Here is a 57,006-nt window from a genome sequence, read left to right on the forward strand (position 1 = left end):
CGCCAATACGAATGCCCGAACGAGCAGAACCACGCAGACGTAAAAAAGCCCGATGAATCCATCGGGCTTTTTGCTATTTAAAGCTGCTGAAAATCAGGCCGCCAGGCGCTGCTCGATCGCAGCCTTGGTTGCCGGCAATTCCTTCGGCAGATGGTGTTCCAGCTGCTTGAACAGTTCTTCATGCAGCTTCAACTCAGCTTCCCACGCTGCCTTGTCGATGCTGGTCACCGTGGCAAATTGCTCGGCGCTGAAATTCAGGCCGGTCCAGTTCAGATCTTCATAGCGCGGGCTCACGCCGGTAAGGTGCTCGACGCCTTCCGTCTGGTTGCCATCGACGCGGTCGATCATCCATTTCAGCACACGCATGTTCTCGCCGTAGCCCGGCCAGACGAACTTGCCGTCGGCGCCCTTGCGGAACCAGTTGGTCGTGTAGATCTTGGGAAGCTTGGCGCCCGAGGTCGCGAGCTTCTTGCCCAGGTCGAGCCAATGCTGGAAATAGTCGCTCATGTTGTAGCCCATGAAGGGCAGCATGGCGAACGGATCCCGGCGAACAATGCCTTGCTGCCCCGCCGCTGCAGCGGTGGTTTCCGAGCCCATGGTCGCGGCCATGTAAACACCTTCCACCCAATTGCGGGCTTCGGTTACCAGCGGTACGGTGGTCGAGCGACGGCCACCGAAGATGAAGGCGTCGATGGTCACACCCTTCGGATCGTCCCACGCGTCATCGAGCGCCGGGTTGTTGGTCGCGGCGACGGTAAAGCGTGCGTTCGGGTGCGCAGCCTTGGCGCCCGTTTCCTTGGCGATCTGCGGCGTCCAGTCCTTTCCCTGCCAGTCGATCAAGTGAGCCGGCAGCGCCTTGCCTGGCGCATCCTGCTCCATGCCTTCCCACCACACGTCGCCGTCGTCCGTCAACGCGACGTTGGTGAAGATCACGCCGTCGTCCAGGCTGCGCATGCAATTCGGGTTGGTCAGCATGTTGGTGCCGGGGGCCACGCCGAAATAGCCGGCCTCGGGGTTGATGGCGCGCAGCGATCCGTCGGCCTGCGGCTTGATCCAGGCGATGTCGTCGCCGATCGTCGTGACCTTCCAGCCTTCGAAGCCGGCGGGTGGCACCAGCATCGAGAAATTCGTCTTCCCGCACGCGCTGGGGAAAGCCGCGGCCACGTGGTACTTTTTGCCTTCAGGATTCGTCACGCCCAGGATGAGCATGTGCTCGGCCAGCCAGCCCTCGTCGCGGCCCATGTTCGATGCGATGCGCAGCGCGAAGCATTTCTTGCCCAGCAGCGCATTGCCGCCGTAACCCGAGCCGTAGCTCCAGATCTCGCGGGTCTCGGGGTAGTGAACGATGTACTTGGTCTTGTTGCAGGGCCAGGACACATCCTTCTGACCGACTTCGAGCGGCGCGCCCACGGTGTGCACGCAGGGCACGAAGTCGCCGTCGGCGCCCAGCACCTCGTACACCGCCTTGCCCATGCGGGTCATGATGCGCATGTTGACGGCAACATAGGGCGAGTCCGAGAGTTCGATGCCAATGTGCGCAATGGGCGAACCCAGCGGACCCATGCTGAACGGCACGACGTACATCGTGCGGCCCTTCATGCAGCCATCGAACAGCGGCTGCAAGGTTGCGCGCATTTCGGCGGGTGCCATCCAGTTGTTCGTCGGGCCGGCGTTTTCCTTCTTCGCAGAGCAGATGTAGGTGCGGTCTTCGACGCGCGCCACGTCGCTCGGGTCGGACACCGCGAGGAACGAGTTCGGGCGCTTGGCCGGATTGAGCTTCTTGAAGGTCCCCGCGTCCACCAGCTGTTGGCAAAGGCGGTCGTATTCTTCCTTGCTGCCGTCGCACCAGTGAATGGCTTCGGGTTTGCACAGCGCGGCCATCTCGGCCACCCAGGCGATCAGTTTTGCGTTCTTGACGTATGAGGGCGCCTGAATGGTCAGGCCCTGCATCGTGGGTGCGTTCATCGGAAAATCTCCTAAGTTGAAAAATCGTCTTTCCGAACGGGGCGCCGAGCCTGCTCAGGCACGGAGGTCCGTTTGAGAAAACGTTTCGCTTTGGGAGACTGCGTCAACGCGGGCCGCACAGCCCGCGGACAAAATCGCGAATGCCTGTCAGCGTCAGGCCAGAAAGACGGCGATCGATGCCAGCAGCAGCATCAGCACGCCGCCGGCCAGCGGGAGCACCAACGGCATCAGGTGAACGACCGATTCGACGGCGTCTTTTTCGACAGCAGCGCCGTGGCTCGGCTCGATGGGAGTAGGGTTGGACATCGGGAAGTACCTCGAATACACAAATTGACAGACTCAGGCCATTTTACCGGCGGGTAGCCTCCCGCAGGTCTAGGGGGTTGCGAGCCCCTCGATCAGGTTAACCAGAGGTGATCTCGCGGCTCAATGCTGCTCTTCGGCCTCGAAGCCCGCGTCCTTGAGCGCGACCAGCACGCTGGCCAGATGCGCCCGCCCGCGGGTCTGCAGCACCAGCTCGATGTCGACGTTCTGGGCCGCCAGCATGGTGAAGGCCCGCTGGTGGTGAACCTCGTCGACGTTAGCGCCCGCTTCGGCCACGGTGGCCGTGATCTGTGCCAATGAGCCAGGCACATCGCGCGCGCTCACGCGCACGCGGGCGAGTCGCCCGGCCCGAACCATGCCGCGCTCGATGATGGCCGCAAGCAGCAGCGGATCGATGTTGCCCCCGGAAAGAACCAACCCCACGCGCTTGCCCTTGAAGCGCTCCGGGTGCCGAATCAATGCCGCCAGGCCGGCGGCGCCGGCGCCCTCGACCAGGGTCTTTTCGATTTCGAGCAGCATCAGCACGCCCTGCTCGATGTCGCCCTCGTCCACCAGCAGCAGGTCGTCGACCATGCGAGCGATGATTTCGTGTGTGAGCACACCCGGCGTGCCGACCGCGATGCCTTCGGCGATCGTGCTCCTGCCCTGCACATGGTGCGTGCCCTTGACGGCGTTGACCATCGCCGGAAAGCGCGTGGTCTGCACGCCGACGATCTCGATGTCCGGCCGGCGCGCCCGTGCCGCCACCGCCATGCCCGCGATGAGCCCCCCGCCGCCGACAGCGACCACCAGCGTGTCGAGGTCGGGCACGGCGTCGAGCATCTCGAGCGCCACCGTGCCCTGGCCCGCGATGATGGCCTCGTCGTCGTAGGGATGCACAAAGGTCAGCCCCTCGCGCTGCGCAAGCTCCAGTGCATGGGCACGTGCCGCGTCGAGCGAGTCGCCATGCAGCACCACCTCGGCGCCGAAGCCCCGCGTGCGTTCGATCTTCACGCCGGGCGTGAAGCGCGGCATCACGATCAGCGCGCGCAATCCGAGCCGCTGCGCGTGATAAGCCACACCCTGCGCATGGTTGCCGGCAGACATGGCGATCACTCCGCGTGTACCGTTCTGCGCAAGATCGACCAGCTTGTTGCATGCACCCCGTTCCTTGAACGAGGATGTGAACTGCAGGTTCTCGAATTTCAGGAACACCTGGGCACCGACGATCTCCGACAGCGTGCGCGATTCCACGCAGGGTGTGTTGAGCACCTGACCCTGCAGGCGCGCTGCGGCGCGCTGTATTTCTTCGATTCCGACCATGGCGCGCATTGTGGCTGGAATCGAACCATCAGGGTTTTTACCGTTTGCGAGTCTTCCCGAAGCCAAAAGTCTGCGTTATGGTCTCTCCGAGATTTTCCTCGTTGGAGGTTGCCTGATGGCCAAGCGTGCGGGTGTCGATGTGGTGGCTGCTGCGGTACGCGGGCAGGCATTGCCGTCGCCCGGCCTCAAGGAAGCACCGGTGCTGGAGCTCATGTGCTCGCACTTCGTGCTCACGCTCGCGGCCAAGCAGGGGCCGCGCTTCAATGTGCGGCGCGACATCAACGGCCTGTTGTCGCTCACGGGGCGCCATCTCGTATGGCCCGCGCCGGTGTTGCAGCGGTTGCGCGAATTCCTCGGGCGGCGCTGCGCGGGCAACGAGGCGTGGAAGGACGTCGAGAACCTCGACGGCCGCACGCTGCTGGAGCGCCACGGCGTGTGGCGCGGCCCCTACGAAGAAGGCACGCTGTTCTTCTACCTCGACGAATACGCGAAGGACCAGCCTAAAGACCTGCTCTCCGTGCTCACCGCCACGCGCGACTGGCTCACGCACGCGCTGCGCAAGCAGTCGACACTGGTCGAGAAGAACATCGACGCGCTCGCGGGCCTGTTGCAGCTCAACAAGGCCGAGCGCGCGCTGCTGCTGTACGGCACGCTGGCGCGCTACCAACGCGACCTGCGTTCGCTCTTGGTCGAGTTCAAGGTCAACAACGCGCCCGAGGCCTACGCGGCCATCGCGGACATCGCGGGCGTGAACGCCAGCGAAGTGGGCGAGGCCTTGCGCGCGGGCTCTCGGCTGGAGCGCATCGGGCTCGTCGAAAACCTGATTTCCGAGCACAACATCACCGACCTGGCCGACCTCATGAAGGTCAGCGAAAAGCTGCCGCCGGTGCTCATGCGCGAGTACCGTGACCAGAACGAACTGATGGCCGTGTTCACGCGGCCCTCGGCCAAGAGCGCGCTCACGCCGCACGACTTCTCCTTCGTGCAGGAAGACGCGCAGATGCTCGTCACGCTGTTGCAAGCGGCGGTCGCGCGCAAGGAGCCCGGCGTCAACGTGCTGCTCTACGGGCCGCCCGGCACCGGCAAGACAGAGCTTGCGAAGGTCGTGGCACAGGCAGCCGGCCTCGAGCTTTTCGAGGTCGAGTACGCCGACCGCGACGGCAACTCGCTGAGCGGGCGCGACCGGTACCGCTCGCTGCAGATCGCACAGGTGTTCCTCAAGGGCAGCGCGCACGCCGCACTGCTGTTCGACGAGGTCGAGGACGTCTTTCCGCCCATCAGCACCGAGGCTGCGCAGTTCATGGCGCGCGCCGAGCAGATTCCCGCGCCCACCAGCGGCAGCGTCAGCGGCAAGGCCTGGGTCAACCAGATCCTCGAAGCCAACCCCGTGCCCACGCTGTGGGTCACCAACCGCATCGAGCAGATCGACCCGGCCTTCCGGCGCCGCTTTGCGTACCACCTCGAGCTGAAGTCGCCGCCGCCCGGCGCGCGCGAGCAACTCGTGAAGAAGACGCTCGAAGGGGTGGTCGTGTCCGAAGCCTTCACCGCCAAGCTGGCCGAGCGCAAGGGCCTCACGCCGGCGCAGATCCGCACGGCGGTGCGCTTCGCCGGACTTGCGCGAACCGACGACGCCTCGGTGGAGGCGCTCATCGAGCGCCAGCTGCGCAACGCCGACCTGGCCCTGGGCACGCTCGATACCGGGCGCGGCGAGCGCCGCAACGTCACCACCTACGACCTCGACATGCTCAATGTCGAAACCCGCTTCGAGATCCCGCGCGTCGTCGAGGCGCTGAAGGCGCGCGGCCACGGCACGCTGTGCTTCTACGGCGCGCCCGGCACCGGCAAGACCGCGCTGGCCGAGCACATCGCCAAGGCCATCGGCCGCCCGCTCATCATCAAGCAGGCCAGCGATCTCATGAGCAAGTACGTCGGCGAGACCGAGCAGAACATGGCCGCCATGTTCCGCGAGGCCGAGAACGAGAAGGCCGTGCTGCTGCTCGACGAGGCCGACAGCTTCCTGCAGGACCGCCGCAGCGCGCAGCGCACCTACGAAGTCACCGAGGTCAACGAGATGCTGCAGGGCATGGAGCGCTTCAACGGCATCTTCGTGTGCACCACCAACCTGCTCGACCGGCTCGACCAGGCGGCGCTGCGCCGCTTCACCTTCAAGATCAAGTTCATGCCGCTCACCGCGGTCCAGCGCGAGCGCATGTTCGTCACCGAGGCGCTCACGGGCGACGCCGGGCGCCTGACTGGCGCGCTGGGCGCCCGGCTCGCGCGACTGACCCAGCTGTGCCCGGGCGATTTCGCCGCCGTGAAACGGCAGACCGATATCCTGGCCACCGAGTTTTCGGCCGACGAGTTTCTCGACCAGCTCGAGGCCGAGCACCGCATCAAGCCCGAAGTGCGCGAGTCGCGCGGCATGGGCTTCGTGCAGTAAAGAAGAAACAGCGAAGAACAACAGACCGGGTGGGGTGCCCGGCAAGCGCAGCACGGCCGAAGCGGTCGCCGGCTGCGAAAAATCCGTCCGCCACCGCGGGCACGAGGAGGAGCACATGGGCTTTCGAGCGATCGACCTGCGGCGGCTGCCGCGTCCTGGCGCCTGGGTTGCGCGTGCGGCGCTTGCCGCGGGCTGCCTGCTGGCGGGGTGCGGGGGCGGCGGCGGTGGCGGAGGGGGCGGCGGCGCGGGCTTGCCGATCGGCCTGCTGCCCGGCGCCACGGCGCCGCCCGCCAGTGGGGGCGGCGACGGCGACGGCGGCATCGTGGCCTCGGCCACGGTTGCCGGTCAATGCGCCGTACCGCGCAGCGGCACCAACCCCGCCACCGGTTCGGCCTATCCCGACAAAGCCGGCTCGCTCGACACCGAAAAGAGCTGGGTTCGCGGCTGGATCGACGAAACCTACCTCTGGTACGCCGAAGTGCCGACTACCCTCAAGGCCAGCGACTACGCCACGCCGGTCGCCTGGTTCAACGTGCTCAAGACGCCGGCCACCACCGCCTCCGGCCGCGCCAAGGACCGCTTCCACTTCACCTACGACACCGAGGTGTACCGCCAGCTCTCGCAAGGCGGCGTGTCGGCCGGCTACGGCATGGAGACCGCGTCGGTGCGCAGCTCGCCGCCGCGCGACATCCGCATTGCCTTCGTCGAGCCGAACTCGCCGGCTGACCTGCGGGGCTTGCGACGCGGCGCGAAGATCCTGGAGATCGACGGCGTCAACGTCGTCAGCAGCACCGGCACCGCCAACGTCAACGCGATCAACCGCGCCCTTGCGCCGCAGGCCGTGGGCGAATCGCACAGCTTCACCTTCGAGGTGGGCGGCACACCGCAGGCCGCGGTGACGCTCACGGCGCAGAGCGTCACCCGCACGCCGGTGCAGAACGTGCAGGTCATCGACACCGGCAGCGGTCGCGTGGGCTACCTGCTGTTCAACGACCACATCACCACCTCGGAGGCGCAGCTCATCGATGCGGTGACCACCTTCAAGCAGGGCGCCGGCATCAGCGACCTGGTGCTCGACATGCGCTACAACGGTGGCGGGCAGCTCCTCATTGCCAGTCGGCTGGCCTACATGATCTCTTCGCCGGCGGTGACCGCGGGCAAGACCTTCGAGCAGCTGGTCTACAACGACAAGAACCCGTTCCGGCAGACCCTCGCGCAGACCCTGACGCCCTTCGTGGGCACCAGCCGCAGCGGCCAGGCGCTGCCCACGCTCGGCCTGTCGCGCGTCACGGTGCTCACCGGTCCCGACACCTGCTCGGCCAGCGAGTCGGTCATCAACAGCCTGCGCGGCGTGGGCGTCACGGTCAAGCTGGTGGGCGGCACCACCTGCGGCAAGCCCTACGGCTTCATTCCCCAGGACAACTGCGGCACCAGCTACTTCGCCATCCAGTTCAAGGGCGCGAACCAGAAGGGCGAGAGCGACTACAGCGACGGCTTCGCACCCGACTGCACCGTGGCCGACGACTTCACTCATCCGCTCGGCGACAGCGCCGAGGCCCGCCTGGCCGCGGCGCTGGCCCTGCGCAGCAACGGCGCATGCCCGGCAGCCGGCTCGACCAAGGCTGCAGCCAGCGCGGGCCTCGACAAGCTGCAGGCCGCGCCGGCGCCGGAGCAGCCCTACCTGCGCGACCGCTCGCCTCTGCGCGAGAACCGCCTGGTCGAACCTGTGCCCGACCCGGGCTGAGCCGGTCTTCGTTCCCGCGGAAAACCCCTAGGCAACAGCGCTTGCCACGCGCGTGGCGAGCGCCGTAGAGTTTGGCAAACGTTTGCGCAATGCTTTGCGCAAACGTTTGTATTTTGGTTTTCCCAAGCGTGGGACAACTTAAAACCAAACCCTTAGCTCGAGGAGAAGCAGATGCGCAAATGGCTCGGGACGATGTTCATCGTCGTCATCACGGTGCTGGCGGGATGTGGCGGTGGCGGGAGCGCAGGGCCGGGCGTCGGCCTCGGGTCGTTCGGCGCTTCGGCAACCACGGCGCAGAAGATCATCATCGACAGCGACTACAACACCATGAGCGACGACGGCCAGCTCGGCGTCATGGCCGCGCAGTTGCAGGCGCAGGGCAAGGTGCAGGTCATGGGCATCAGCGTGGTGTCGGGCAACCAGTGGCTCAGGCAGGGCGTGGCCGACGCGCTCATGTCGGTGGAGCGGCTGGGCGTGGGCGAGCGCATCGGCGTGTACGTGGGAGCGAACTACGCACTCAACCACACGCTGGCCGACGTCGAGGCCGAAATGGCCGCCGGCGCGGGCGGCGACGGCTACCTGGGCGCCTGGAGCGGCCCGGAACCCAAGACCGATGCCGACCTGAAGCCCTCGCCCGACGGCTTCGCGCAACACACCGTGGTGCAGCGCAAGAGCGCGGTCGATTTCATCGTGGACACCGTGAAGGCCAACCCCGGCGAAGTCACCATCCTGGCCATCGGCCCGCTGACCAACATCGCGCTGGCGGTGAAACAGAACCCCGAGATCGTCCCGCTCATCAAGCAGATCATCTACATGGGCGGTGCCATCGACGTGCCGGGCAACACCACCAAGGCCGCGGAGTTCAACTGGTGGTTCGACCCCGCCGCCGCCCAGTTCGTGGTGCGCCTGCCCATCCCGCAGGTGGTGGTGCCGCTGGACGTGACCGACACCGTGTTCCTCACCAAGCCCATCTACGACCGCATCGCGCACCCGGCCAAGCCCACGGCCGTGACCGATGTGTTCCAGAAGCTCAACGGCTACGGCTTCGACGGCAAGAACGGCTTCGAGACCAACGCCAGCTACACGCAGAACATCTGGGACACGCTGACGCTCGCCTACCTGATCGACCCGGGCTACGCCACGCAGACCGCCCAGCGCTACGTCGACGTGATCGCCAAGCCCGGCGCGCCCGACAACGGCCGCTCCATCGGCTACACCGCGCAGCCGGCCGGGCCCACGTTGCAGAAGATGACGGTGGTGCAGAAGTTCGACAACGCGCGCTTCTTCGAGCTGTACGTCGACCTGCTCACGCGGCCGGTGCCGGTGGTGCTGCCGCGCTAGAAGGCTTCGCAGACCCGCAATACCTCGGTGCCGTAGGCCTCGAGCTTCTTGGTGCCGATGCCGCTGATGCCCTGCAGGTCCTCGAGCGTCGCGGGCGCGCGCTCGGCAATGGCGGCCAGCGTGGCGTCGTGAAAGATCACGTAGGCCGGCAGGTTGTGTTCCTTGGCGACCTCGGCGCGCCAGGCCTTGAGCGCCTCGAAGCGCTTCTTGCCGGTGTCGTCCAGCGAGGCCGCGGCCGGCGAAGGCGCGCCCTTGGCCACCTTCTCGCGCCGGGGCTTGCGCTCCGCCGGCGACGACACCGACTCGCGCAGCGACACCGTCGCCTCGCCCTTGAGCACCGCGCGCGAGCCTTCGGTGAGCTTCAGCGTGTTGAATGCCTCCGCGTCCACCGCCAGCGCGCCGGTGGCGATCAGCTGGCGCAGCACGCCGCGAAGCGCCACCTCGCTGAACTCCGCGCCGATGCCGAAGGTGCTGACGCGCTCGTGCCCGAACTGCTTGACCTTCTCGGTCGACTTGCCGCGCAGGATGTCCATGATGTGCCCCGCGCCGAAGCTGATGCCGCTCAGCTGCTGCACGCGGTAGATGGTGCTGAGCAGCTTGCGCGCGGCATCGGTGCCGTCCCACACCTGCGGCGGGTTCAGGCAGTTGTCGCAGTTGCCGCAGGGCGTGCTCTGCTCGCCGAAGTAGCCCAGCAGGCGCACGCGGCGGCAGTCGCTGGCTTCGGCCAGGGACAGCAGGGCGTCGAGCTTGCCGCGCATCACCTGCTTGAACTCTTCGCCGGCCGGGCTCTCGTCGATCATGCGGCGCTGGTTCACCACGTCGTTCAGGCCGTAGGTCATCCAGGCGTCGGCGGGCGCGCCGTCGCGGCCCGCGCGGCCGGTTTCCTGGTAGTAGCCCTCGATGTTCTTGGGCATGTCGAGGTGGCCGACAAAGCGCACGTCGGGCTTGTCGATGCCCATGCCGAAGGCGATGGTCGCGACCATCACCACGCCTTCCTCGCGCAGGAAGCGGTCCTGGTGCTTCTGGCGCACCGCCGCGTCGAGCCCCGCGTGGTACGGCAGGGCGTTGATGCCGGCGTCGCGCAGCGTCGTCGCAAGGTCTTCCACCCGCTTGCGCGACTGGCAATAGACCACGCCCGCATCGCCTTCGTGCTCGCGCTCGATGAAGCGCAGCAGCTGCGTGGTGGCGTCCTTCTTCTCGACGATGGTGTAGCGGATGTTCGGCCGGTCGAAGCTGGAGACGAACTGGCGTGCTTCTTCCAGCTGCAGCCGCTCGACGATGTCGGCACGCGTCAGGTCGTCGGCCGTGGCCGTGAGCGCGATGCGCGGCACGCCGGCATAGCGCTCGTGCAGCACGGTGAGCGCGCGGTACTCGGGGCGGAAGTCGTGGCCCCACTGGCTCACGCAATGCGCCTCGTCGATGGCGAACAGCGACAGCTTGCCGCGCTCCTTCAGCGAATCGAGCTGCGACAGGAAGCGCGGCGTGTTCACCCGCTCGGGCGCCGCGTACAGCAGCGTGATCTCGCCGCGCAGCATGCGGCGCTCCACGTCCTGCGTCTGCTCCCAGTCGAGCGTGGAGTTGAGAAAGGCCGCGTTCACCCCGGCCTCGTGCAGCGCGCCCACCTGGTCGTGCATCAGCGCGATGAGCGGCGACACCACGATCGACACCCCGTGCCCCGCGCGCTGGCGCGCGATGGCCGGGATCTGGTAGCACAGCGACTTGCCGCCGCCCGTGGGCATCAGCACCAGCGCGTCGCCGCCGCCCACCACGTGATCGACGATCTCCTGCTGGGCCCCGCGGAACTGCGAATAGCCGAAGACCTCGTGGAGGATGTCGGCGGGTGCGCTGCTGCCGGAGGCGTCGATGGGGCGGGGAGCGAGAGAGGACACAGGCAACGTGGGGAGGGCGAAAAGCGGTGAAGAAGGAGGGGCCGCCGATTGTCCCCCAGCAGCACAGTTATGACTGTGGCACGAGGTTTGCAATGGTCACCCCCGTCCCGCAGCCTCTCTTGTCTAGACAGCAAACCGGTGCATTTCCTTGAGAAGTGCACCATAAAAGACCTTTCGGGTTATCCTGTATATACAAGTTGGGGCGCTTGGCAACAATGCGAGGCGCGCGCAACCCCGTCACCGGGATGCACCGCCGAGCCTTTCCAAAGAACAGAACCAGGAGTACCCATGGTCAAGACGACGGTAGTTGTGAAATTCGCTTCGCTGCTGGCAGCAGCTGCATGTGCAGCGGGCATGGCCCAGACGGCCGCCGCTCAGGAAACGAAGATTGCGCTCGGCATGTCCGGCTGGACCGGCTTCGCGCCGCTCTCGCTGGCCGACAAGGCCGGCATCTTCAAGAAGAACGGGCTCGACGTCGACCTGAAGATGATTCCGCAGAAGGACCGCCACCTGGCGCTGGCCTCCGGCGCCATCCAGTGCGCGGCCACCACGGTGGAAACGCACGTGGCCTGGAACGCCAACGGCGTGCCCATCGTGCAGATCTTCCAGATGGACAAGTCCTACGGCGCCGACGGCCTCGCGGTGCGCGGCGACGTTGCCAAGTTCTCCGACCTCAAGGGCAAGACGATCGGCGTGGACGCGCCCGGCACCGCGCCGTACTTCGGCCTGGCCTGGATGCTCAACAAGAACGGCATGACGCTGAAGGACGTGAAGACCACCACGCTGTCGCCGCAGGCCTCGGCCCAGGCCTTCGTGGCCGGCCAGAACGACGCCGCCATGACCTACGAGCCCTACCTGTCGACCGTGCGCGCCAACCCCGCCGCCGGCAAGATTCTGGCCACCACGCTCGACTACCCGATGGTGATGGACACCGTGGGCTGCGCGCCCACCTGGCTCAAGGCCAACGCCAAGGCCGCCGCCGCGCTCACCAAGTCGTACTTCGAGGCGCTCGACATGATCAAGGCCGAGCCCGAGAAGTCGAACGAGCTCATGGGTTCTGCCGTGAAGCAGAGCGGCGAGCAGTTCGCCAAGTCGTCCGCCTTCCTGCGCTGGCAGGACAAGGCGGCCAACCAGAAGTTCTTTGCCGGCGAGCTCACCAGCTTCATGAAGGAAGCCACCCCCATCCTCCTGGAAGCCGGCGTGATCCGCAAGGCGCCCGAAGACCTGGCCGCGACCTTCGATGCAAGCTTCGTCAAGTAAGGCGATGCAGCAGGTGCCTGCCGCCGTTTCGGCGGCGGTGCCTGCGCAGGCCGTTTCCTTCAAGCCCGCGCGCAGGCGCGGCCTGGCGCCGCTGGAGCCCATCGGCGCGCGTGCGCGCGTGCTGCTGGGCCTCGCGTTCTTCGTCGTCTTCGTGCTGGTGTGGGCCCTGGCCACGCTCGGCGGCTTCGTGCCGCCGACCTTTCTCGCGAGCCCGCCGACGATGGTCAAGGAAGGCTGGCTGCTCTTCACCGAGTACGGCTTTCTGGGCGACATCGGCATGACCGTGTGGCGCGTGTTCGGCGGCTTCCTGATGGCGGCCGTGTTCGCGGTGCCGCTGGGCATTGCCATGGGCACGTGGAAAACGGTGGAGGCTTTCTTCGAGCCCTTCGTCTCGTTCTGCCGCTACCTGCCGGCCTCGGCCTTCATTCCGCTGCTCATTCTGTGGGCGGGCCTGGGCGAGATGCAGAAGCTGCTGGTGATCTTCATCGGCTCCTTCTTCCAGATCGTGCTGATGGTGGCCGTCACCGTGGGCGGTGCGCGGCGCGACCTGGTCGAGGCCGCCTACACGCTGGGCGCCAACAGCCGCGGCATCGTGGCGCGCGTGCTCATTCCGGGCGCGGCGCCGGGCATCGCCGAAACGCTGCGACTGGTGCTGGGCTGGGCCTGGACGTATGTGATCGTGGCGGAGCTGATCGGCTCGTCCTCGGGCATCGGCCACATGATCACCGACAGCCAGGCGCTGCTGAACACGGGGCAGATCATCTTCGGGATCATCGTGATCGGCGTCATCGGCCTGTTGTCCGACTTCGCTTTCAAGGCGCTCAACCGCCGTCTGTTCGCATGGGCCGCACTGTGATGACGACAAAGAACCAACTCTCCATCCAGGGCGTGTCGCGCGTCTTCACCGGCACCAAGGGCCAGCGCACGCAGGCGCTGCAGCCCATCGACTTCGAGGTGCGCGAGAACGACTTCGTCACCATCCTCGGCCCCTCGGGCTGCGGCAAGTCGACGTTGCTGCGCATCGTGGCGGGGCTCGACTTTCCGACCACCGGCCAGGTGCTGCTCGACGGCCAGCGCATCGACGGCCCGGGCGCCGACCGCGGCGTGGTGTTCCAGAGCTACACCCTGTTCCCGTGGCTCACCGTGGCACAGAACATCCGCTTCGGCCTGCGCGAGCGCGGCATGAGCGAGGCCGACCAGAAGGAACGCAGCGAGTTCTTCATCGCCAAGGTGGGCCTGCGCGGCTTCGAGCATCACTTTCCCAAGCAGCTCTCGGGCGGCATGCAGCAGCGCACGGCCATTGCGCGCTCGCTCGCCAACGACCCCAAGATGCTGCTGCTCGACGAGCCCTTCGGCGCGCTGGACAACCAGACGCGCGTGCTGATGCAGGAGCTGCTGCTGGGCATCTGGGAGTCGGCACAGAAGACGGTGCTGTTCGTCACGCACGACATCGACGAGGCGATCTTCATGGCCAACCGCGTGGCGGTGTTCAGCGCGCGGCCGGGGCGCATCAAGACCGAGATCGCGGTCGACTTTCCGCATCCGCGCAGCTACACCATCAAGACCTCGCCGGAGTTCATGGACATCAAGGCGCGCCTCACGGAAGAGATCCGCGCCGAGTCGATGGCCGCGGCGGAGCACTGAAAGCACGATGAAACGCGACCTGCCGACCCTGGCGCTCTACGCGCAAGTCAAGGACCACATCTCCCGCAAGATCCAGGACGGCACCTGGCCCCCTGGCCATCGCCTGCCGTCCGAGCACGAACTGGTCGCCCAGTTCGGCATGGCGCGCATGACGGTGAACCGCGCGCTGCGCGAGCTGGTGGAACAGGGCCGCATCACGCGCGTGGCCGGTGTCGGCAGTTTCGTGGCCGAGAACAAGCCGCAGTCCACGCTGCTGCAGATCGCCAACATCGCCAGCGAAATCCGCCAGCGCGGGCACGACTACCGCTGCGACATGATCGAGGTCGAACGCCTCGCCGCCTCGCCCGACGTCGCCGCCTGGCTCGACCTGCGCGCGGGTGCGTCGGTGTTCCACAGCGTGTGCCTGCACCTGGAGAACGGCACCCCGGTGCAGCTCGAGGAGCGCTACGTCAATCCGCAGGTCGTGCCCGACTACCTCGAGCAGGACTTCGCCGCGATGCCGCCGAGCGAGTACCTGGTGCGCAACGTGCCCTTCGACCAGATCGAACACGTGGTCGATGCCGTGCTGCCCACCGCCGAACAGGCCGAGCGGCTCGCCATGGAACCCACCGCCCCCTGCCTGCTGCTCACGCGCCGCACCTGGAGCCGCAACACGCCCGTGACCTGGGTGCGCTGCCTGCATCCCGCCTCGCGCTACAGCCTGGGCAGCCGCTTCAAGGCCGACGGCAACGCCACCTTCGGCTGATTTTTTTGTCCACGAAGACCCTTCGCTTTTCTCTCGCCCCTACTTGTATAGACAGGTTCACATGCCAAGCACACCCACCACCTCCTCCGAAGCCTCCCTGACCTCCCTCACGCTGAAGCCCGGCCAGGTCGACCTGGCGATGCTGCGACGCATCCAGGCCGGTGGCGTGCAGCTTTCGCTCGACCCGTCGGTGCGCGACGGCATGCTGCGCGCCGAAGCCGCGGTGCGCCACATCGTCGAGAACGACCAGGTCGTCTACGGCATCAACACCGGCTTCGGCAAGCTGGCGAGCACGCGCATCGGCAACGACCACCTGGCCGAGCTGCAGCGCAACCTGGTGCTGTCGCACAGCGTGGGCACGGGCGAGCCGCTGGCCGCGCCGGTGGTGCGCATGATCCTCGCGACCAAGGCCGTGAGCCTGGCGCGCGGCCATTCGGGCGTGCGGCCCGCGCTGGTCGATGCGCTGCTGGCGCTGTTCAACGCGGGCGTCACGCCGAGCATTCCCTGCAAGGGCTCGGTGGGTGCCTCGGGCGACCTCGCACCGCTCGCGCACATGGCTTGCGTGCTGATCGGCGAAGGCCAGGCGACGCTGGCCGACGGCAAGGTGGTCGGCGGCGCCGAAGCCATGCGCAGCATCGGCCTCGCGCCCTTCGTGCTCGGCCCCAAGGAAGGCCTGGCGCTGCTCAACGGCACGCAGGTGTCGACCGCGCTCGCGCTCCACGGCCTGTTCGGCGCCGAAGACGTGTTCGCGTCGTCGCTGATGTCGGGGGCGCTGTCGCTCGAAGCCATCCAGGGCTCGATCAAGCCCTTCGACGCGCGCATCCACGCGGCGCGCGGCCAGCTGGGCCAGATGGCAGTGGCGGGTGCGGTGCGCACATTGCTCGAAGGCAGCGAGATCGTGCCTTCGCACGCCGACTGCGGCCGCGTGCAAGACCCGTATTCGGTGCGCTGCATCCCGCAGGTGATGGGCGCCTGCCTCGACAACCTGGCGCATGCCGCGCGCGTGCTGGTCATCGAGGCCAACGCCGCTTCGGACAACCCGCTGGTGTTCTGCGACACCGGCGAGGTCATCTCCGGCGGCAACTTCCACGCCGAGCCCGTCGCCTTCGCGGCCGACATCATCGCGCTGGCCATCAGCGAGGTCGGCGCCATTGCCGAGCGCCGCATCGCGCTGCTGCTGGACACCGGCCTGTCGGGCCTGCCGCCGTTCCTGGTGCGCGACGGCGGCCTGAACTCGGGTTTCATGATCGCGCAGGTCACGGCGGCCGCACTGGCGTCGGAGAACAAGTCGCTCGCCCACCCCGCCAGCGTCGACAGCCTGCCCACTTCGGCCAACCAGGAAGACCATGTGTCGATGGCCACCTTCGCGGGCCGGCGCCTGGGCGACATGGTCAACAACACGGCCGTGGTGGTGGGCATCGAAGCGATGGCCGCCGCGCAAGGCATCGAACTCAAGCGCGGGCTCAAGAGTTCGCCGCTGGTGGAGGCCGAGTTCAGCAACATCCGCCAGAAGGTTGCCTTCCTCGAGCGCGACCGCTACCTCGCTCCGGACATCGAAGCCATGCGCCAGTGGGCGCTGAAGGCCGAGTTGCCCGCCGCGCTGCTGAACATCCTGCCCAGTCACTCGTAAGCACCGTCATTACCGATAGGAGAACCACGCCATGAACGCTCCCGAAAAATTTGCCCTGAACACCTCCGGCGCCGCCGACCCGCGCCACGACGCGACCCGCGTGATCCGTGCACCGCGCGGCAGCGAGCTCAACTGCAAGAGCTGGCTCACCGAAGCCCCGTTCCGCATGCTGCAGAACAACCTCGACGCCGAGGTGGCCGAGCGCCCGCAGGACCTGGTGGTGTACGGCGGCATCGGCCGTGCCGCGCGCGACTGGGCCTGCTACGACCAGATCCTCGCGTCGCTGAAGGAACTGAACGACGACGAGACCCTGCTCATCCAGTCGGGCAAGCCGGTGGGGGTTTTCAAGACGCACGAGAACGCGCCGCGCGTGCTGCTGGCCAATTCGAACCTCGTGCCCAAGTGGGCCAACTGGGAGCACTTCAACGAGCTCGACCGCCTGGGCCTCTTCATGTACGGCCAGATGACGGCGGGCAGCTGGATCTACATCGGCAGCCAGGGCATCGTGCAGGGCACCTTCGAGACCTTCGTCGAAGCCGGCCGCCAGCACTACGGCAACAGCTGGGCGGGCAAGTGGATCCTTACCGCCGGCCTGGGCGGCATGGGCGGCGCGCAGCCGCTGGCCGCCACGCTGGCGGGCGCGGTGTCGCTCAACATCGAGTGCCAGCAGTCGAGCATCGACTTCCGCCTGCGCACCCGCTACGTCGACAAGCAGGCGCGCGACATCGACCATGCGTTCGAGCTCATCAAGCAGCACACCGACGCGAAGGAAGCGGTGTCGATCGCGCTGCTGGGCAATGCGGCGGACATCCTTCCGGAACTCGTGAAGCGCGCGAAGGCCGGCGGCATCAAGCCCGACCTGGTCACCGACCAGACCTCCGCGCACGACCTGATCAACGGCTACCTGCCTTCGGGCTGGAGCGTTGCGCAATGGCAGGCCGCGATGAAAGACCCGTCGCAGCACGAAGCGCTCACGAAGGCGGCCGCCAGGTCGTGCGCCGTGCACGTGCAGGCCATGCTCGACTTCCAGGCCATGGGCATCCCCACGGTCGACTACGGCAACAACATCCGCCAGGTCGCGTTCGACGAGGGCGTGAAGAACGCCTTCGACTTTCCCGGTTTCGTGCCCGCCTACATCCGTCCGCTGTTCTGCGAAGGCAAGGGGCCGTTCCGCTGGGTGGCGCTCTCGGGCGACCCGGAAGACATCTACAAGACCGACGCCAAGATCAAGGAGCTGTTCCCCGAGAACACCCACACCCACCGCTGGCTCGACATGGCGCGCGAGCGCATCGCCTTCCAGGGGCTGCCGGCGCGCATCTGCTGGCTGGGCCTGGGCGAGCGCCACATCGCCGGACTGGCCTTCAACGAGATGGTGAAGAACGGCGAGCTGAAGGCGCCCATCGTCATCGGCCGCGACCACCTGGACACCGGCTCGGTGGCCAGCCCCAACCGCGAGACCGAAGCCATGAAGGACGGCACCGATGCGGTGAGCGACTGGCCGCTGCTCAACGCGCTGCTCAACACCGCGGGCGGCGCCACCTGGGTCAGCCTGCACCACGGCGGCGGCGTGGGCATGGGCTACTCGCAGCACTCGGGCGTGGTGATCGTGTGCGACGGCACCGACGCGGCTGCCAAGCGCATCGAGCGCGTGCTGTGGAACGACCCGGCCACGGGCGTGATGCGCCACGCTGACGCGGGCTACGACATCGCGGTGGCCACGGCCAAGGCGAAGGGGCTGAAGCTGCCCATGGTCAAGTGAGCGAGTGGACCCACAAGGCGCAACGTCGTTAAGACGAAGGTAGAAAGAAAAATCGCGGCCATTCCCACTCGCTGGGAATAGGGGCTTGGAAGTGAGAACGGCGAGCAAGATACTGCAAGCCGGTTTCACTTTCGTTCGCGACCGCCTGCCATGACCCTCACCAGCGACACTCCCGCCAACGACCGCGCGCTCTTCGTGCTGTCGGTGCTGGCGCAGAGCAAGTCGGCGATGACGGCGGCCGAACTGGTGCAGGCCACCGGCCTGTCGCAGAGCACGCTGTACCGGCAGGTCGCCACGCTGCGCCGCTGGGGCTTCGTGATGGAGTCCGACGGGCGCTACTCGCCGGGCCCGGTGAGCGTGCAGCTGGCCAGCGGCTTCGACGGCAACTCCGACCTCGTGCTGGCCGCACGCGCCGACATGCGCACGCTGGCCCAGCAGACGCACGAGAGCGTGGCGCTGGTCACGGTGGTGAACGACCGCGTCGTGTGCCTGGAGATGATCGACAGCGAGCAGTCGCTGCGCTGCTCCTTCGACCGCGGCCGCAGCGTGCCGGCGCGCGACGGCGCCAGTGCCAAGTGCCTGCTGGCGCACCTGCCGCTCGACCAGCGCGATGCGCTGCTCGAAGGCCTGAATGAGGCGCCCGAACGCCGCGCCGCGCGCGCCGCCGAACTCGACGCCATCCGCGAAGCCGGCCATGCCGTGACCCACGGCGAGGTCGACGCCGGCGTGTGGGGCGCGAGCGCCCCGGTGCTCGCCACCGGGCGCCGCCTGCGCGGCGCGATCACGCTCATGGCGCCGCTCACGCGCGTCGAGGGCATGGAAGCTGCATTGCTCCACATGACCGTCGTCACGGCGGCCCGCATTTCCCGCGCCCTGCAGTAGTTGCGCGCTGCTTTTTTCTTTCTCATTCCCACGGAAGCCTTCCCACCATGAACACCCGCCGCACCCTCGTCGCCGCCGCCCTGTCCAGTCTTGCCTTCGCCGGCCTTTTCGGCCTTGCCGCCGGCGCCCACGCGCAGGGCGAGCCGCTGCGCGTGGCCACCGACGCCACCTTCCCGCCCATGGAGTTCGTGGAGAACGGCAAGCGCACCGGCTTCGACGTGGAACTGGTGGAAGCCATCGGCAAGACGCTGGGCCGCAAGGTCGAGTGGATCGACATCGACTTCAAGGGCCTGGTGCCGGGGCTGATCTCCAAGCGCTTCGACATGGCCGTGTCGGGCATCTACATCACCGACGAGCGCAAGAAGGTCGTCGACTTCACTGTGCCCTACTACGCGGGCGGCCTGGTCGTGATGGTGAAGGACGGCAACACCGCCATCAAGACGCCGGCCGACATCAACGGCAAGAAGGTCAGCGTGCAGGTGGGCACCAAGTCGGTGTCGTACACGAAGGAAAAATTCCCGCAGGTGCAACTGCTGGAAGTCGAGAAGAACCAGGAGATGTTCAACCTGGTGGACATCGGCCGTGCCGACGCGGCCGTCACCGGCAAGCCTGCCGCCTACCAGTACGTGCGCACGCGCGGCGGCCTGAAGGTGCTGCCGGAGCAGATCACCACCGAGGAATACGGCATGGCCATCCGCAAGGACACGCCCGAGCTGACCAAGGCGGTGAACGGCGCCATCGAGAAGCTGAAGGCCGATGGCACGTACGACCAGATCGTGAAGAAGTGGTTCAAGTAATGTTGGCCCCCCGGCTTTTCACGCGCTGCGCGCGTGTAACTCCACCCCCCGAGGGGGCGGCGCGGCCGGCTTGGGGCGGCCCGGCGCTCGGCCGCCGGAAGGGTTGACCATGGATCTCGATTTTTCGCCTGTCTGGCAAGGCTGGCCCGACCTGCTGCGCGGCGCGCTGGTCACGGTGGAAATCACCGCCTGCGCGCTGGCGCTGGGCTGCCTGCTGGGCTTGGTGGTCGGCATCGGCCGGCTGAACCCGAAGCGGCGCTGGATCTACGGTGTGTGCACGGCCTACGTGGCCGCCATTCGCGGCACACCGCTGCTGGTGCAGCTGTTCATCCTGTTCTTCGGCTTGCCGCACTTCGGCATCCTGCTGCCGGCCTTCCTGTGCGGCGTGCTGGGGCTCGGCGTGTACTCGGGCGCGTACGTGTCGGAGATCGTGCGCGGCGCGATCCAGTCGATCGACAAGGGCCAGACCATGGCCGCGCAATCGCTGGGCATGACGCCCGGCACGGCCATGCGCCAGATCGTGCTGCCGCAGGCGGTGGTGCGCATGATTCCGCCGCTGGGCAACGAGTTCATCGCGCTCATCAAGAACTCGGCGCTGGTGTCGCTCTTGACCATCCATGACGTGATGCACGAGGGGCAGAAGATCATCAGCGTGTCGTACCGGTCACTGGAGGTGTACCTGGCGATTGCCGTCGTGTACTTCGTGCTCACGGGAACCATGACGCTGGTGCTGCGGCACTTCGAGCAGAAGCTGCGCCAGGGCGGGTTGATGCGATGAGCGGTGCGACTGCATTTGTTGTCTTTCTCCCTCCCCCGCTGGGGGAGGGCAGGGGTGGGGGCACGACGGCCTCGAACCCATCACAGCGCTCGTTGGGCGCTGCCCCCATCCCAGCCTTCCCCCGGAAGGGGAAGGGGCAAGAGGAGACGCAATGAACGGCGTGCAGCGCTTCTCACGCGCGACCCTGCCGGTCACGCCGTGGAAAAACGGCGGCGGCACCACGCAGGAAATCGCCAGCTGGCCGCAGGGCGCGCCGCTCGACAGCTTCGGCTGGCGGGTGAGCATCGCCACCATCGCCGCCGCCGGGCCGTTCTCCGTGTTCGCGGGCATCGACCGCGTCATCACGCTCCTCGAAGGCGACGGCGTGCGCCTCTTCACGCACGACGCGCGCATCGACCACCGGCTCGACGTGCCGCACCAACCCTTCGCCTTCAGCGGCGACGAGGCCATCGACTGCACCTTGCTCGGCGGTGCGTCGAACGATTTCAACGTGATGACGCGGCGCGGCCAGTGGTGTGCCGACGTGCAAGTGCTCCACAGCGCCTCGGCCATCGAGGCTGCGCCGCATGGCGTGCTGCTGGCGCTGCGCGGCGCATGGCGCCTCGATGACGCGCAATGCCTTGAAGGCGAGGGCCTGCGCTGGGCCGATGCCGCACAGACACGGCAGGCGCTGCCGGACGGCCCCGACGCGCGATTGATGGCCGTGCGCATCCTCCCGGCCTGACCCCGGACAACGACGACCCAAGAGACGATGAACCCCGCCCACAACTTCCCCTCGGCCGACGGCCTCTGGACCGGCCTGCGGCTCGCGTCCGAACCGAACGAAGACGCCGCCATCGCGGTGGTGCAGGGCGCGATCCGCTGGGTCGGCGCGCGCGGCGCGCTGCCCGCCGAGTTCGCGGGCCTCGCACCGCACGACGGCGGCGGCGCGCTCGCCACGCCGGGCCTGGTCGACTGCCATACGCACCTCGTCTACGGCGGCCAGCGCGCCAACGAATTCGCGATGCGGCTCGCTGGCGCGACTTACGAGGAAGTGGCACAGGCCGGCGGCGGCATCGTGTCGTCGGTGCGCGCCACGCGCGAGGCCGACGAGGACACGCTGTTCGCGCAGGCCGCGGCGCGGCTCGAACAGCTGCTGGCCGGCGGCGTGTGCGCCATCGAGATCAAGTCGGGCTACGGGCTTTCGCTCGAACACGAACGCAAGCAGCTGCGCGTGGCGCGGCGCCTGGGCGAGGCCTACGGCGTGACGGTGCGCACCACCTTCCTCGGCGCGCATGCGTTGCCGCCGGAATACGCCGGACGAAGCCACGACTACATCGACCTCGTGTGCCGCGAGATGCTGCCCGCGCTCGCCGCCGAAGGCCTGGTCGACGCGGTCGATGTGTTCTGCGAACGCATCGCCTTCTCGCTCGAAGAAACCGAGCAGGTCTTCCAGGCCGCGCAGGCGCTGGGCCTGCCGGTGAAGCTGCATGCGGAGCAACTGTCGGACATGGGCGGCGCCGCGCTGGCCGCGCGCTACGGTGCGCTGTCGTGCGACCACATCGAGCACCTGTCGGCCGACGGCATCGAGGCGATGCGCCGCTCGGGCACCGTGGCCGTGCTGCTGCCCGGCGCGTACTACACGCTGCGCGACACCCACCTGCCGCCCATCGCCGCGCTGCGCGCCGCGGGCGTGCCGATGGCGGTGTCCACCGACCACAACCCCGGCACCTCGCCGGCACTGAGTCTTCTGCTGATGGTGAACATGGCCTGCACACTCTTCCGCCTCACCGTGCCCGAGGCACTGGCCGGCGTCACCGTGCATGCCGCGCGCGCGCTGGGCCTGCAGGACACGCATGGCGCCATCGCCGCGGGCATGCCGGCCAACTTCGTGCTGTGGAACGTGCGCGAAGCGGCCGAGCTCGCCTACTGGTTCGGCCAGCAACCCGTGCGCACCGTGGTGCGCCAGGGCCGCATCGCGATCGGAGCGCAGGCATGACGCACACGCTTTTCGCAGCCGATGCGCTGCTGCCCGAGGGCTGGGCGAAGAACGTCCTGCTGGCGTGGAACGATGCCGGCCAGCTCACGCAGGTGCAGGCCGGCGCACAGCGCCCCATCGACACCCATACCGCCAGGGGTCCGGTGATCCCCGGCATGCCCAACCTGCACTCGCATGCCTTCCAGCGCGCCTTCGCCGGCCTCACCGAGCACCGCGCCGGGGAGCACGACAGCTTCTGGAGCTGGCGCACGCTGATGTACCGCTTTGCCGCGCGCCTCGGCCCGCAGCACATGGAGGCCATCGCCACCTGGCTCTACGCCGAGATGCTCGAGGCGGGCTACACCAGCGTGTGCGAGTTCCAGTACGTGCACCACGACGTGGACGGCGCCCCGTATGCCGACGACGCAACGCTGAGCCTCGCCTTGCTGCGCGCCGCGCGGAAGACCGGCATCGGCTTCACGCTGCTGCCGGTGCTCTACCAGACCGGCGGTTTCGGCGACATGCCGCCCACCGACGGGCAGCGCCGCTTCATCCGCTCGACCGACTCGATGCTGCGGCTGCTCGAAGCGCTCAAGCCTGTGTGCGACGCGCAGGGCGCCCGTCTGGGCCTGGCGCCGCACTCGCTGCGCGCCGTGCCGCCCGAAGGGCTGCGCGACGCCATTGCGGGGCTGGACGCCATCGACCGCACCGCGCCCATCCACATCCACATCGCCGAGCAGACCAAGGAAGTGGACGACTGCGTGGCCTGGAGCGGCCTGCGCCCGGTCGAGTGGCTGCTCGACCACGCGAGCGTCGATGCGCGCTGGTGCCTGGTGCATGCCACGCACATGAACGACGCCGAGTACGAGTACGCGGCGCAGAGCGGCGCGGTCGCGGGCCTGTGCCCGACGACCGAGGCCAACCTGGGCGACGGCATCTTCGACTTCGCCAAGTGGCGCGGCCACGGCGGCGCCTGGGGCGTGGGCTCGGACAGCCACGCCAGCGTGAACGCGGCGGAAGAACTGCTGATGCTCGAGTACAGCCAGCGCCTGGCCAGTCGCCAGCGCAACGTGGGCGCGACGGCCGCACAGCCGCATGTGGCGACCGCGTTCACGCTCGACGCGGTGCGAGGCGGCGCGCAGGCGTCGGGCCGCGCTGCACCGGGTTCAGCCGGGCTGGCTGTGGGCCAGCAGGCCGACTTCGTGGTGCTCGACGCATCGCACCTCGCGCTGCAAGGCCTGAGCGCGCCCGATATGCTCTCGGCCCACGTCTTCGCGAGCCACCGCACCTCGGCCATCGACACCGTCTGGGTGGCGGGCCGCACGCGCGTGTCGGCCGGCCGCCATGCGCTGCACGGCGAGGCCGCGGCCGCCTTCGTGGCCGCGCGCACCCAACTACTCAAGGATTGATCGACCCCACCATGCCCACCATGGCCTTCACCACCACCGAACCGCCGTTCCGCTTTCGCCAGGGCACGCGGCCGCTGCTCATCTCGATGCCGCACGTCGGCACCCACGTGCCGCCCGCGCTGGCCGCGCGCTTCACCGAAGAGGCGCGCCACGTGCCCGACACCGACTGGCACCTCGAGCAGCTCTACGACTTCGCCGACGCGCTGGGCGCCTCGGTGCTCGTGGCCACGCACTCGCGCTACGTGGTCGACCTGAACCGTCCGCCCGACGGCGCCAGCCTGTACCCGGGCCAGAGCGTCACCGGCCTGTGCCCGGTCGACACCTTCGACGACACCCCGGTCTATGCAAAAGCCGCCGACGTGCCGGGCGAGGAAGAAATTGCCCAGCGCCGCGATGCCATCTGGCAGCCCTATCACCGGCAGCTGCAGGCCGAGCTGGACCGCCTGAAGGCGGCGCACGGCACGATCGCGCTGTGGGACGCGCATTCCATCCGCTCGGTGCTGCCGCGCTTCTTCGAAGGCAAGCTGCCGGACCTGAACCTGGGCACCGGCAAGGGCACCAGCTGCGACCCGGCGCTCGCGCAGACGCTGCTGGGCATCGCCGAGCGCGCCACCGGCTACACCGGCGTGCTCAACGGCCGCTTCACCGGCGGCTACATCACCCGCCAGTACGGCAACCCGGCGCAGAACGTTCATGCGGTGCAGCTGGAGATGACCCAGTCGAGCTACATGCAGGAAGCGCTGCCGTTCGACTACCTGCCCGAGGTGGCTGCGGGCGTGAAGCCGCATGTGCGGCGAATGATCGAAGCGGTGCTCGAGTTTGTCGAGCATCCGCGTCACGGGAACTAGGCCGCTGCAGCGGGGGAGGGCGGGGCGCTTTCCTCCACACGCTGGAAAGCGCGTGGCTGCGCCTGCAGTTTCTCCAGCACGAAATCCACGAAGGCTCGGACCTTGGGCGAGAGCTGCCGGTTGGACGGCCAGACCAGCCAGAGCGAACCGAACGGAACCATGAAGGTCGTCAACACCGGCTGGAGTTCGCCGGTGGCGATCCGGGGTGCGGCCACGTAGACAGGCAGGTGGGCCAGCCCGAGCCCGTGCACGGCCGCTGCCAATCCGGCGTCGGTATTGTTGAAGACCAGGCTTGCGGGCAGGAGCATCTCGCTGTGCGGCGGTGCGAAGGCCCAGGACGCGAGCCGGCCGCTCGAGGGGTACTTGAAGCGGATGCAGGCATGTCTTTCCAGGTCGTTGGGCGCAGCGGGCCGGCCGCGGTGCGCGAAGTAGGCCGGGCTGCCGCAAACCACGAAATGCTGCTCGCCGATCGGGCGCGCGATCAGCCGAGTGTCGGGCAGGTGTCCGCTGCGCACCGCCACGTCAAGGCCGCCGCCGACGATGTCGACCACCTGATCTTCGAAGTCGATGTCCAGTTCGATTTCGGGAAAGCGGGCGGTGAATTCCGGCAGTTGCGCCATCAGCAGGTGATGGCCGACCACGTGCGGCAGGTTCACCCGCAGCCGACCGCGCGGCCGCTCCCGGCTGTGCATCAGCGTGGCTTCGGCATCCCACAGTTCGTCGAGCACGCGTTTGCAGCGCTCATAGAGCAGCGTACCTTCCTCAGTCAGACCGATGCTGCGCGTCGTGCGGTGCAGAAGACGCACACCCAGCCGCTCTTCCAGGCGGGCCACACTCTTGGACACGGCGGAGGCTGAAATGCCCAGGATCCGGCCCGCGACGACATAGCTGCGCTGCTCGGCGGCGTGAACGAAAGCGGCAAATCCTGTCAGTCCTTCCATGGACGGCTCCTTGTCGATTCAGGATTTTCTGTCCTTTCTGTGTGTACGCCGAGCCCTCTCCTCAGTCATTGAGGACGAATTTACGCTTTGGGTTTGCGCCTTTGAAGGAAGCCCGATGACCGTCCCGTCTTCGAATACCCCGCCATCCGCCTTTCACATCCGTGACCGGCAGGCCATGCTGGCGGTTGCCGCCACGGTCCTCCTCGGCCTGCTTGCCATGGGTCTCGCGCTGCCGGTATTGCCGGGTCGGGTCCATGACGGGTTGGGCTTCGACATGGTCACCGTGGGCTGGGTGATGGGGGCTCAGTCCGCCGCCTCCCTGTTGTCCCGGCCCTGGGCGGGTGCCATGACCGATCGGCACGGTGGCCGGCACACGGTGCTGATCGGCCTGTCGGCCATGGCGGGCTGCGGCATCGTCTACGGCTTGTCGGCGTTGCTGCCGCTGGGGGCTTCGGGCGGCCTGGGCATGCTGGTTGCCGGGCGTTTGCTGACGGGCGTGGGGGAGGGCCTGGTCATCACCGGCGGTGCGGCCTGGGCCATCGGCCGTGCAGGCATGGCGAACGCCGGTCGCGCGATGTCCTGGATCGGGCTCGCCATGTTTGCGGGCCTTGCGGCCGGTGCCGCGGTGGGAGCGGCCATTGATCGCGCCTTCGGCTTTGCCGCGGTGGCGACAGCCGCCGCTGTCGTGCCCCTGGTGGGGATGATCGTGGCTGCCGTCGTTGCCCCAGCCGAAGCCGCCCACGCTGCCGCGGGAGCTGCGATGACTGCCGCACGGATGTTGCGCCGGATCTGGCGGCCGGGATTGGCATTGGGGCTTTCGGCGGTCGGTCTGGCCGCCGTGTCCTCCTTTGTCGTGCTGGCCTACGGGGCGCACGGCTGGCCGGGGGGCGCTTTTGCGCTCACGGCCTTCGGCACGGCCCACGTCGCGGCACGCCTGCTCTTCGGCGCCTCGGTCGACCGGGCCCAAGGTCCGTCCGCCGTTCTGGCGGCCTTGGGCGCCGAAGCGCTCGGGCTCGGCCTGCTCGGGATCGCGCCGGTGCCGGCGGTGGCGTTGGCGGGCGCGGCCTTGTGCGGCTTCGGCTTCTCGATGGTCTATCCGCTGCTGGCCTTGCCGGCGCTTCGCCGCGTGCCTGCCGCCAGCCGGGGCATGGCCATTGGCCTCTACGACGGCTTCTTCGATGCAGCCATGGGTGTCTCGGCGTTGGCCGGTGGCCTGGTCGCCGCCTGGCTGGGACTGCCGGCCGTTTTTCTGTGCGCGGGCCTGGCGTCGCTGTTTGCCGGGCTGGCCGCCTGGGGCGCCCACCGGCCCGACCCGGAGTGAGGCCATGGGCCGCTTCCTACAATCGGGGGTATGAAGAAGCCCATCGTCTACACCCGCGGCCAGGCACTTGCCGGCATCCTCGAAAAGCGCATCGCCATCCTCGACGGCGCCATGGGAACGATGATCCAGCGCTTCAAGCTCACCGAGGCGCAGTACCGCGGCGAGCGCTTCAAGGACTTCGAGCGCGACGTGAAGGGCAACAACGAGCTGCTCTCGCTCACGCGCCCCGACGTGATCCGCGACATCCACGAGGCCTACCTGGCCGCCGGCGCCGACCTGATCGAGACCAACACCTTCGGCGCGACCACCATCGCGCAGGAGGACTACAAGATGGCGCACCTGGCGCGCGAGATGAACCTCGAGTCCGCCAAGCTCGCGCGCGCGGCCTGCGACAAGTTCAGCACGCCCGACAAGCCGCGCTTCGTCGCCGGCGCCCTCGGGCCCACGCCCAAGACGGCGAGCATCAGCCCCGACGTGAACGATCCCGGCGCGCGCAATGTCGACTTCGAATCGCTGCGGGCGGCCTACTACGAGCAGACCGAAGCGCTGGTCGAAGGCGGCGCCGACGTGATCCTGGTCGAGACCATCTTCGACACGCTCAACGCCAAGGCCGCGCTGTTCGCGGTGGACGAGTATTTCGACAACAGCGGGCAGCGCCTGCCGCTGATCATCAGCGGCACCGTGACCGACGCCTCGGGCCGCATCCTGAGCGGGCAGACCGTCACCGCCTTCTGGCACAGCGTGCGCCATTCGCAGCCGCTGGCCATCGGCCTGAACTGTGCGCTGGGGGCCGCGCTGATGCGCCCGTACATCCAGGAACTGGCGCGCGTGGCGGGCGACACCTTCATCAGCTGTTACCCGAACGCGGGCCTGCCCAACCCCATGAGCGACACCGGCTTCGACGAGACGCCCGACGTCACCTCGCGCCTGCTGCACGAGTTCGCGGCCGCGGGGCTGGTGAACATCGTGGGCGGCTGCTGCGGCACCACGCCGGACCACATCGCGGCGATCGGCAAGGCCGTGGCGCCGGTGTCGGGCCGCGCGCTGGGCAGCAACAGCGCCGGCTTCTACCGCGAAGCCGCCTGAAACTGGCTCGCCCCCAGGCTTCGCGCACTTCGTGTCGCTGCTCCTTCCCCCTGCCGGGGGCAACACCTGAGGCCCGGCGAAGCCGGTTCCTCGGTGTTTCGCGAATAAGAGTTTTGGGCTGATTGACGGGTTTTGGCGGTGCGCCTAGGCTGGGCGCAAGGAGCTTTTCATGAACCGGAACACCTATCGCTGGATCGGCATCGGCGCGGTTGCCGTGGTCCTTCCCCTCGCGGCGCAGGCGCAGCAGGCCTTCACGCGTGGCGCCGTCAACCTGCGCGCCGGCCCGTCGGGCGACTATCCGCTGGTGGCGCGGCTGGCGCCGGGCCAGCCGCTCGAGGTGGTCGGCTGCACCAATGGCTACGGCTGGTGCGACGTGGTGCTGCCCGACGGCGGGCGCGGCTGGGTCTGGTCGCGCAGCCTCGACTACGCCTACCAGGACCAACGCGTGCCGCTTGCCACCTACGGCGCGGTGATCGGCGTGCCGATCGTCGGCTTTGCGATCGGCAGCTACTGGGCCAACCACTACCGCGACCGGCCCTGGTACGGCGACCGGCGCTGGTGGGGGAACCGGCCACCGCCGCCGGTGGCGGGCTGGCGTCCGCCGCCGCCGGTCAGGCCGGGCTGGCAGCCGCATCCGTGGCAGCCCGGGCCGGGCTTCCGGCCACCGGGCCCGGGCTTCCGCCCGCCGCCAGCGCCGGGCTTTCGTCCCCCGCCGGCGCCGGGGTTTCGCCCGCCGAACGACCCCGGGTTCAGGCCGCCCCGGCCGCAGCCGGGCTTTCGCCCCGGACCGCCGCCGGGCAGGCCCCACCCGGGTGGCGGCGGCGGGCGCCCGCACGGTGGCGGGCCGGGAGGCGGAGGCCATGGTGGCGGCGGGCACGGCGGGCACGGCGGGCACGGCGGGGGCCATGGCGGCGGCCACGGCCGGTGACGCACCCGGGCGCTAGAGCCCGCCGGTCTTCACGCCGCACTCCCCCGCCACCTGGCGGTTGCGTGCAATCAGCGCCACGAAGCGCTGCGCGCCCAGCCCGAGCGGCCGCTCGCGCGACCACACCACGTCGACCCACAGGTCCAGCCCATTGCTGAGGTTCTCGAACGGAATCTCGATCAGCGCGCCGGCCGCCACGTGCGGCTTGGCGAAGTTGCGCTGCAGCCAGCCCCAGCCCAGCCCGGCGGTAATCAGGCTCAGCGCGGCCAGCGCGTTGTCGGTGCGCCAGACGTGGCGCGCGAACACGAAGCGCGGGTCGCTGGTAGTCAGGTCGCGCCCGGCCACGACGATCTGCCGGGTGTTCGTCAGGTGGTCCTCGCGCAGCCGGCCGCCGTTGGTGGCGAGCACGGGGTGGTCGGGCGCGATGACCGCCACCATCAGGTCGCTGCCCACCTCCTGAAAGCCTTCGCGGCCGTCCAGGCTGGGGCGCTCGAACACCAGGGCCAGCTGCGCGCGGCCGCTGTGCAGCAGCGCCAGCGCATCGGCCTGCGGCGCGGCCAGCACCTCGACCTGCAGCAGCGGATGCTCGCGTGCCAGCTCGGCCAACGGGCCGCTCCAGGGGGCGGCCAGCAGCTCGGGCGCGATGGCCAGCGTGAGCCGGTCTTCCAGCCCCTGCGTGAGCGCCAGCGCCTGCACCTGCAACTGCCGCAACTGGGAGGCCAGCAGTCGCGCCTGGGGCTCCAGGGAGCGTGCGGCGGGGGTGGGCTGGGGCTCGCGGCCGCTGCGGTCGAACAGCGGCAGGTCGAGCTCGGCCTCCAGGTTGGCGATGGCCATGCTCACGGCCGACGGCACCTTGCGCAGCGCCCGCGCCGCGGCCGAGAAGGAGCCGTGGTCGATCACGGCCAGGAAGACCTCGACGTTGTCGCTGGAGAAAGCCATGGCGCTAGATCTATCAATAAAACTGAAACAAGTTAACTTTTTATATCAGCGAATGACACATAAAGTCCAGTCATCGCAGTCACGAACCAAGAGAAGAAGTCATGCAGGGCATTCAACGTCGCATCGTCTACATCAGCCTTTATGAGGGCATCGCCATCGTCGCGGCCAGCGCGGGGCTGGCCTTGATGACGGACGCCGGGCTCGGCCATTCGGGCATGCTGGCGGTGGGCGCCTCGGTCATCGCGGTGATCTGGAACCTGGTCTTCAATGCGCTGTTCGAGCGCTGGGAATCGCGCCAGGCCGTGCGCGGGCGCAGCGTGCGCCGCCGCATCGCCCACGCCATCGGCTTCGAGGGCGGGCTGATCGCCTTCCTGGTGCCGATGTTCGCCTGGGGCCTGGGCGTGTCGCTCTGGCAGGCGCTGGTGATGGACCTGGGCCTGGTGGTGTTCTTCCTGGTCTACACCTTCGTCTTCAACTGGGCCTTCGACCGGGTGTTCGGCCTTCCGGCGTCGGCAATGGGCGAGCCACAACCAGCGTAAGCCTGCGCTTACTTAGCCGCCATCGGGGGCCGGCTTTCGCGGCCGGCAGCGCGCATGGCCAAGGCAGCGCTCAGCCGCAGGCGCCCGGTGTCTTTGAACAGGGTGGACGCGGGCGAAGTCGGGAACTGGGGTTTTCCCCGGCCCCATTCGAATCGCCCTAAAATGCGGCCCTTCCCAAGGAGCGTTGCAGCGGTGGGCCTCACAGGCCGGCCGTCAGGCTTGGGGCGACAACGACGCTCGCCTGTTCGACTCTTCCGCAGGTGAGGCCATGTCCCAGATTTCCGCTCCAGCTACCCCCGATTCCGCGCCCCTGGCGCCCCCGCCCATGAAGCTGTCCGGTCTCGAACCGGTCGCCATCGGCGAGGGCACGCTGTTCGTCAACATCGGCGAGCGTACCAACGTCACCGGCTCCAAGGCGTTCGCGCGGATGATCCTGAACGGCCAGTTCGAAGAGGCCCTGGCCGTCGCGCGCCAGCAGGTCGAGAACGGCGCCCAGGTGATCGACATCAACATGGACGAGGCCATGCTCGACAGCAAGGCCGCCATGGTCCGCTTCCTGAACCTGATTGCCAGCGAGCCCGACATCGCGCGCGTGCCGGTGATGGTCGACAGCTCGAAGTGGGACGTGATCGAGGCCGGCCTGCGCTGCATCCAGGGCAAGGGCATCGTCAACTCCATCTCCATGAAGGAGGGGGTCGACAAGTTCAAGCACGAGGCCAAGCTGGTGCGCCGCTACGGCGCCGCCGCGGTGGTCATGGCCTTCGACGAGAAGGGCCAGGCCGACACCTTCGCGCGCAAGATCGAGATCTGCGAGCGGGCCTACCGCATCCTGGTGGACGAGGTGGGCTTCCCGCCGGAAGACATCATCTTCGACCCCAACATCTTCGCCATTGCCACCGGGATCGAGGAGCACGACAACTATGCGGTCGACTTCATCAACGCGGTACGCTGGATCAAGCAGAACCTGCCGGGTGCCAAGGTGTCGGGCGGCGTGAGCAACGTGAGCTTCAGCTTTCGCGGCAACGACCCGATGCGCGAGGCCATCCACACCGTGTTCCTGTACCACGCCATCCAGGCGGGCATGGACATGGGCATCGTCAACGCGGGCATGGTGGGCGTGTACGACGACCTGGAGCCCACGCTGCGCGAGCGCGTGGAAGACGTGGTGCTCAACCGCCGCCCGGACGCCGGCGAACGCCTCGTCGAAGTGGCCGAAACCGCCAAGAGCGGCGCCAAGGACGAAAGCAAGCGCCTCGAATGGCGCGGCACGCCCGAGAGCCCGGTGCACGTCAACCAGCGGCTGTCGCACGCCATGGTGCACGGCATCACCGACTTCATCGTGGAAGACACCGAGGAGGCCTACCAGCAGATCCTGGCGACGGGCGGTCGTCCGCTGCACGTGATCGAAGGGCCGCTCATGGACGGCATGAACATCGTGGGCGACCTGTTCGGCGCCGGCAAGATGTTCCTGCCGCAGGTGGTCAAGTCGGCGCGCGTCATGAAGTCGGCCGTGGCCCACCTGCTGCCCTACATCGAGGAAGAAAAGCTGCGCGACGAGGCGGCGGGCCGCGACGTGCGCACCAAGGGCAAGATCATCATCGCCACCGTCAAGGGCGACGTGCACGACATCGGCAAGAACATCGTCACCGTCGTGCTCCAGTGCAACAACTTCGAAGTGGTGAACATGGGCGTGATGGTCCCGTGCCACGAGATCCTGGCGCGCGCCAAGGTCGAGGGCGCCGACATCGTGGGCCTGTCGGGCCTGATCACGCCCAGCCTCGAAGAGATGCAGTACGTGGCCGGCGAGATGCAGCGCGACGACCATTTCCGCATCAAGAAGATCCCGCTCATGATCGGCGGCGCCACCACCAGCCGCGTGCACACGGCCGTGAAGATTGCGCCGCACTACGAAGGCCCCGTGGTCTACGTGCCCGACGCCTCGCGCAGCGTGAGCGTGGCGCAGTCGCTCTTGAGTGACCAGGCCACGGCGTACATCGACGAGATCAACGCCGACTACGACAAGGTGCGCACCCAGCACGCCAACAAGAAGCAGGTGCCGATGTGGCCGCTGGCCAAGGCGCGCGCCAACAAGACGCCCATCGACTGGTCGAACTACACGCCGCCTTGCCCCAAGTTCATCGGCCGGCGCGTGTTCAAGAACTACGACCTGACCGAGCTCGCGAAGTACATCGACTGGGGCCCGTTCTTCCAGACCTGGGACCTGGCCGGCCCGTTCCCCGCCATCCTGAAGGACCAGGTCGTCGGCACCGAGGCCGTGCGCGTGTACGCCGACGGCCAGCGCATGCTCAAGCGCCTGATCGAAGGCCGCTGGCTCAGCGCGGCCGGCATCGTCGGCTTCTGGCCCGCCAACACGGTGAACGACGACGACATCGAGCTCTACACGGACGAGACGCGCAGCGAGGTGGCGCTCACCTGGTACGGCATGCGCCAGCAGACCGAGAAGCAGGCCATCGACGGCGTGATGCGCCCGAGCCGCTGCCTGGCCGACTTCGTTGCGCCCAAGGCGAGCGGCCTGAAGGACTACGTGGGCATGTTCGCCGTCACCGCCGGCCTGGGCGTCGAGAAGAAGGAGAAGTACTTCGCCGACGACCTGGACGACTACTCGGCCATCATGCTCAAGGCCCTGGCCGACCGGCTGGCCGAGGCCTTCGCCGAGTCGCTGCACCACCGCGCGCGCACCGACCTGTGGGGCTACGCGGCCGACGAGGGCCTGAGCAACGACGAGATGATTGCGGAGAAGTACCGCGGCATCCGCCCCGCGCCCGGCTACCCGGCCTGCCCCGACCACAGCGTGAAGGGCCCGATGTTCGACCTTCTGGCCTGCGCGGACATTGGCATGACCCTGACGGAAAGCCTCGCTATGATGCCCGCCGCCAGCGTGAGTGGTTTCTACCTGAGTCATCCCGATGCGACGTACTTCAACGTCGGCAAGATCGGGCACGACCAGTTGCAGGACCAGGCCGCGCGGCGCAAGCAAAGCGAAGCCGAGCTCGAGCGCCTGCTGGCGCCCAATCTTTGAAGATCCTTTGAACCTGCCGGCCGGCGTGGCCGCCCGGCACCGGGAGTTGTTATTCAGAAGCTGATGTTTGCAGCCGCGCACTACGCGGCATTGGCGGTTTTCGTCTTCAGCTGCTGGGGTTATGGCCGCGCACTGCTGGCCCGCCTGGCGCCGCCGCCGCGCCGCGACGTGGGGCTCGAAGCGGCCGTGGCCGTGGCGCTGGGCGTGGGCCTTTTCATCTGCGCCTTCCAGGCGCTGGCCATCTTCGCCGCCTTCAAGACCGGTGCCACCGTGGCCCTGGTCGTGGCGGGCTTCGTGGCAGCGGCGGTCCAGCTGCCACCCTGGCTTCGCCAGCGGCGTGCCCTGCGCGCCAGCGAGCCTGCCGCGGCGCCGTGGACCTACGTCGAGCGCGTCGCGATGATCGCGCTGGCCCTGGTCGCGATGCCCGCGCTGGTCGCGCCGCTGGCCCCGCCGATCGCCTTCGACGAGCTGATGTACCACCTGCCCTATGCACGCCAGGTGGCGCAGCAGGGCGCGCTGGGCATCCACGACTGGTTGCGCTACCCCTGGTTCCCGTACAACTACAACCTGCTCTATGCCGCCGCGCTGCAGGTGAGCGACGACGTGCTGCCGCACTTTCTCAATGCCCTGGCCGGTGCGCTGTCGGTGACGATGATCTACCGGCTGGGCATGCTGCACGCCAACCGGCTCACCGCCTGCATCGGCGCGGCCATCTGGCTGGGGCTGGGCGACTATTCCAATGCGCTGATCGACATGGGCGTGGCGCTGTTCGTGCTGTCGGCCTGCGTGGCGCTGTGGTGGTGGCGCGAGTCGGAGCCGGGCCTGCCCGCGCGCATCGGGCGCGGGGCCCACGGCGGCCTGCGCTGGCTCGGCGTGGCCGCGTTCTTTCTCGGCGTGGCGGCCGGCTCGAAGTACCAGGCGCTGATCTTCCTGCCGCTGGTGACGCTGTTCGTCATTCGCCACGAGCGCCGTCCCAAGGCCTGGGCGCTGGTGTTCGGCTGCTTCCTGCTCCCGTGCGTGTACTGGTACGCGCGCAACGCCGTCATGACCGGCGACCCGTTCAACCCCATCGGCGCGCGGGTGTTCGGCTTCACCGAGTGGACGCCGGCCGACTACGTGCAGCAGGTGGCGGACGTGCGCGATCACGCGGCGCTGCCCAACGCGCTGCTCTGGGCGGTGTTCTTCGCGCCGTTCAGCGCGTGGTGGAAGCGCTCGGCCGCGGTGCGCGCCGCCGGCTGGTTCTGCCTGTACTCGGTGGTGGTGTGGGTCGTGACCTCGCGCTACCCGCGCTACCTGACGGCCTCGTTCCCGCTGCTGGCCGCCATCGCGGCCATCGGCTGGCAGGTGCTGTTCGGCTGGGCCGCGCGGGGTGTGCGGCGCCTGTTCGGTGCGCGGGAGAAGTCCGGCGCCGACGCAGTGGAAAAGGGGGCCACAGGCGCCATGAGCCGCGACACCGCGCGGTCCGGCGCCCGCATGGCCGACTGGGTGCCCGTGCTCCTGCTGGCCGTGCTGGCCGCCGTGTCGGTGCGCCAGACCGCGGTGAAGGTCGCGATGATCTCCGTCACGCCCGAGGCGCGCGAGGCCGTGCTGCGCCAGCACGTGCCCGGCTACGCCGTCATGGACTACCTGCGCCGCAACGCCACCGGCCGGGTCTACCAGATCGCGCTGAACGAGGCCATCTACTACGGCCCCAACCCCATCTGGGGCGACACCCTCGGGCCGTGGCGCTACACCGATTTCGGGGCCCTGTCGGGCGGCGACCTGGCACGCAAGCTCGGCGGCCTGGGCTTTACCGCGGTCGTGCTGCCGAACTATGTGGTGCCGGTGTTCAGCGCGCGCGTCGACTTCGACAGGTACTTTGCGGTGCAGTACGAGAAAGACGGCAGCCGGGTCTACCGTATCCTTCCTGTCGCACCATGACCGACATCGAAGCCTTCGCCTCCCACGGCAGCAACGCCCTGCGCATTGCCGTGGTCATCCCCTGCTACAACGAGGCGCTGGCCATCGCCCAGGTGGTGACGGGCTTTCGCGCCGCGCTGCCCGAGGCCCGGATCCACGTCTTCGACAACAACTCGAGCGACGACACGGCATCCGTCGCGCGCGCGGCCGGCGCCGTCGTCACGCACGTGGTCTTGCGCGGCAAGGGCAACGTGGTGCGGCGCATGTTCGCCGACGTCGAGGCCGACGTGTACGTCATGGTCGACGGCGACGCCACCTACGACGCGGGCGCGGCCCGCCGGCTCATCGAGCGCCTGGTGGCGGACAACCTCGACATGGTGGTCGGCAACCGCGTGGACGACGGCCACGACGCGCACACCTACCGCGCCGGCCACCGCCTGGGCAACCGCATGCTCACCGGCGCGGTGGCACAGCTGTTCGGCGGTGCGCTCACCGACATGCTCTCGGGCTACCGCGTGTTCTCGCGGCGCTATGCCAAGTCGTTCCCGGCGCTGTCGCGCGGCTTCGAGACCGAGACCGAACTCACAGTGCACGCGCTCGAACTGCGCATGCCCTACGCCGAGGAAAGCACGGCCTACAGCACGCGTCCCGAAGGCTCGGTGAGCAAGCTGTCGACCTACCGCGACGGCTGGCGCATCCTCAAGACCATCTGCAAGCTGTTCGTGAGCGAGCGGCCGCTGCAGTTCTTCTCGATCATCGCGGCGCTGCTGGTGCTGCTGTCGATTGCGCTGGTCGTGCCGCTGCTCATGACCTACCTGCACACCGGCCTGGTGCCGCGGCTCCCCACGGCGGTGCTGGCCACCGGTGCGATGCTGGGCGCGATGCTGTCCTTCGTGTGCGGCATCGTGATGCACACCGTCACGCTCGGGCGCCAGGAGGCCAAGCGGCTGCGCTACCTGGCGATTCCCGGGGTGCGGGAAAGCGCTTCGCAATGAAGATCGGGCGCGAGTTCCTCTCCTTCGCCGTGGGCGGCGTGATCGGCCTCGTCGTCGACGTGGTGGTGCTCTACCTGCTGGCGCCGCTGCTGGGCTGGTATGGGGCGCGCGTGGTGTCGTTCCTTGCGGCGGCCACCACCACCTGGGTGTTCAACCGGCGCTACACCTTTGCGGCCAGCGCATCGGCGGGCGGTGTATCGCTCTGGCGCGAGTACCTGGCCTACCTGGCCACCATGGCCGGCGGCGCGGTGCTGAACTACGGCGCCTATGTGCTCGTGCTGCACTGGGTGGAGGGCCGCTGGGCGGCCGCCCTCGGCGTGGCGGTGGGCAGCCTGGCCGGCATGAGCGTCAACTTCCTGTCGGCGCGCTACCTGGTCTTTCGCTCGCACCGCGGCGGCTGAGGCCGCCGGGCGCAAGAGCCTTCAGGGCGCTCAGTGCGCGCCTGAAACAACCACCGGAATCTCTGTCGCGGGCGGCGTGTTGCGGCTGCGGCCCGAGCGCACGATGCCGTCGATCATCACCATGCCCACGCCCGGAATGTCGCCCAGCTGCACGCTTTCGAGCAGGCCCGGCGCGGGCGAATGCTGCGCGCGGTCCATGAAGACGAAGTCGGCGTCGCGGCCCACCTCGATCAGTCCGCAGTTCAGCTTGCGGATGCGCGCCGTGTTGCCCGTGGCAAAGCAGAACACCAGCTCGGCCGGAATGTTCGCGATGGACGACAGCATCGCCACCATGCGCAGGATGCCCAGCGGCTGCACGCCCGAGCCCGCGGGCCCGTCGGTGCCCAGGATCACGCGGTGCGGGCACTTCAGTTCCAGCGCCGCCTTGGCCGCGGCAATGGCCACCTTCTCGTTGCCGTTGTGCACGATCTCGATGGCGCGCGAACTCTTCTCGCACAGCTCGCACACATGCGCCTCGGGCAGCGAGGTGTGGCCGCCGTTGATGTGGCCGATGATGTCGGCGTCGGCCTCGAGCACCACGTCCTTGTCGATCAGGCCCGAGCCCGGAATCGACGGGCCGCCCGTGTGGATCGTGCTCTGGATGCCGTGCTTGCGCGCCCAGGCCACCATCTCTTTCGCCTCGTAGCCGGCCTTGACCGAGCCCAGGCCCACTTCGCCCAGCAGCGTCACGCCGGCTTCGGCCAGTTCCTTGAAGTCGCTCTCGACCATGCCCTTCTCGATGATCGGCGCGCCCGCCAGCACCTTCACGCCGCCGGGGCGGAAGTTGTCGAAGGCGCGCTGCGCGGTGATGGCCAGCGCCTTCAGGCCGACGATGTCTTTCGGTCGGCCGGGCAGGTGCACCTCGCCGGCCGAAATCATGGTCGTCACGCCGCCGTGCATGGTCGAGTCGATCCAGCCGATCTGGCCCTGGCGCGGCGTCCAGTCGCCGAACACCGGGTGCACATGGCTGTCGATCAGGCCCGGCGCCACGCAGGTCTTTCGCGCATCGATGACGGTCTTCGCGCCTTCGAGGTCGCAGTCCTTTTCCTTGCCGACCGCCACGATCAGGCCGTCGTTCACCACGATGGTGTCTGCGTCGAGGATGGGCTTGTCGATGTCGCCCGAGAGCAGCAGCCCTATGTTCTTGATGACGACCTTGCCCGACTTGCCGCCGGTTGCGATTTCTGCCATTTCGATGTGTCCTCGTGGGGTGGGGTGGTGTTGTTGTCTGGCGGCCGTTGCGGTTCTTGCGGCTCGTCCGCGCGCACCGTGCGCAGCAGCGTCTCGATCACGAAGTCTTCCCAGTGCGTGACGGCTTCCGGCGACTCCAGCGGCTCGCCGAGGAAGGCGGTGAGCGTGTGCCGGTTGGAGGTGTAGAAATAACCCGTGGAGGCGATCAGCAGGTAGATGTCGCGCGCCACCAGGTCCTTGCGGAACAGGCCCTGGGCGGCGCCGCTGGCCAGTATTTCCGCAATGATCGCCACCGCGCGCGACGAATACTCGCGCGCGCGCAGCGACTTCGAAATGTGCCGGCCCTTGTGCAGGTTCTCGGTGTTCAGCAGCGTGACGAACTCGGGGTTCTTGCGGTAGTAGCCCAGCACGAAGCGGATGACTTCGGTGAGCGCCTCCACCGGGCGCGTGGCGTCGAGCGCAATCGCGGCCTCGGCGTCGTCCATGCGCTTGTAGATGCCTTCGAGCACTGCAATGAAGAGGCCTTCCTTGCTGCCGAAGTAGTAATAGATCATGCGGTCGTACGACTTGGCAGCCTTGGAGATCTTCTCCACGCTGCCGCCGTCGTAGCCGTACTTGGCGAACACCTTGGTCGCCGATTTCAGGATGCTGTCGCGCGTGGCCTGGGCCGCCGCCTCGCGCACGCCGGTGCGGCGCTGGGGCTTGGTCTTGGGTGCGGAGCGGCTGTCGGCCATCGGGCGCGCGAGGTCCTGCTTATTTCTCGGCGAAGGCGCGCTCGACCACGAAGTCGCCCGGCGTGCTCGTATTGCCTTCCTTGAAGCCGCGCTTCTCCAGGATGTGCTTCAGGTCGACCAGCAGGCCGGGGCTGCCGCACAGCATGACGCGGTCTTCTTCGACGTTGAGCGGGGGCAGGCCCAGGTCGTCGGTGAGCTTGTTGCTCTCGATCAGGTCGGTGATGCGGCCCTGGTTGCGGAATTCCTCGCGCGTGACCGTCGGGTAGTACAGCAGTTGATTGGCGATCATCTCGCCCAGGATCTCGTGCTTGGGCAGGTGGTCGGTCACGAGGTCGTGGTAGGCCAGCTCGTCGACCTGGCGCACGCCGTGCACCAGGATGACCTGTTCGAACTTCTCGTAGGTGTCCGGGTCGCGGATGATGCTCATGAACGGTGCGAGGCCGGTGCCGGTGCCGAACAGGTAGAGGCGCTTGGCCGGCAGCGTGTAGTCGATCAGCAGCGTGCCGGTGGGCTTGCGGCCCACGATGATGGTGTCGCCCACCTGGATGTGCTGCAGCTTCGAGGTGAGCGGGCCGTCCTCGACCTTGATGCTCAGGAACTCGAGGTGCTCCTCGTAGTTCGGGCTCACGATGCTGTACGCGCGCAGCAGGGGCTTGTTGTTGACCTTCAGGCCGATCATCGTGAAATGACCGTTCGAGAAGCGCAAGGCCGGGTCGCGCGTGGTGGTGAAGGTGAACAGGCGGTCGGTCCAGTGGTGGACGCTGAGGACGCGTTCTTCGCTGAATGCACTCATACGGAACTCAAGAGTTGGTTGGAAACAAGGGAGGTTGGCTGAGCCGACGTGCACGCCCTTGGGGCGAAAACCGTCGGCCGGCTCCGAACCCTCCATTGTCGTTGGTCGGAAAAACCCCGATGGATACCGCGAGAAAACACCATTGCAAGCATCGGGCCCGTTTGCTACATTGATCGCGAATGTAGTGAACGCAACATGAAAGTGTAGGGAATGCTACACAAACGGAGGTCGCCGCACAAGCGGGCAGACGGCACGTTTGTTGCAACGATCCGTGCACCCGATTCGTCGTTCACACATGCCCGACACGCCCCACGAGATGCCCCGATGACAGAACACACCAAGACAGATGGCCTCCCCGGCATGGACATGCCCGTGCCGGCCGAAGCCGGCGCCTTCGGCAAGGCGCCGCTGCGCAACGAGCGCATGAGCACGGCCAAGGTCGAGTGCAACGCCTGCCCGGTGCTGTGCCAGATCTCCGACGGCCGCACCGGCGCGTGCGACCGCTACGCCAACAAGGAAGGCGTGCTGGTGCGCGTCGATCCGGTGGTGCTGCTGCGGCGCACCGTGCAGAGCGAAGCGCCGGCGCTGGTGCCTTTCGATCGTTCCGGCGTCGAAGCAGTGGACGCGGATGCGGCTGCGGCCGACCCCGACTGGAACGGCGACCTGCTGCACGCCGACGAGGTCTTCGTCACCGGCGTGGGCTCGTCCACCACCTACCCCGACTACAAGCCCGCGCCCTTCATCGTGGCCTCCAAGGCGCAGGGTGTGGACATGGTCACCGTCGTCACCGAAGGCATCTTCAGCTACTGCAGCTTCAAGGTGAAGATCGACACCGACCGCTTCCTCGGCTCCGAGCAGGCCAACGTGCGCTACCGCGGCGAAGTGGTGGGCCATGTCACCACGGCCGAGTACGGCTCGCAGATGCTGTCGCTCGGCGGCGTGCACCACCTCACCGGCGGCAGCAAGAAAGAGGGCCGCATGACGGCCGAGCTGATGCAGTTCCTGGGCAACAAGAGGGCGGTGGAGTGCACCATCGACGGCGGTTCCACCCTCGTCATCCAGGCGGGCAAGGCGCCCGTCGTCAACGGCGTGGAAGAACAGCGCATGCGCGTGGGCTGCGGCTCGGCGGCAGTCGGCATCTTCGCGCGCCAGTTCGCGGGCGTGGCCGACGAGGTGGTGGTGGTCGACGACCACATCACCGGCGTGCTCACCGAGCACCAGGCCGGCCGCTGCCTCGACATGGCGCCCTCGGGCATCCAGATGCTGGGGCGCAAGTCGACGCCGGGGCGCTACTTCCAGGTGGCCAACCCGGGCAACGGCTGGGGCGGCACCGACATCGCCGATCCGCTGTCGATCATCGAAGGCTGGGAAGAGGGCGTTGCGCGCCCGGGCTTGCGGCTGCTCATGACATCGACCACCGGCGAGCATGCGCAGTGGTACGTGCTCGACGAGTCGCTCAAGCCGGTCGAACAACCCATGCCGAGCGAAGTGAGGCGTATCGTCGAGCGCATCGGCGAGAACTGCGAACCATCGCTGTGCACCGTGCTGTTCCTAGGTGGTGCGGGCGGCAGCCTGCGCGCGGGCGTCACCGAGAACCCGGTGCTGCTCACGCGCGCCATCAAGCGCGCGCTGGTCAATGTGACGTGCGGCGGCGCACCGGCCTATGTGTGGCCCGGCGGCGGCATCACCGTGATGGCCGACGTCATGCGCATGCCCGACAACAGCTTCGGCACCGTGCCCACGCCGGCCATCGTGGCGCCCATCGAGTTCAGCATGCGGCGCGACGACTACGAGGCGCTCGGCGGCCACATGGAACACATCTTCCCGCTGGCGCAGGCGCTCGCACGCGGTGCGTGGCAGGAAGACGGCGCACCGCTCGCGCGCCAATGGCTCGCGATGGACGACGCCAACCCGTGGCCGCTCGGCCACGCCCCCATGCTGGGCTGATCATGTCTGCCCAACGCACGGCGCTCGACAAGAACCGCTGGCACTTCAACCACGGCCCGATCGACATCGTGGCCGAGGCGCATGGCGACCCGTACGCCGTTGCGGCCGCGCACGACGCGGCGTGGGCGCGCTTTGGCCATGTGCTCGACGAACTGGTGCGCGAACTGCCGCTGCTGCGCCTGCCCGTCACAGACAGGTTGCGCCCGCGCGGCGTGGTCGCACGCCGCATGTGGGACGCCTGCGCCGCGTTCTCACCGACCTTCATCACGCCGATGGCCGCCGTGGCCGGGTCGGTGGCGCAGGAGCTCATTGCCTTCTACCAGCGTCCCGGCATCGAGCGCGCCTGGATCAACAACGGCGGCGACATCGCGCTGCACCTCGCGCCCGGCCAGTCGGCGCGCGTGGGCGTGTTTTCCGACCTCGCTCGCTTCGACTGGCGCGACCACCTCAGGGATCCCGGCGGCATCCTCACCACCGACGGCCAGTTCGAGCTGCAGGCGGACCAACCGGCGCGCGGCGTGGCCACCAGCGGCTGGCGCGGGCGCAGCTTCTCGCTGGGCATCGCCGACAGCGTGACGGTGCTGGCCCCCACCGCAGCGCAGGCCGACGCGGCCGCCACCGTGATCGCCAACGCCGTCGACGTGGACGACCCGGCCATCGCGCGCCGCCCCGCGAGCGAATGCAAGGACAACAGCGACCTCGGCGACACCCTGGTGACCGTCGACGTGCCCGCGCTGGCCCCCGCGCAGGTGCGCGACGCACTCGATACGGGCGTGGTCTGCGCCAAGGTCCTGCAAAAAGGCGGGCTCGTGTGGGCCGCTCTGCTCGTTTGCCAGGGGCAGTGGCGACTTGTCGAGCCCTTATGCTCCAAGGCGCTCAAGGCAGAGCTGCCAAAGACAGTTGGTTCAGTATTTGCTTAACGAAAAGCAAGGTTCTTTTTCATGATCGAAATACGTCGCGTCTTCACCCATGTCGAGCACATCCACCACGAGTTCGGTCCGCGTGCCGACACGCCGCTGGTGCGCGGTGCCATCGGCGCGGTGCTGACCAATCCCTTCGCCGGCCGCTACGAGGCCGACATCCTGCCCATGATGGCCTTGCTCGATCCCGTGGGCGTCGACATGGCGCACCGGCTGCACGCCGCCATGGACGTGCCGCTCGAGCAGATCGCCTCCTACGGCAAGGGCGCCATCGTCGGCGCCGACGGCGAGCTCGAGCACGGCGCGCTGTGGCACGTGCCCGGCGGCTACGCCATGCGCGAGCTGCTCGGCTGGAAGGGCGATCGCGCCGCGTACACCGCGGGCAAGGCCGAAGCCAAGACGGGGCAGCCCGGCAATGCGCTTTCCATCGTGCCGTCGACCAAGAAGGTCGGTGCGCCCGGCGCCGCGCTCGACGTGCCGCTGACCAACATCAACGCCAGCTACGTGCGCGGCCAGTTCGACGCCATCGAGGTGCGCGTGCCCGGTGCGCCGGCCGCGGACGAGATCGTCTTCATCCTCGCGATGAGCACCGGCTACCGCATCCACGCACGCGTCGGCGGGTTGCTGGCCAAGGACATCAGCAAGTGGGACGGCCTGCGCTGACCCGTACAGAGACAAGACAAGGAACACACAGAACATGACCGCCAACATCCGCAAGCTCGTCATCCAGGTCGACGAAACCCGCAAGGAAATGGGCCGGGACGTATCGCCGCCCACGCGCCGCGCCGTTGCCATTGCCGTCATCGAGAACCCCTACGCCGGGCGCTACAGCGAGAACCTCGACGAGCTCATCGCCATCGGCGAAGAGCTTGGCGCGCTGCTCGGCCAGAAGGCCGTGAAGGCGCTGGGCATCGAGCCCGGCCAGGTGCAGAGCTACGGCAAGGCCGCCATCGTCGGCGAACGCGGCGAGCTCGAGCACGCCGCCGCCATCCTGCATCCCAAGCTCGGCGCGCCGCTGCGCGTGGCGGTAGAGAGGGGCGCGGCGCTCGTGCCCTCGGCCAAGAAGCAGGGCACGCTGGGCACCGCCATCGACGTGCCGCTCGGCCACAAGGACGCTGCCTTCGTGCGCAGCCACTTCGACGCCATCGAGGCCCGCGTGTCCGACGCGCCGCGCGCCAACGAAATCGTGGTGGCCGTGGCCGTCACCGACAGCGGCCGTCCGCTGCCGCGCATCGGCGGCCTGCAGGCCGGCGACATCAAGGGTGAAGACGGCCTGCGCTGAGCCGCCGTTGTCTCGCCTCCATCGCCTCGCCTCCATCTTCTCGCCACCATTCACGCAGTTTCCCTTTCTCTTTCGATCCCAAGGAGTTTCCCCATGAACCCATTGCGTCACGTCTTCAGCGCCGCGGCCCTCGCCACGCTGACCACCGCTCTCGTTCCCGCGCATGCGCAGGGCGTGATCAAGATCGGCGAGGTCAACAGCTACAAGTCGCAGCCTGCCTTCCTCGAGCCCTACAAGAAGGGCATGGAGCTGGCCGTCGAAGAAATCAACGCCAAGGGCGGCGTCAACGGCAAGAAGGTCGAGCTCATCACGCGCGACGACAACGCCAACCCCGGTGACGCCGTGCGCGTGGCCGAAGAACTGGTGGCGCGCGAAAAAATCGACGTGCTGACCGGCACCTTCCTGTCGAACACCGGCCTGGCCGTGGCCGACTTCGCCAAGCAGAAGAAAATTTTCTTCCTGGCCGGCGAACCGCTCACCGACAAGATGACCTGGCAGGGCGGCAACGAATACACCTTCCGCCTGCGCCCCGGCACCTACATGCAGGCCGCCATGCTCGTGCCCGAGGCCGTCAAGCTCAAGAAGAAGCGCTGGGCCGTCGTGTACCCCAACTACGAATACGGCCAGTCGGCCGTGGCCGCGTTCAAGTCGCTGCTGAAGGCCGCGCAGCCCGACGTCGAGTTCGTCGCCGAGCAGGCGCCTCCGCTGGGCAAAGTCGATGCGGGCGCCGTGGCGCAAGCCCTGGCCGACGCCAAGCCCGACGCCATCTTCAACGTGCTGTTCGGTGCCGACCTGTCCAAGTTCGTGCGCGAAGGCAACACCCGCGGTCTCTTCAAGGACCGTGCGGTCGTCAGCGTGCTGACCGGCGAGCCCGAGTACCTCGACCCGCTGAAGGACGAAACGCCCAACGGCTGGATCGTGACCGGCTACCCCTGGTACGGCATCCAGACGCCCGAGCACAAGGCCTTCTTCCTCGCGTACCACGAGAAGTACAAGGACTATCCGCGCCTGGGCTCGGTGGTCGGCTACAGCATGATCAAGTCGGTCGCGGCCGGCATCGCCAAGGCCAAGGGCACCGAAACGCCCAAGCTCGTGGCCGCCTTCAAGGGCCTGCAGGTCGACACGCCGTTCGGCAAGATCAGCTACCGCGCCGAAGACCACCAGTCCACCATGGGCGCCTTCGTCGGCAAGACGAAGAACGACAACGGCAAGGGCGTGATGGTCGACTACACCTACTTCGACGGCGCCAAGTTCCAGCCCACCGCCGCCGACGTGAAAAAGTCGCGCGCTGCAGACTGATCGGCTCGCCCCCAGGCTGCGCGCACTTCGTGTCGCTTCTCCAACCCCCTGCCGGGGGCAACACCAGAGGCCCGGCAAAGCCGGTTCCTCGGTGTTCCTGGTATGACTCCCTCCCCTTCCGGGGGAGGGTTGGGGTGGGGGCACGACGGCGCCAACCGCGAGGGCCGCACTGAATGCGGATGCTCCCCATGATTGAAAACTGCCACCAAAAGGCCTTCGGATGAGTCTTTCGTCACTGCTGCTGCAGTTCCTCACCGGGCTGTCGTCGGCTTCGTCGCTGTTCCTCGTGGGGGCCGGCCTTTCGTTGATCTTCGGCGTCACGCGCATCGTCAACTTTGCGCACGGCTCCTTCTTCATGGTCGGCATCTATGTCGCTTACACGCTGGCCGAGAAGCTCGGCGGCGGTGTCGGCTTCTGGTCGGCGCTGGTGATCGCGGCCGTCGCGGTCGGCGTGCTGGGCGCGCTGATCGAGATGGTGCTGCTGCGCCGCATCTACAAATCGCCGGAGCTGTTCCAGCTGCTGGCCACCTTCGCACTCGTGCTCGTCATCAAGGACGCGGTGCTCTACCTGTGGGGCCCTGACGAACTGCTCGGCCCGCGCGCGCCGGGCCTGTCGGGCTCGGTCGAAATCCTGGGGCGGCAGTTCCCGACCTACGACCTGTTCCTGATCGTCGTCGGCCCGGTCGTGCTCGGCCTCATGTGGCTGCTGCTCACGCGCACCCGCTGGGGCACGCTGGTGCGCGCCGCCACACAAGACCGGGAGATGGTCAGCGCGCTGGGCGTCAACCAGGCCTGGCTCTTCACGGCCGTGTTCGCGCTGGGCGCCATGCTCGCGGGCCTGGGCGGCGCGCTGCAGCTGCCGCGCGAACCGGCCACGCTGGCCATGGACCTCAACACCATCGGCGCGGCCTTCGTGGTCGTGGTGGTGGGCGGCATGGGCTCGATTCCGGGCGCCTATGCGGCGGCCCTGCTGCTGTCCGAGATCAAGGCCGTGTGCATCTGGCTCGGCGTGGTCGACATCTTCGGCTACAGCGTGTCGTTCTCCAAGCTCACGCTGGTGGTCGACTTCATCGTGATGGCCGTGGTGCTGGTGTGGCGTCCGTGGGGCCTGTTCGGCCGTCCGCAGGCACCCAGCCGCTACGTGGGCATGGCCGAGGAGCCGCTGCGCCGCGCGAGCAAGGGCTACCTGTGGCTGGTCGCCGCGCTCGGCGTGGTGCTCATGGCCATGCCGCTGCTCACCGCCGATTCGCCCTACACCACGGTGCTGATGATCGACCTGCTCATCGCCGCGCTGTTCGCCGCGAGCCTGCACTTCATCATGGGCCCGGCCGGCATGCACTCGTTCGGGCATGCCGCGTACTTCGGGCTGGGGGCCTATGGCGCCGCGCTGCTGGTGCGCGCGAGTGGCCTGCCGATGGAGGCCGCGCTCATCGTGGCCCCGCTGGTGGCGGCCGCCGGCGCGCTGGTCTACGGCTGGTTCGCGGTGCGGCTGTCGGGCGTGTACCTGGCCATGCTCACGCTGGCCTTCGCGCAGATCACCTGGGCCGTCGTCTACCAGTGGGACTCGTTCACCGGCGGCAGCAACGGCCTCACGGGCGTGTGGCCTTCGGAGTGGCTGTCGGACAAGCGCATGTACTACTGGCTCACGCTGGTGCTCGTGGCCGCGGGCATCCTGATGCTGCGCCGCGTGCTGTTCTCGCCCTTCGGCTATGCGCTGCGCGCGGGCCGCGACTCGGTGCTGCGCGCCGACGCCATCGGCATCGACGTCAAGCGCATGCAGTGGACAGCCTTCGTCATCGCGGGCACCGCAGCCGGCCTGGCCGGCGCGCTCTACGCCTTCTCCAAGGGCAGCATCTCGCCCGAGAGCCTGAGCGTGGACAAGTCGGTCGACGGCCTGGTGATGGTGCTGCTGGGCGGCATCCAGACGCTGGCCGGGCCGGTGGTGGGTGCCGTCACCTTCAGCTGGCTGCACGACACCGTGGCGCGCAACACCGACTACTGGCGCGCGACGCTCGGCGCCATCATCCTGATCCTGGTGCTGCTGTTCCCGCAGGGCATTGCAGGTTTCGCCAAGCAACTGACCGACAAGCTGATGCGCCGCGGCAAGGCCGATGCGCCTGCCGCCGCCGAGGTGAAGGAGGCCAAGGCATGAGCACCCCGCACACTTCCACCACGGCCCCGACCACCCCCCTGCTCAAGGTCGAGAACCTCGGCAAGTCCTTTGGCGGCGTGAAAGCCGTCGACGGCATCAGCTTCGAGCTGCATGCCGGCGAACTGCTTGCCCTCATCGGCCCCAACGGCGCCGGCAAGTCCACCACCTTCAACATGGTCAACGGCCAGCTCAAGGCCGACCAGGGCTCGATCGTGTTCGACGGACACGAGCTCGTGGGCCAGAAGCCGCGCGCCATCTGGCGCATGGGCGTGGGCCGCACCTTCCAGATTGCCGAGACCTTCGCCTCGCTCACCGTGGTCGAGAACGTGCAGATGGCCATGCTCTCGCACGACGGCAAGCTGTTCTCCATGTGGCGCCGCGCGGCGGACCACAAGCGCGACGAGGCGCTGGTGCTGCTCGACCAGGTCGGCATGAAGGCCCAGGCCGACCGCCCCTGCAGCGAGCTGGCCTACGGCGACGTCAAGCGCGTGGAGCTGGCCATCGCCATGGCCAACAGCCCGAAGCTGCTGCTGATGGACGAGCCCACCGCCGGCATGGCGCCCAAGGAGCGCAACTCGCTCATGGCGCTGACCAAGGACCTCGTCATCCAGCGCGGCCTGGCCGTGCTGTTCACCGAGCACAGCATGGACGTGGTGTTCGCGTACGCCGACCGCATGATCGTGCTGGCGCGCGGGCGCCTCATCGCGCAGGGCAAGCCGCTGGAAATCCGCGACCACCCGAAGGTGCAGGAGGTGTACTTCGGCAGCGGCAAGACATTCGAAAAAATCGCCGAGAAGGCTGCGGCCGTGTCGGCTGCTCTGGGAGAAACCGCATGAGCGGCGCAGAACTGTTGCTTGAAGCGAAGTCGGTGTGCGCCTGGTATGGCGCCGCGCAAATCCTGTACGACGTCGATCTCGAAGTGCGGCGCGGCGAAGTGGTCGCGCTCATGGGGCGCAACGGCGCGGGCAAGTCGACCACGCTGAAGACGCTGATCGGCATGCTGGCCAAGCGCCGCGGCGCGGTGCGCTTCCTGGGCCACGACATCTCCAGAAGCGAGCCGCATGTGGCCGCGCGGCTGGGCCTGGGCTTCGTGCCCGAAGACCGGCGCGTGTTCACCGACCTCACAGTGACCGAGAACCTCGAGGTGGGCAAGCAGCCCGCGCGCCGCTGGGCCGACGGCACCGACGCGCCGCTGTGGACGCCCGAGCGCCTGTACAAGCTGTTCCCCAACCTCGGCGAAATGCCCAACCGTCCGGGCGGGCGCATGAGCGGCGGCGAGCAGCAGATGCTGACCGTGGCGCGCACGCTGATGGGCAACCCGTACCTGGTGCTGCTCGACGAACCTTCCGAGGGCGTGGCCCCGGTGATCGTCGAGCAGATGGCCAACATGATCCTCGAGCTCAAGTCGCAGGGCGTGAGCATCCTGCTGTCCGAGCAGAACATGCACTTCGCCGAACTCGTGTCCGACCGGGCCTATGTGCTCGAGAAAGGGCAGATCCGCTACCAGGCCACGATGGCCGAGCTCGCGGCCAACGACGAAGTACGCCGCGCCTACCTCAGCGTCTGAGTTTTCTTCAACCCCGGAGTCCACGCCATGCATCGCAGAACCCTCGTGAAATCCGCCGCCGCCCTCGGGTTGGCCAGCGGCCTCGGCAGTTTCGGTTTCAACGCCTTCGCCGCCGGCAAGGTCAAGCCCGGTGCCAAGGCGGCGCTGATCGTGGTCGACGTGCAGAACTGCTTTCTCGACGGCGGCACGCTGGCGGTGAAGGGCGGCAACGAGGTCATTCCGGTCATCAACGCGCTGGCGCCGGCATTCGAGAACATCGTGGTCACGCAAGACTGGCACACGGCGGGCCATGCGTCCTTCGCCAGTACCTACAGCGGCAAGAAGCCCTTCGAGACCACCAAGCTCAGCTACGGCACGCAGGTGCTGTGGCCCGACCACTGCGTGCAGGGCACGGACGACGCCGCGCTCGGCAAGGAGCTGAAGGTGCCGACCGCGCAACTCATCATTCGCAAGGGCTTCCACAAGGACATGGACAGCTACTCGGCCTTCGAGGAAGCCGACCACAAGACGGCCACGGGTCTCGCCGGCTACCTGAAGGCGCGCGGCATCAAGACCGTGTTCGTCACCGGCCTGGCCACCGACTTCTGCGTGGCCTGGACCGCCATGGACGCCCGCAAGGCCGGCTTCGACGCCTACGTGATCGAAGACGCCACGCGCGGCATCGACCTCAACGGCTCGCTGGCCGCGGCCTGGAAGCAGATGACGGCCAAGGGCGTCAAGCGCATCCAGTCCGCCGACATCCAGGTCGCCTGAGCGCAGCCGCTCGCGACCTCCCGCACGACCAACCCCCACTGCGAGACCCCCGACGCATGAAGCTCTCGATCTCAAGGCGCGCCATGCTGGCGGGCAGCGCAGCCCTGGCCCTCGGCCCCGGTCTCCTGCGCCCGGCACGCGCGGACAACGGCGTGAGCGACACCACCATCCGCATCGGCCAGTCGGCCGTGTTCAGCGGACCGGCCAAGGACTTCGGCGTGGACTACCGCGCCGGCATCAAGCTGTACTTCGACCGGGTCAACAAGGCGGGCGGCGTGAACGGCCGCAAGATCGAACTCATCACCTACGACGACGCCTACGACCCCGCGAAGACGGCCGTCAACACCGCGAAGCTGATCGACGAGGACAAGGTCTTCGCGCTCACCGGCTATGTGGCCACCGGCAACCTCGCGGCCGCGATGCCGCTGGCCGAAAAGGCCGGCGTGCCGATGTTCGCGCCGCTGGTGGGCACCAGCTCGTTCCGCACCAAGACCAACCGCTACCTGTTCCACGTGCGCGCGGGCTACGACCTGGAACTGCGCAAGATCATCAGCCACCTGTCGACCATCGGCATCCAGTCGATCGCGGTGGTCTACCAGGACAGCGCCTTCGGCAAGTCGAACCTCGTCACCTGCGAGGAGCTGGCGGCCGACTACAAGGTGAAGGTGCTCAAGACCTTGCCCTTGGCCATTGCGGCCGAAGACGCGAAGACCGTGGTCGCCGGCCTCGCGGAGGCCAAGCCCGGCGCGGTCGTGATGATCATGGCCGGGCGCATGGTCGAGGTGTTCATGCGCGACTACCGCGCGAGCGCGGGCGGTGCGCCGCTTTACACGCTCTCGGTCGGCATCACCGACGCGGCCGGTTCCGCCAAGCGGCTCGACGGCAAGCTCGCAGGCCTGGTCACGGCCAGCATCGTGCCGCCGCCCCAGGCGCTGCGCGTGCCCATCGTGGCCGACTACCAGCGCGACCGCGCGGAGTTCGGCGAAAAGATCGACAGCTACACCGCGCTGGAGGGCTACATCGTGGCGCGCGTGATGGTCGAGGGCCTGCGCCGCGCGGGCAAGGCGCTCACGCACGACAGTTTCATCGCCGGGCTCGAGAGCATCGGCAGCACGCGCCTGGGCGACTTCCCCGTCGAGTACAGCGCGAAGAACCACAACGGCTCGACCTTCGTGGACCTGGAGATGTACACCCGTGACGGCCAGTTGCGGCGCTGAGCCGCTGCAGCTGCGGGTCAACGGCCAGGCCTGTTCGTTGCCGGGCGTGCCGCGCGAGGCCTCGCTGCTGCACCTGCTGCGCAACGACCTGGGGCTGAACGGCCCCAAGTACGGTTGCGGGCTGGGGCAGTGCGGCGCGTGCACGGTGCACGTCGACGGCGTGGCCGCGCGCGCCTGCGTGATTCCCGCGCACGGCGTGGCGGGCCGCGCGATCACCACGCTCGAAGGGCTGGGGGATGCGACCCCCACGCTCGGCACTTTCGTGTCCTCGCTGCCCCCCGAGGGGGCTGCCGCGCCTTGGGGCGGCCCGGCGCCGCGGCGCGGCAACTGGCACCCGGTGCAGGCCGCGTTCGAGGACGCGCAGGCCGCGCAGTGCGGCTACTGCCTGAACGGCATGGTCATGCAGGCAGCGGCCTTGCTGGCGCGCGAACCGGACGCGAACGAGGCGCGCATCCGCGCCGAGCTGTCGGGCAACCTGTGCCGCTGCGGCACGCACATCGAAATTCTCGATGCGGTGCAGCGCGCGGCGGTGCGCATGCGCGCCCCTTCCAACCCATGACCCGCCGCGCCGATCTGCCGCAAACCCGCGCCGAATTCCTGTCGGCCGACGGCGTGCTGCTCGTCGTGCGCGAGGCCCCGCCTGCGCCGCCGCCCGCCAAGGGCCAGCCCGCGCTGATCGCAGGCAACCCCATCGAGGGCGACGAGGTGCTGCTCGCCGTGTGGGACGACGGCAGCGCCTCCGCGCTCAACGGCCACGTCGACCTGGGCACCGGCATCCAGACCGCGCTCGGGCAGATCGTGGCCGAGGAGCTCGACCTCGGCATGCCCTGTGTGCGCGTGATGCTCGGCGACACCGCGCGCGCGCCCAACCAGGGCGCGACCATCGCGAGCGCGTCGATCCAGATCCATGCGCAGCCGTTGCGCCTGGCCGCCGCGCAGGCGCGTGCCTGGCTGTTCGCGCGCGCGGCCGAGCGGCTCGGCGTGGCCGCCGAGGCACTGCAGGTGCGCAACGGCGTGGTGCGCGTCGCCGAAGCGCCGGACCACCAGGCCAGCTATGGCGAGCTCGTGGCCGGCCAGCGCACCGTGCTGCGGCTCGACCCGACGGCGACACCGAAGGACCCGGCCGACTACCGCGTGGTCGGCACGCGGCAGGCGCGCGTCGACATCCCGGCCAAGCTGGCCGGCGAGCTCGTCTTCGTGCACGACATGCGCGTGCCCGGCATGCTGCACGGCCGCGTGGTGCGTCCGCCGTACGCGGGCGCGGACCACGGCGAATTCATCGGCAACACGCTCGAAGCGGTGGACGCGTCGTCCATCGCGCACATTCCCGGCATCCGCGCCGTGGTCGTCATCCGCGACTTCGTCGGCATCGTGGCCGAGCGCGAGGAGCACGCCGAGCAGGCGCTGCGCGAACTGCGCGTCACCTGGAAGCCGTGGCCCGGCATGCCCGACCTGAGCGACGTGGCGCAGGCCCTGCGCGACAACCCCTCGACGCAGCGCCTGCTGGTCGACGAGGGCGATGTCGACGGTGCCATGGCTGCCGCGGCCCAGCCGATGCAGCGAACGTATGTGTGGCCGTACCAGATGCATGCGTCCATCGGCCCGTCGTGCGCGCTGGCCGAGTGGCTGCCCGACGATGGCCGCGCGGCCCCCTCGGGGGGCAGCGACCCACACGCAGTGGGGGAGAGTGGGGGCATCGTCCTTCGTTGCTGGGCCGGCTCACAGAACCCGCACGTGCTGCGCGCCGACCTCGCCAAGCTCATGGGCGTGCAAGACGTGCAGGTCGACGTGGTCCGCATGGAGGCCGCGGGCTGCTACGGCCGCAACGGCGCCGACGACGTGGCCGCCGACGCGGCGCTGCTCGCGCGCGCAGTCGGCGCGCCGGTGCGCGTGCAGCTCACACGCGAACAGGAGCATGCCTGGGAGCCCAAGGGCGCCGCGCAGCTCATGGAGATCGACGGCGGCCTGACGGCCGACGGCCGCGTCGCCGCCTACGACTTCGAGACCTCGTACCCGTCGAACGGCGCCCCCACGCTGGCGCTGCTGCTCACCCGCACCATCGAGCCGGTGGCGCAGGCCTACGAGATGGGCGACCGCACCGCGCGCCCGCCCTACAGCTACGACAACCTGCGCGTGAAGGTGAACGACATGGCGCCCATCGTGCGCGCCTCGTGGCTGCGCGGCGTGTCGGCGCTGCCGAGTTCGTTCGCGCACGAGTCGTACATCGACGAGCTGGCCACGGCCGCGGGCGTGGACCCGGTGCAGTTCCGCCTGCGCTACCTGCAGGACCCGCGTGCGGTCGAACTGGTGCAGGCCACGGCGCAGAAGGCCGGCTGGCGCATGCGCACCGGGCCGCAGGAGCACGCCGACGGCGGGCTGGGCGAGGGCGGCGACATCCTCTTCGGCCAGGGCTTTGCCTATGCGCGCTACATCCACAGCAAGTGGCCGGGCTTCGGCGCGGCGTGGGCCGCGTGGGTGGCCGACGTCGAGGTCAACCGCAAGACCGGCGAGGTGCATGTGCGCCGCGTGGTGGTGGGGCACGACGCGGGGTTGATGATCAACCCGGCGGGGGTCGAGCACCAGATCCACGGCAACGTGATCCAGACCACGAGCCGGGCGTTGAAGGAGCGGGTGCAGTTCGCGCCGCAGCAGCCGCAGCAGCAAGCGGAAGGCGGTGCGCAATTGCCGGGCGTGCTGCCCTCGGGCGTGGTCGCGAGCCGCGAGTGGGGCAGCTACCCGATCATCAATTTCCGCGAAGTGCCGGTGATCGAGGTGATGCACATGCCCCGGCCCGGCGAGCCTTCTCTGGGGGCGGGCGAGTCGTCGTCGGTGCCGGGCACGGCGGCCATTGCGAATGCGATCTTCGATGCGACGGGGGTGCGGTTCCGCTCGCCGCCGTTCACGCCGGAGACGGTGCTGGCGGAGCTGAACCGGGGCTTGCTCCCTCCCCCTCCGGGGGAGGGCGGGGGTGGGGGCCTGCGGCGCTCGAACGGTGATGCCGTCGTGCCCCCATCCCAGCCTTCCCCCGGAAGGGGAAGGAGCAATGCACCTTGGCCGTCGCGCAAGGGCGTGTGGGCCACAGGCGCTGCACTCGTCGTCGGCGGCCTCGGCGTCATCGCGGGCCTGCTCGGCTGGCGCTCCGCCATCGCGCCGGTGTCGCTCACCGCGCCGGTCTACAGCCAGTCCACCATCGAGCGCGGGCGCGTGCTCGCCGCGGCGGGCGACTGCGCCGTGTGCCATACCGCGCCCGGCGGAGCCGTCAACGCCGGCGGCCGCGCGATGGACACGCCCTTCGGCACGCTCTACACCACCAACCTCACGCCCGATGCCGACACGGGCCTGGGCCGCTGGTCGTTCAGCGCCTTCCAGCGCGCGATGCGCGAAGGCGTCTCGCGCGACGGGCACTACCTGTACCCCGCCTTCCCCTACACGGCCTTCGCCAGGACCAGCGACGACGACCTGCAGGCGCTCTACGCCTACTTCATGTCGATGCCCGCGGTGCGCGCGGAAACGCCGAAGTCCGAACTCAAGTTCCCGTTCAGCATGCGGCCCCTGATGGCCGGCTGGAATGCGCTCTTCCACGATCCCGCGCCGATGCAGCCCGTGGCCACGCAAAGCGCCGAGTGGAACCGCGGGGCCTACCTCGTCAACGGCCTGGGCCATTGCGGCGCCTGCCACACGCCGCGCAATGCCCTGGGTGCGGAGCAGGGCGGCAGCGCGTTCCTGTCGGGTGCGATGGTCGACGGCTGGGAGGCGCCTGCGCTCACGCAGCTGTCGAAGTCCGCCGTGCCGTGGGACGCCGACGCGCTGTACCGCTACCTGCGCCATGGCCACGCGCCAGGCCATGGCATCGCCGGCGGGCCGATGGCCGAGGTGGTGCGCGAGCTGCAACAGGTGCCCGACGAAGACGTGCGCGCCATGGCCACGTACCTCGGTTCGTTCAACCCCGCACCGGCCGCCGACCCGAAGGCCGTGGCGCAGCAAGCGGTGGACAACGCCGCACGCACCCAAGGCCAGCTGCTCGGCCCCGCGCAGCGCATGTTCGACAGCGCCTGCGCGTCCTGCCATCACGACGGCAACGGTCCCACGCTGCTGGGCGTGAACACGCCGCTCGCGCTCAACAGCAACCTCACGAGCGTGAAACCCGACAACCTGCTGCGCACCATCCTCGACGGCGTGCGCGAGCCCGCAACGCGCGACATCGGCTTCATGCCGGCGTTCCGCGAGGCGCTCGACGACCGGCAGATCGCGGAGCTGGCCGGCTACATGCGCGCGCGCTTCGCGCCGCAGGAGCCGGCCTGGAAGAACCTGCCGGCCGAGGTGGCTCGCGTGCGGGCCAACCCCGGGCACTGACCGGGGCGCTGACAGGGGCGCTGACAGGGGTACGGGCAGCAAGAAGAAGCGCTGGCGAAGGCCGTCCCCGCGAATGCGCCGCTACGATGCCACGTAGCGCACCCATTCACGGAGACAAACGCCATGCCATTGAATCTTTCGACTTCTTCCAGCCTGCCCCGCGACGCCGAGCGCGCCACCCTTGTCGGGCGCCTGTGGCAACCCGGCGTGGGCCCGGTGCTGGTGGCCGTGCACGACGGCGGCCTGCACGACCTGTCGAAGCTCGCCCCCACCATGAGCGACCTGCTCGAAGGCGACGAAGCGCCCGCAGAGGCGGTTCGCCGCGCATTGCAGGGCGCACCGCGCATCGCATCGCTGGACGAAGCCATCGCCAACAGCGATGAAACTGCACGCGACACGAACAAGCCCTGGCTGCTCGCCCCCTGCGACCTGCAGGCCATCAAGGCCAGCGGCGTGACCTTCGTCGCGAGCCTGCTGGAACGCGTCATCGAGGAACAGGCGCGCGGCGATGCCTCGCGGGCCGAGGCCACGCGCGCGGCCATCGGCGGCGTGCTGGGCGACAACCTCGCCAACATCGTGCCCGGCTCGCCCGAGGCCATGAAGGTCAAGGAGGTGCTGATCGCCCAAGGCGTGTGGTCGCAGTACCTCGAGGTCGGCATCGGCCCCGACGCCGAGATCTTCACCAAGGCCCCGGTGCTGGCGGCCGTGGGCACGGGCGCCGACGTGGGCATTCACGCGGGCTCGGTGTGGAACAACCCCGAGCCCGAGGTGGTGCTGGCCGTCAACAGCCGCGGAGAAACGCTCGGCGCCGCCTTGGGCAACGACGTCAACCTGCGCGACTTCGAAGGCCGCAGCGCACTGCTGCTGGGCAAGGCCAAGGACAACAACGCCTCGTGCGCCATCGGCCCGTTCATTCGGCTGTTCGATGCGCACTTCGGCATTGCCGACGTGCGCCGCATCACCGTGGCACTGGAAGTGACGGGCCCCGAGGGCTTCACCCTCGAAGGCTCCAGCTCGTTGTCGAAGATCAGCCGCGACCCGCTGGACCTCGTCGCACAGACCATCGGCAAGCACCACGCCTACCCGGACGGCTTCATGTTGTTTCTTGGAACCATGTTCGCGCCGACACAAGATCGTCATGGGCCGGGGCAAGGATTCACCCATGTGGTGGGAGACCGCGTGCGCATCGCCGCACCCGAACTCGGCGCATTGATCAACCGCGTGGTGCATGCGGACCAGGCGCCGCGTTGGACTTTCGGTGTCGGCGCGTTGATGCGCAACTTGGGGCAACGCGGGCTGCTGTAGCCGTTCCGTAGACGTTCTGCGAATTGAATCCAGGGAGCTGTACTCCTTTGTGATTCATTGAGCGGGCATGCCGTCCGTTGTTGTTGACCGCGCTTCGCGTTCCCCTCAAGATAACCAATGTTGACGAACAGTTAACTAAGGGAGAAGAGGTTGTCGCAAAGCGAGATCGAACTATTGCAGTCGGCGGTGGATGGCGCGCGCGCGTGCGGCGAAGACCTCGAATACGACCCTGATTTCCTGGCCCTGCAGCAGTCCACCACGGGCAAGCGCGAGCAGCAGTTCGGCTCGACCATCATCCCCGCGGAACCTCCCGACTGGGCGCGCGTGGAGCGCCTTGCCAGGCAGCTGTGCACCCGCACGCGCGACCTGCGGGTGCTGGTGCCTCTCACACTGGCATGGACCGAGAGCCGCGGATTGCCCGGCTACGTCGAAGGCCTGCAGCTGGTGGACGCCGTGCTGCGCACCTTCTGGAGCGAGGTGCATCCCGTCGTCGCCGACGGCGACTTCGAAGACCCGCTGCCGCGCATGAATGCGCTGGCCGCGCTGGCCGAAGCCGAAGGCCTCGGGCGCAGCGTGCGCGATGCGAAGCTGCTCGACGATGCCGGCACCTCCATGAGCCTGAGGCAGGTCGAGGCCCTGCTCGATTCGAGCAAG

General features: G+C 68.3%; 47 protein-coding genes and 1 riboswitch (1 of these 48 only partly in view). Of the genes, 38 read left to right on the plus strand and 9 right to left on the minus strand.

The annotated features are described in order from the left end of the window. Positions 1–93: 93 nt before the first annotated feature. The 3 genes from ACSFBM_RS32660 to ACSFBM_RS32670 all read right to left on the minus strand — a co-directional run bounded on the left by ACSFBM_RS32660 (position 94) and on the right by ACSFBM_RS32670 (position 3,591). A complete protein-coding gene (locus ACSFBM_RS32660; protein ID WP_435488098.1) occupies positions 94–1,965 on the minus strand; it encodes a phosphoenolpyruvate carboxykinase (GTP) in 1,872 nt (623 codons plus the stop codon). A gap of 153 nt (positions 1,966–2,118) precedes the next feature. Then, a complete protein-coding gene (locus ACSFBM_RS32665; RefSeq protein ID WP_435441433.1) occupies positions 2,119–2,271 on the minus strand; it encodes a hypothetical protein in 153 nt (50 codons plus the stop codon). Positions 2,272–2,391: 120 nt separating this feature from the next. Further along, positions 2,392–3,591, minus strand: coding sequence for a threonine ammonia-lyase (locus tag ACSFBM_RS32670; protein WP_435488099.1), 1,200 nt, complete (start codon positions 3,589–3,591; stop codon positions 2,392–2,394). A 115-nt stretch (positions 3,592–3,706) separates the two neighbouring features. On the opposite strand from ACSFBM_RS32670, the gene ACSFBM_RS32675 reads away from it, so the two are divergent. The 3 genes from ACSFBM_RS32675 (at position 3,707) to ACSFBM_RS32685 (ending at position 9,116) form a co-directional block, all read left to right on the plus strand. Further along, entirely contained in the window at positions 3,707–6,031 is a 2,325-nt protein-coding gene (locus ACSFBM_RS32675) for an ATP-binding protein (protein ID WP_435488100.1), read from the plus strand. A gap of 115 nt (positions 6,032–6,146) precedes the next feature. Next, entirely contained in the window at positions 6,147–7,775 is a 1,629-nt protein-coding gene (locus ACSFBM_RS32680; protein ID WP_435488101.1) for a S41 family peptidase, read from the plus strand. Positions 7,776–7,946: 171 nt separating this feature from the next. After that, positions 7,947–9,116, plus strand: coding sequence for a nucleoside hydrolase (locus ACSFBM_RS32685; RefSeq protein ID WP_435488102.1), 1,170 nt, complete (start codon positions 7,947–7,949; stop codon positions 9,114–9,116). Here ACSFBM_RS32685 and recQ read toward each other — a convergent pair. Beyond that, positions 9,113–11,005: a DNA helicase RecQ gene (gene recQ / locus ACSFBM_RS32690; protein WP_435488172.1), complete on the minus strand. Its 1,893-nt coding sequence runs from the start codon at positions 11,003–11,005 to the stop codon at positions 9,113–9,115. The genes ACSFBM_RS32685 and recQ overlap by 4 nt on opposite strands. Positions 11,006–11,293: 288 nt before the next feature. On the opposite strand from recQ, the gene ACSFBM_RS32695 reads away from it, so the two are divergent. The 13 genes from ACSFBM_RS32695 to hutG all read left to right on the plus strand — a co-directional run bounded on the left by ACSFBM_RS32695 (position 11,294) and on the right by hutG (position 24,714). Next, positions 11,294–12,265 (plus strand): ABC transporter substrate-binding protein, encoded by a 972-nt coding sequence (locus ACSFBM_RS32695; RefSeq protein ID WP_435488103.1) that lies wholly within the window; start codon positions 11,294–11,296, stop codon positions 12,263–12,265. Positions 12,266–12,269: 4 nt separating this feature from the next. Continuing rightward, a complete protein-coding gene (locus ACSFBM_RS32700) occupies positions 12,270–13,121 on the plus strand; it encodes an ABC transporter permease (protein WP_435488173.1) in 852 nt (283 codons plus the stop codon). Next, entirely contained in the window at positions 13,106–13,909 is an 804-nt protein-coding gene (locus ACSFBM_RS32705; protein ID WP_435488104.1) for an ABC transporter ATP-binding protein, read from the plus strand. Before ACSFBM_RS32700 ends, ACSFBM_RS32705 begins: the two co-directional genes overlap by 16 nt. Before the next feature lie 7 nt (positions 13,910–13,916). Beyond that, positions 13,917–14,654, plus strand: coding sequence for a histidine utilization repressor (gene hutC, locus ACSFBM_RS32710; protein WP_435441444.1), 738 nt, complete (start codon positions 13,917–13,919; stop codon positions 14,652–14,654). A gap of 61 nt (positions 14,655–14,715) precedes the next feature. Next, positions 14,716–16,284 (plus strand): histidine ammonia-lyase, encoded by a 1,569-nt coding sequence (gene hutH / locus ACSFBM_RS32715; protein ID WP_435488105.1) that lies wholly within the window; start codon positions 14,716–14,718, stop codon positions 16,282–16,284. Between the two features lie 31 nt (positions 16,285–16,315). Further along, positions 16,316–18,043, plus strand: a complete 1,728-nt coding sequence (gene hutU, locus ACSFBM_RS32720) for a urocanate hydratase (protein ID WP_435488106.1) — start codon at positions 16,316–16,318, stop codon at positions 18,041–18,043. 150 nt (positions 18,044–18,193) lie between these two features. Continuing rightward, complete coding sequence (locus ACSFBM_RS32725) at positions 18,194–18,925, plus strand: IclR family transcriptional regulator (RefSeq protein WP_435488107.1); 732 nt, start codon at positions 18,194–18,196, stop codon at positions 18,923–18,925. 47 nt (positions 18,926–18,972) lie between these two features. Next, positions 18,973–19,722 carry a transporter substrate-binding domain-containing protein gene (locus ACSFBM_RS32730; RefSeq protein ID WP_435488108.1) on the plus strand — a complete coding sequence of 250 codons (750 nt, stop codon included), beginning with the start codon at positions 18,973–18,975 and terminating at the stop codon, positions 19,720–19,722. Positions 19,723–19,831: 109 nt separating this feature from the next. Continuing rightward, positions 19,832–20,500 (plus strand): amino acid ABC transporter permease, encoded by a 669-nt coding sequence (locus tag ACSFBM_RS32735; protein WP_435488109.1) that lies wholly within the window; start codon positions 19,832–19,834, stop codon positions 20,498–20,500. A gap of 151 nt (positions 20,501–20,651) precedes the next feature. Beyond that, positions 20,652–21,224, plus strand: a complete 573-nt coding sequence (locus tag ACSFBM_RS32740) for a HutD/Ves family protein (RefSeq protein WP_435488110.1) — start codon at positions 20,652–20,654, stop codon at positions 21,222–21,224. Positions 21,225–21,251: 27 nt separating this feature from the next. Next, on the plus strand, positions 21,252–22,478 hold the full coding sequence (gene hutI, locus ACSFBM_RS32745; RefSeq protein WP_435488111.1) for an imidazolonepropionase: 1,227 nt from the start codon (positions 21,252–21,254) through the stop codon (positions 22,476–22,478). After that, on the plus strand, positions 22,475–23,866 hold the full coding sequence (locus tag ACSFBM_RS32750) for a formimidoylglutamate deiminase (RefSeq protein WP_435488112.1): 1,392 nt from the start codon (positions 22,475–22,477) through the stop codon (positions 23,864–23,866). Before hutI ends, ACSFBM_RS32750 begins: the two co-directional genes overlap by 4 nt. Before the next feature lie 20 nt (positions 23,867–23,886). After that, the gene (hutG, locus tag ACSFBM_RS32755) at positions 23,887–24,714 is read left to right on the plus strand and encodes an N-formylglutamate deformylase (protein WP_435488174.1); all 828 of its coding nucleotides are present in this window, start codon (positions 23,887–23,889) and stop codon (positions 24,712–24,714) included. On the opposite strand, the gene ACSFBM_RS32760 is transcribed toward hutG, so the two are convergent. After that, a complete protein-coding gene (locus ACSFBM_RS32760; protein ID WP_435488113.1) occupies positions 24,711–25,655 on the minus strand; it encodes a LysR family transcriptional regulator in 945 nt (314 codons plus the stop codon). The two genes, hutG and ACSFBM_RS32760, sit on opposite strands and share 4 nt — an antisense overlap. Between ACSFBM_RS32760 and ACSFBM_RS32765 the strand changes: the two genes are divergently transcribed. The 3 genes from ACSFBM_RS32765 (at position 25,654) to ACSFBM_RS32775 (ending at position 28,990) form a co-directional block, all read left to right on the plus strand. Continuing rightward, positions 25,654–26,976 (plus strand): MFS transporter, encoded by a 1,323-nt coding sequence (locus ACSFBM_RS32765; RefSeq protein WP_435488114.1) that lies wholly within the window; start codon positions 25,654–25,656, stop codon positions 26,974–26,976. The genes ACSFBM_RS32760 and ACSFBM_RS32765 overlap by 2 nt on opposite strands. Before the next feature lie 30 nt (positions 26,977–27,006). After that, the gene (locus ACSFBM_RS32770) at positions 27,007–28,062 is read left to right on the plus strand and encodes a homocysteine S-methyltransferase family protein (RefSeq protein WP_435488115.1); all 1,056 of its coding nucleotides are present in this window, start codon (positions 27,007–27,009) and stop codon (positions 28,060–28,062) included. Between the two features lie 169 nt (positions 28,063–28,231). Continuing rightward, positions 28,232–28,990, plus strand: coding sequence for an SH3 domain-containing protein (locus ACSFBM_RS32775; RefSeq protein WP_435488116.1), 759 nt, complete (start codon positions 28,232–28,234; stop codon positions 28,988–28,990). Between the two features lie 12 nt (positions 28,991–29,002). Here the strand turns inward: ACSFBM_RS32775 and ACSFBM_RS32780 are convergent, their stop codons facing one another. Further along, positions 29,003–29,926 carry a LysR family transcriptional regulator gene (locus ACSFBM_RS32780; RefSeq protein WP_435488117.1) on the minus strand — a complete coding sequence of 308 codons (924 nt, stop codon included), beginning with the start codon at positions 29,924–29,926 and terminating at the stop codon, positions 29,003–29,005. A gap of 101 nt (positions 29,927–30,027) precedes the next feature. Here ACSFBM_RS32780 and ACSFBM_RS32785 point away from each other — a divergent pair, with 101 nt between their 5' ends. The 5 genes from ACSFBM_RS32785 to ACSFBM_RS32805 all read left to right on the plus strand — a co-directional run bounded on the left by ACSFBM_RS32785 (position 30,028) and on the right by ACSFBM_RS32805 (position 36,800). After that, positions 30,028–30,465: a PACE efflux transporter gene (locus ACSFBM_RS32785; protein WP_435441457.1), complete on the plus strand. Its 438-nt coding sequence runs from the start codon at positions 30,028–30,030 to the stop codon at positions 30,463–30,465. A gap of 170 nt (positions 30,466–30,635) precedes the next feature. Beyond that, a riboswitch (S-adenosyl-L-homocysteine riboswitch) is annotated at positions 30,636–30,711 on the plus strand. Between the two features lie 79 nt (positions 30,712–30,790). Continuing rightward, positions 30,791–33,505, plus strand: a complete 2,715-nt coding sequence (gene metH / locus ACSFBM_RS32790; protein WP_435488118.1) for a methionine synthase — start codon at positions 30,791–30,793, stop codon at positions 33,503–33,505. Between the two features lie 63 nt (positions 33,506–33,568). Then, entirely contained in the window at positions 33,569–35,425 is a 1,857-nt protein-coding gene (locus ACSFBM_RS32795) for an ArnT family glycosyltransferase (protein ID WP_435488119.1), read from the plus strand. Beyond that, the gene (locus ACSFBM_RS32800; protein ID WP_435488120.1) at positions 35,422–36,399 is read left to right on the plus strand and encodes a glycosyltransferase; all 978 of its coding nucleotides are present in this window, start codon (positions 35,422–35,424) and stop codon (positions 36,397–36,399) included. Before ACSFBM_RS32795 ends, ACSFBM_RS32800 begins: the two co-directional genes overlap by 4 nt. After that, on the plus strand, positions 36,396–36,800 hold the full coding sequence (locus ACSFBM_RS32805) for a GtrA family protein (protein WP_435488121.1): 405 nt from the start codon (positions 36,396–36,398) through the stop codon (positions 36,798–36,800). The genes ACSFBM_RS32800 and ACSFBM_RS32805 overlap by 4 nt, the downstream gene beginning before the upstream one ends. Before the next feature lie 30 nt (positions 36,801–36,830). Here the strand turns inward: ACSFBM_RS32805 and ACSFBM_RS32810 are convergent, their stop codons facing one another. From ACSFBM_RS32810 to ACSFBM_RS32820, 3 genes are read right to left on the minus strand one after another with little or no spacing between them, the layout of a single operon-like run. Beyond that, positions 36,831–38,030: an amidohydrolase family protein gene (locus ACSFBM_RS32810; protein WP_435488122.1), complete on the minus strand. Its 1,200-nt coding sequence runs from the start codon at positions 38,028–38,030 to the stop codon at positions 36,831–36,833. Then, positions 37,976–38,764: a TetR/AcrR family transcriptional regulator gene (locus ACSFBM_RS32815; protein WP_435441463.1), complete on the minus strand. Its 789-nt coding sequence runs from the start codon at positions 38,762–38,764 to the stop codon at positions 37,976–37,978. Before ACSFBM_RS32815 ends, ACSFBM_RS32810 begins: the two co-directional genes overlap by 55 nt. A gap of 19 nt (positions 38,765–38,783) precedes the next feature. Beyond that, entirely contained in the window at positions 38,784–39,557 is a 774-nt protein-coding gene (locus tag ACSFBM_RS32820) for a ferredoxin--NADP reductase (RefSeq protein ID WP_435488123.1), read from the minus strand. A 324-nt stretch (positions 39,558–39,881) separates the two neighbouring features. Here ACSFBM_RS32820 and ACSFBM_RS32825 point away from each other — a divergent pair, with 324 nt between their 5' ends. The 14 genes from ACSFBM_RS32825 to tssA all read left to right on the plus strand — a co-directional run. After that, the gene (locus tag ACSFBM_RS32825; RefSeq protein ID WP_435488124.1) at positions 39,882–41,504 is read left to right on the plus strand and encodes a 6-hydroxynicotinate reductase; all 1,623 of its coding nucleotides are present in this window, start codon (positions 39,882–39,884) and stop codon (positions 41,502–41,504) included. A gap of 2 nt (positions 41,505–41,506) precedes the next feature. Continuing rightward, on the plus strand, positions 41,507–42,424 hold the full coding sequence (locus ACSFBM_RS32830; RefSeq protein ID WP_435488125.1) for a UPF0280 family protein: 918 nt from the start codon (positions 41,507–41,509) through the stop codon (positions 42,422–42,424). Between the two features lie 21 nt (positions 42,425–42,445). Next, complete coding sequence (locus tag ACSFBM_RS32835) at positions 42,446–43,087, plus strand: amino acid synthesis family protein (RefSeq protein WP_435488126.1); 642 nt, start codon at positions 42,446–42,448, stop codon at positions 43,085–43,087. A gap of 34 nt (positions 43,088–43,121) precedes the next feature. After that, positions 43,122–43,706, plus strand: coding sequence for an amino acid synthesis family protein (locus tag ACSFBM_RS32840; protein WP_435488127.1), 585 nt, complete (start codon positions 43,122–43,124; stop codon positions 43,704–43,706). A gap of 93 nt (positions 43,707–43,799) precedes the next feature. Then, on the plus strand, positions 43,800–45,005 hold the full coding sequence (locus tag ACSFBM_RS32845) for an ABC transporter substrate-binding protein (protein ID WP_435441470.1): 1,206 nt from the start codon (positions 43,800–43,802) through the stop codon (positions 45,003–45,005). Between the two features lie 220 nt (positions 45,006–45,225). Continuing rightward, positions 45,226–47,157: an ABC transporter permease gene (locus ACSFBM_RS32850; RefSeq protein WP_435488128.1), complete on the plus strand. Its 1,932-nt coding sequence runs from the start codon at positions 45,226–45,228 to the stop codon at positions 47,155–47,157. Beyond that, complete coding sequence (locus ACSFBM_RS32855) at positions 47,154–47,993, plus strand: ABC transporter ATP-binding protein (protein WP_435488129.1); 840 nt, start codon at positions 47,154–47,156, stop codon at positions 47,991–47,993. Before ACSFBM_RS32850 ends, ACSFBM_RS32855 begins: the two co-directional genes overlap by 4 nt. Next, entirely contained in the window at positions 47,990–48,724 is a 735-nt protein-coding gene (locus tag ACSFBM_RS32860; protein ID WP_435488130.1) for an ABC transporter ATP-binding protein, read from the plus strand. The genes ACSFBM_RS32855 and ACSFBM_RS32860 overlap by 4 nt, the downstream gene beginning before the upstream one ends. 27 nt (positions 48,725–48,751) lie before the next feature. Continuing rightward, positions 48,752–49,477, plus strand: a complete 726-nt coding sequence (gene pncA / locus ACSFBM_RS32865; RefSeq protein ID WP_435488131.1) for a bifunctional nicotinamidase/pyrazinamidase — start codon at positions 48,752–48,754, stop codon at positions 49,475–49,477. 56 nt (positions 49,478–49,533) lie between these two features. Further along, positions 49,534–50,694, plus strand: a complete 1,161-nt coding sequence (locus tag ACSFBM_RS32870; protein ID WP_435488132.1) for an ABC transporter substrate-binding protein — start codon at positions 49,534–49,536, stop codon at positions 50,692–50,694. Then, positions 50,672–51,253 carry a (2Fe-2S)-binding protein gene (locus ACSFBM_RS32875; protein ID WP_435488133.1) on the plus strand — a complete coding sequence of 194 codons (582 nt, stop codon included), beginning with the start codon at positions 50,672–50,674 and terminating at the stop codon, positions 51,251–51,253. Before ACSFBM_RS32870 ends, ACSFBM_RS32875 begins: the two co-directional genes overlap by 23 nt. Further along, a complete protein-coding gene (locus tag ACSFBM_RS32880; RefSeq protein WP_435488134.1) occupies positions 51,250–55,047 on the plus strand; it encodes a molybdopterin cofactor-binding domain-containing protein in 3,798 nt (1,265 codons plus the stop codon). The genes ACSFBM_RS32875 and ACSFBM_RS32880 overlap by 4 nt, the downstream gene beginning before the upstream one ends. Positions 55,048–55,170: 123 nt before the next feature. Continuing rightward, positions 55,171–56,352, plus strand: coding sequence for a fumarylacetoacetate hydrolase family protein (locus tag ACSFBM_RS32885; protein WP_435441478.1), 1,182 nt, complete (start codon positions 55,171–55,173; stop codon positions 56,350–56,352). Positions 56,353–56,502: 150 nt separating this feature from the next. Beyond that, positions 56,503–57,006 carry the 5' portion of a type VI secretion system protein TssA gene (gene tssA, locus ACSFBM_RS32890; protein ID WP_435488135.1) on the plus strand. It continues 594 nt past the right edge of the window, so the window shows 504 of its 1,098 coding nt (coding positions 1–504); it begins with the start codon at positions 56,503–56,505; its stop codon lies beyond the right edge, outside the window.

This window comes from Variovorax pasteuri (assembly GCF_051216435.1).
Taxonomy (GTDB): domain Bacteria; phylum Pseudomonadota; class Gammaproteobacteria; order Burkholderiales; family Burkholderiaceae_C; genus Variovorax.

Bases quoted from the DNA above. Each gene is read 5' to 3' on its own strand.
- ACSFBM_RS32685 (WP_435488102.1), top strand. From the start codon at position 7,947: ATGCGCAAATGGCTCGGGACGATGTTCATCGTCGTCATCACGGTGCTG.
- hutI (WP_435488111.1), top strand. From the start codon at position 21,252: ATGAACCCCGCCCACAACTTCCCCTCGGCCGACGGCCTCTGGACCGGC.
- hutU (WP_435488106.1), top strand. From the start codon at position 16,316: ATGAACGCTCCCGAAAAATTTGCCCTGAACACCTCCGGCGCCGCCGAC.
- ACSFBM_RS32885 (WP_435441478.1), top strand. From the start codon at position 55,171: ATGCCATTGAATCTTTCGACTTCTTCCAGCCTGCCCCGCGACGCCGAG.
- ACSFBM_RS32795 (WP_435488119.1), top strand. From the start codon at position 33,569: ATGTTTGCAGCCGCGCACTACGCGGCATTGGCGGTTTTCGTCTTCAGC.
- ACSFBM_RS32810 (WP_435488122.1), bottom strand. From the start codon at position 38,030: ATGGCAGAAATCGCAACCGGCGGCAAGTCGGGCAAGGTCGTCATCAAG.
- hutH (WP_435488105.1), top strand. From the start codon at position 14,716: ATGCCAAGCACACCCACCACCTCCTCCGAAGCCTCCCTGACCTCCCTC.
- ACSFBM_RS32845 (WP_435441470.1), top strand. From the start codon at position 43,800: ATGAACCCATTGCGTCACGTCTTCAGCGCCGCGGCCCTCGCCACGCTG.
- ACSFBM_RS32800 (WP_435488120.1), top strand. From the start codon at position 35,422: ATGACCGACATCGAAGCCTTCGCCTCCCACGGCAGCAACGCCCTGCGC.
- ACSFBM_RS32840 (WP_435488127.1), top strand. From the start codon at position 43,122: ATGACCGCCAACATCCGCAAGCTCGTCATCCAGGTCGACGAAACCCGC.
- ACSFBM_RS32780 (WP_435488117.1), bottom strand. From the start codon at position 29,926: ATGGCTTTCTCCAGCGACAACGTCGAGGTCTTCCTGGCCGTGATCGAC.
- ACSFBM_RS32675 (WP_435488100.1), top strand. From the start codon at position 3,707: ATGGCCAAGCGTGCGGGTGTCGATGTGGTGGCTGCTGCGGTACGCGGG.
- ACSFBM_RS32660 (WP_435488098.1), bottom strand. From the start codon at position 1,965: ATGAACGCACCCACGATGCAGGGCCTGACCATTCAGGCGCCCTCATAC.
- ACSFBM_RS32750 (WP_435488112.1), top strand. From the start codon at position 22,475: ATGACGCACACGCTTTTCGCAGCCGATGCGCTGCTGCCCGAGGGCTGG.
- hutC (WP_435441444.1), top strand. From the start codon at position 13,917: ATGAAACGCGACCTGCCGACCCTGGCGCTCTACGCGCAAGTCAAGGAC.
- ACSFBM_RS32820 (WP_435488123.1), bottom strand. From the start codon at position 39,557: ATGAGTGCATTCAGCGAAGAACGCGTCCTCAGCGTCCACCACTGGACC.
- ACSFBM_RS32835 (WP_435488126.1), top strand. From the start codon at position 42,446: ATGATCGAAATACGTCGCGTCTTCACCCATGTCGAGCACATCCACCAC.
- ACSFBM_RS32825 (WP_435488124.1), top strand. From the start codon at position 39,882: ATGACAGAACACACCAAGACAGATGGCCTCCCCGGCATGGACATGCCC.
- ACSFBM_RS32735 (WP_435488109.1), top strand. From the start codon at position 19,832: ATGGATCTCGATTTTTCGCCTGTCTGGCAAGGCTGGCCCGACCTGCTG.
- ACSFBM_RS32740 (WP_435488110.1), top strand. From the start codon at position 20,652: ATGAACGGCGTGCAGCGCTTCTCACGCGCGACCCTGCCGGTCACGCCG.
- hutG (WP_435488174.1), top strand. From the start codon at position 23,887: ATGGCCTTCACCACCACCGAACCGCCGTTCCGCTTTCGCCAGGGCACG.
- ACSFBM_RS32705 (WP_435488104.1), top strand. From the start codon at position 13,106: ATGGGCCGCACTGTGATGACGACAAAGAACCAACTCTCCATCCAGGGC.
- ACSFBM_RS32880 (WP_435488134.1), top strand. From the start codon at position 51,250: ATGACCCGCCGCGCCGATCTGCCGCAAACCCGCGCCGAATTCCTGTCG.
- ACSFBM_RS32770 (WP_435488115.1), top strand. From the start codon at position 27,007: ATGAAGAAGCCCATCGTCTACACCCGCGGCCAGGCACTTGCCGGCATC.
- ACSFBM_RS32830 (WP_435488125.1), top strand. From the start codon at position 41,507: ATGTCTGCCCAACGCACGGCGCTCGACAAGAACCGCTGGCACTTCAAC.
- ACSFBM_RS32670 (WP_435488099.1), bottom strand. From the start codon at position 3,591: ATGGTCGGAATCGAAGAAATACAGCGCGCCGCAGCGCGCCTGCAGGGT.
- ACSFBM_RS32700 (WP_435488173.1), top strand. From the start codon at position 12,270: ATGCAGCAGGTGCCTGCCGCCGTTTCGGCGGCGGTGCCTGCGCAGGCC.
- ACSFBM_RS32855 (WP_435488129.1), top strand. From the start codon at position 47,154: ATGAGCACCCCGCACACTTCCACCACGGCCCCGACCACCCCCCTGCTC.
- ACSFBM_RS32860 (WP_435488130.1), top strand. From the start codon at position 47,990: ATGAGCGGCGCAGAACTGTTGCTTGAAGCGAAGTCGGTGTGCGCCTGG.
- ACSFBM_RS32725 (WP_435488107.1), top strand. From the start codon at position 18,194: ATGACCCTCACCAGCGACACTCCCGCCAACGACCGCGCGCTCTTCGTG.
- ACSFBM_RS32760 (WP_435488113.1), bottom strand. From the start codon at position 25,655: ATGGAAGGACTGACAGGATTTGCCGCTTTCGTTCACGCCGCCGAGCAG.
- ACSFBM_RS32765 (WP_435488114.1), top strand. From the start codon at position 25,654: ATGGACGGCTCCTTGTCGATTCAGGATTTTCTGTCCTTTCTGTGTGTA.
- ACSFBM_RS32815 (WP_435441463.1), bottom strand. From the start codon at position 38,764: ATGGCCGACAGCCGCTCCGCACCCAAGACCAAGCCCCAGCGCCGCACC.
- ACSFBM_RS32785 (WP_435441457.1), top strand. From the start codon at position 30,028: ATGCAGGGCATTCAACGTCGCATCGTCTACATCAGCCTTTATGAGGGC.
- ACSFBM_RS32695 (WP_435488103.1), top strand. From the start codon at position 11,294: ATGGTCAAGACGACGGTAGTTGTGAAATTCGCTTCGCTGCTGGCAGCA.
- ACSFBM_RS32805 (WP_435488121.1), top strand. From the start codon at position 36,396: ATGAAGATCGGGCGCGAGTTCCTCTCCTTCGCCGTGGGCGGCGTGATC.
- ACSFBM_RS32775 (WP_435488116.1), top strand. From the start codon at position 28,232: ATGAACCGGAACACCTATCGCTGGATCGGCATCGGCGCGGTTGCCGTG.
- ACSFBM_RS32730 (WP_435488108.1), top strand. From the start codon at position 18,973: ATGAACACCCGCCGCACCCTCGTCGCCGCCGCCCTGTCCAGTCTTGCC.
- pncA (WP_435488131.1), top strand. From the start codon at position 48,752: ATGCATCGCAGAACCCTCGTGAAATCCGCCGCCGCCCTCGGGTTGGCC.
- ACSFBM_RS32870 (WP_435488132.1), top strand. From the start codon at position 49,534: ATGAAGCTCTCGATCTCAAGGCGCGCCATGCTGGCGGGCAGCGCAGCC.
- ACSFBM_RS32850 (WP_435488128.1), top strand. From the start codon at position 45,226: ATGAGTCTTTCGTCACTGCTGCTGCAGTTCCTCACCGGGCTGTCGTCG.
- ACSFBM_RS32665 (WP_435441433.1), bottom strand. From the start codon at position 2,271: ATGTCCAACCCTACTCCCATCGAGCCGAGCCACGGCGCTGCTGTCGAA.
- metH (WP_435488118.1), top strand. From the start codon at position 30,791: ATGAAGCTGTCCGGTCTCGAACCGGTCGCCATCGGCGAGGGCACGCTG.
- ACSFBM_RS32680 (WP_435488101.1), top strand. From the start codon at position 6,147: ATGGGCTTTCGAGCGATCGACCTGCGGCGGCTGCCGCGTCCTGGCGCC.